Here is a 54660-nt window from a genome sequence, read left to right as displayed (position 1 = left end):
CTTTATTACGGACTAGCAAGATTTGATACTGCTGTTCCGGCGTCTTTATTTTGCCCTCTCCTATGGTTTGATAAACTTGAGCCGCCGTGAGGTCGGATATTTTAACCTCTTTGATTAGCTGTTGATTATCATCACCCAAAATAACAACATCCAAAGTGCCTTTTTCTGCTAGCTTTTGTTGCTCTTTTAACGGTAATTTTGCCATACTTGATAAGAGTGTTTTCTGACCGGCATAATTAACGACAAGGCGTGCGTCCAGTTGATTTGTTGCGATTAACGGGATATAAGTCATCATGCCGTGTCGTAACTCACTTAAATCCTCACCGCGTGATTCTAACTCCCGCCATATTGCCGCAATATACATAAGGTATTCCGCCGTAACGGTAAGCGTTTTTGCTAATTCTGCCTTTAAATCTTGGATTGTCATGCTTTTAACGGCGACAATATCAAAACTATTTGTCTTTGTTGGTAACATTCAATAACTCCTTTGTGCCGGTCATTAATTCATTAAGTGCCTTTCTCTGTCTATGTTCACGCCGCTTTGTGCGTTGATACTCTTGATATTCCGCCCACTTTTGCGGATCTAATTTCAATAACTCCCGCTTTTTGGCTTTGTGCTTGCGCTGTATCGCTTGATTGCGCTCAAGTCGCTCCGCTTTCTCAATATCGCTTAAACTATCCCAAAATTCGCGCCGTTGAGCCTGTATCTCGTCTTTTTTATCCTGCCATCTTTGAGCCTGATAAACTTTCCGTGTGGCTTGATATTTTGGATCTTTCGCACGTCTATAATGCCTTTCCCTTTGCGCTTCCAAATGTTCGTGCATTCGTTCGGGGTCTGCTTTTCGGTTTTCGCGGGCCTTGGCGTGGTTGCGTTTATTTAACTCAGGGTCTTCGGCTATCCGCTTAGCGTAGTGCGCATTTTGGATATTGTGTATCTTCAATTTTTCACACTCCGCACAACAAGTATTTTTCCGCCCACGTTCCGGCGGCACTTTTTGCCCACAAACCACACAATCGAGATTACGGCAATATTCACAAAGCTCAAAAGTGCGACCGCTTGCCCGTCGATACTGATAATTTCTGCCGCACTGCGGGCATGGTCTTATTATCGGCTTGTTTTTAATCCCCATCTTCGCCGCTCGCCCAATACACGCGGACGGCATCAAGTGCAGAAAATTGTTGCGCCTGTGTCATCCCTGCTAATTTTTCGTAAAGTGCGGTCAAGTCTTGCGGCAAAGTGCCGTAATGTGTGCGTAGGTCATCGGCTAAATCAAATGGCATTACAAGGCGAGTTAAATCACTGCCGGTATAGACATTGTATAACTCAACCCACTCCGATTTTGATAATTTAGGTTTTTCCGCCCGTGCTAAATGTGCTAACTGCTCAAACGCGTTATTAATGTGTGCGGATAGCCCTTTTTGCTCACCCTGCGGCGTGCGGTCTGTCACATATTGCAATGCGGTTTTTGATAGGTGTACTGCTGTTTTTGCCATTTTCTTACTCCAATTAAAGCCCCTTGCGGGGCTTGTTGTTAATAATATCTGATACTGCAATCAGTATTATGATAATCAAAATTATCGGAATCAATCTCGTTGCCCTCATCATCATACGCAACAAAATCCCAATAAACATGACATTTGCGCCCCATCTCAGTAATAGCGCTCGCCTTATAAGTTATATATCCATCCTCTCTATTTGCGTTATCAATGCTTGGATCTGGATATGCTTCATCGGTAGTTTTAAAGTAAACTTTATGCTCGCCGACAACATCATTGTAATCACTAGCATAAATTACAAAATGGTCTGTCATATTGTCATAAATTTTAATACCGTCTAATAGAGTATTAATCTCGTCAATGACATCATTTTGTTTGATGCTTGCAAAATCATCATCCCAGTTATCATAAGTAATCTCTACATCACCAGTATCTACACTGGCCCAACCAATATAAATAGGGTCTGCGTTTGTCTCAAAAAATATAATGATTGTATCGGCATCATCAGCTTGTCTGCCTGCGCATAAACTCACGTAATCATCGCCTAAATCAAGTCTAGTATAAGTATTTTTGTCAATCGCAAGATCGTTTGTTACAGAGTACATAGTTTGTTTCCTTTTTCTGCCCCTGCCGATTGGTGGGGTCTGGTTAAAGTTTTTGGGGTTATAGCCTGTATCTCTTGGCTATGGGTGTATATTATATAATATACGTTTTGTTTGCAACCACTATTTTGTCAATTTTGTGTAAATATTCAAAAGCCCATTAAACATCGTTTAAAGGGCTTTTGAATTATGTTACCGACATTAATGTCGGTAACATCAGAACTTGTACACCATATTGTCCTCGTACTCGCCTTGGTAGTTAAGAGCCGTCTTAATTGCTACCCGCTGCACGCCGTCGAACGCCTGCCAGTTATCCACCTTATCTTGCTGCATGTACTCAATAAACCGCACAAACTCCGATTTAGTCGAGCTAAAGAAGATATACGGTGGGCGGGTGATGTTGATTAGTCGTAAGAAGTCGATTAAATCAAAGTAATGCGCCTGCTTGTAACTCTCTTGCTTAGTGCATAAGTAAGGCGGGTCTAGTACAAATACTGCCTGCGGGTCGGCTGTGAAGCGTGGCAGTAGCGTGTGAAACGACTCCGAAACCACCTCCACGCCGTCAAGATAACCATCGGCGGACGGATAATCAGACGCACGTACACAGTGCCAGAAGTCTTTGCGGCAGAGCTCATCAAATGAGCCGACTTGTTGCCCGGAGAACAACAACCAACTGGCAAGCGAAGCGAGATCTATATAACCGTCGAATGCCTCAATAGTCTTGATAATCTCCGCTTTAAGCGCTTTATCGGTGACGCGTTTTTGGCGCGGAACACCCGCTAATAACGCAGCAATTTGCGCACGCAAGCGGTTAATGTCGTCGATATGCTTAATGCGCTCAGCGTAGCCGTCGAAGTCGTTGTAAATCACACGGGTGCGGGGTTTAAGTTGTTTTGCAGTATGACTAAGCAAGCCTGAGCCGCCGAACGTGTCAATAATCGTCCAGCCCTCACCATCACCCGGAATCTGCTCGTTTAAAATCGCTTTAAAATGATTTAAAAACATGCGCTTTTGACCGACAAACGGTAATGGGGCTTGCTTAAACATAACTACTTCCTTTGTTTGTTTGTTTGTTTGTTTGTTTGTTTGTTTGTTTGTTTGTTTGTTTGTTTGTTTGTTTGTTTGGCATTGTATCTATCCTTGGTTAATGTCAACTACATCAAGCGGGCTTTGTGCGTCCGCATAAAATGAGCCGTTAGCGTTATGCCAGTGCGTCGGTGGTAGCTCATCGCCGTTATGCTCAACGATTAATAGCTTGCCAAATTGGCTCTCATAGACAACAGTGCCGGCATTGCCGTTGCGGAGGGTGACTGTTTTATCTTGCATTGTTTAATCCTTATTTTGGGGTTGTTGATTATTAATTCATCTTAAAGTGCGGTCAGTTTTTAAATTATTTGAAAGCTACTCCTCCCCAACCCTGATGGTAATATCTCTAAATGTCAGCGCGTTAGTACTAATGCCAGGTTGAGCCACAATCTTAAATCTAATGGTTGTCACCTCCGGCGGAATCGCTCCGGATACTTGTTGAGGATGCCAATCGTCTGTTGGCCAGTCGCCCATCAACTCGGACTCGTATGATTGCACCACGTTTGTGCCGTTGAGCAGTTGCACAATTACCTTGCATTTGCCACTGCGGCGGTTATACGTCAAAATCTTATAATCCAACACAAAGCGGGCGTATTGCCCCGCCGGCACGGTGTAATCATTGTAAATATCGTAATTTGGCGAGCTAGCGCTTAACATTAAATAACCCAGCCCACCAAAATAACCGTCATTGTAGCGGTTAAAGACGTAATCGCCAGATGTCCAGCGCGCCTGATAATCAAATGAGCGAAGCAATGTCATTGCACCGCCAACCCTGAACACATAACGATGCATGCTTTGCAAGTCATCTTTGACGCTATAAAGCGCTATTTGGCTAAATTGCTCACCCTCTACCTTTTTGGCGTCCGGGTAAACAAACTCGGTCGAGGTAGTATTAATAGACCGCACCACGGTGTTGCCGTCTATTAAATCTACTTTGTAGCTGACATCCTTGCCCAAAACGGTGCTACCGTCCGTATGCGGAATCAACTTATCCGCTTGCACATCACGGTCACGGTGTGCCCAAGTGAGTTTAAATGCGGATTTGTCATTAATGGTGTTGCCGTAGCCGCCATCAATTTGCACTTTACCCGGCGGATAAGGGCGGGCTTGACGTTGACGGGTGGTAAGTGTAAGCGCCTCAGTCTTAGTCTCATCAAGCGTTTGTTGGGCAGTCCGGGTGAGTAATTTAATTCGTACTTTTTCGCCTGGTGCGTATTTGGTCTCATCCATCCCGGCAGATATCAGATAACACCAAGCCAAGGCGCCTGCTTTGTGTGCTTGCGGGATAGTATCCGCACAACCGCGCCCCACGGTCATTGTGCCGGTATCAAAATCCACAGTATCAATCTTAATAATCTCATCGCCTACAATGAGTGCCTCAGCACCCGAGAGGGCGGAATACTCTCCCTCTAGCTTAAACTTAATGCTAGTTTGATATGGCGTAACATCACCGACAATCTCCACATGCGGCGTAAATGACCCTGTCGCGGTTTTTGCGTAGTCTGCGCCCACATCCACTAACATGTCATAACCGACGGAAAGTGCGGTCGGTTGTGCGGCTAAGCTCCACACAAAACAATCGGTCAGCTTAATATATGCACGCTCTGCGTCAGATAACACAAGCGGTAACACATGATAAGGCACCTCAAATAACCGCGCGGTGGTAATTGGTTTGGCGGTGTAATCAGGCGGAATATAAAGCGACTCACCCTTTTTGGTGGAGTAGTTAGCTGACGGCAGTCCAAACACATCTTGCAGACAGGTAGCCACAATCTCGCCCTCATTGCCATTTTTGATCTCACCCACACGAAAGACCACATCCACAATGTCACGCTCCGGCAGATTAACCCGGATAACATCGCCCGGGCGTAACTCACTGCCGCGCATATCAAATGTGATTTTAAGTCGCGTTAAGCCACTGGCAATCATCTCTAAATCACGTTGCGCTACACGTGCAGCCAAATCAAAAGTTGGAATCCCTTTGTACTCAACCGTCTTACTAATTACGCCGTGCATTTGCACTGCAGCGATATTGTTAGCAATGGCCTGGTCGTCGCGGTTAGTTACCGGTTCACGATATTTAACAATTATTTGATTAGCCTGTTTATCAGTCGCCGCGCTGTCGTCATCGAGCACGGACAGAATCCCGTTGTCGTATGTAAACAGCGGTAAATCCTCGACCTTGTAATCATGGCGAATCAGTTTAATTGCCTGTTTACCTGTTTCGATGTTGTCATATTGCGCCGCACCGATGTGGTCAACAATCTGCTGGATAAACTCCTTGATGGAGGTTTGGCGGTTGTAGCGGATGCACAAGCCAAAGCCCTCAGCATAAAGCGTATCGGCGGCTTTTTTATAGCTATCTAAATCCAAATCGGTGAGGTCTTTTTTGCCGCCCCAACTCTTATTTGTCGCGCACTCAACCAAGATATGTGCCGGATTCATCGCGTGGATTTGGCGTACATTTTGCTCCTGCTCCGAGGTTAACCCGGAGATTTTGAGATTATCGTTACGTAGCAAGATTTTAGCTTTTTCCGGGTACCACACTACACCGCCGTGCCACCCTTTATTTGCTCGGCGTACACGGTAACTATGCTTTTTGGGGTACGCGTTATAGCAACTAATCAACCCGCTAAACACTGTCGTGACAACCCCTCTAAACCCTGGGATTTGGTCGTTTGACTCCAACTTACCGGCAGTCACATCACCGGGCGTAAAAAAAGACAGTTGAGGTGGTTTTTGCCCTTTACGGCGACCAAAAACCACAGGGCCTTTAGGCGGATGAAGTGCTGGGTTAAGTACACCCTTAAGCAAATTAATCAGCATTTGCGTTGGTTTTTGGTCGGGCTCGCCCATGAGTATCTCCATGCGGCCCTGAATCCCGCCCTCACCACCGGTATTATCGCCGCCAAATAAGTTAGGCTTATCAACATAAATCGCTTGCGAGCGCGTAAGCTCACCAGGCTTGCCAACATACGCCGTCTTATCATCCACGCGGAGCTCGACAATCTCGTCCACCGGCCCGCGTCCAAGGCCAGATTGAATATCCCAGTAATAACGGTAACCAACCGTAACCTCACCGCCCTTACGTTTGCCACCCATTATTTATCCCCCTGACGCGCCGCAATGGCGGCATTAATACATTTGCGGGCAAACACACTGCCCGTGTTTAAAAGCACCTGAGAATCAATCCCGTGTGCTAAAAAATCGGCATAGTCCAAGCCCTCGCGCACAAAAAACGCCTCCACACCGGAGGTGCAGAAATCTACCCGGCGCATATCTTGCATTGTGATAGTAATGCTATCCATAACTTATCCTTTTTTAATCTCGGTAGTGCGGTAGTTACCATACGCCAACACTTGCCAGTCCTCAGTCCAACAATCGCCAAAAAACACGCACTGCGGCGTGCCCTCGTCAATTTGCGGAAAATTCCAGTCTTTCGCACTCACCGCTTCTGGCCCGTTATTATTGCCTCGTCTATTGTTAAGCGCTTGATTAATGTAATAACTGGCAACCGCCCAAGCGACGATTTTGACGATTGCCCATGCAATTGACTCATACATGATTAATACCCCCTAAAATACCCGTGAGCCGTCATACGGCGATTTGGTCGGCATATGTGGCACGCCGCCAAAATTAAGCATATTTTTAAATTTATTAAGACAGGTTTGCGCGCGCCCATCACAACCCGGATACACCTTAATGATTGTACCGATAGACAGCTTTTGTGTGCCGCCCATGAGCGTGAGCTTATTATTTTGATGAACGGTCACTGCACGCACCTCGCGCACACCGTCGTCCACCCACTCGATGAAACCTGCATTAAACCAACCCTGCGGCAAGTTTTGCGGTAAATCAACAGTGATAGATACACCGTCCATCGCGCTTATGGTGAGCCCCGCCAAAACAAAGTTGCCGGGCTTAACTTTGCAATCCACGTCATACAGTGTATAAGGGCAGTTACGCCCCCAAGTCAGACGCAATCCTGCGCTATCCATGGTGTCGGACAATGCCGCGGAGGTAAGATTGGTAGTATGTATATCCGGTCGACTTGCCTCCGTAATCGTGCCAATCCATACAATGCGAATCTCTTTGTCATCCTCATGTAAGCGCATAATAGTGAGCTTAACAGTTTGGCTCGGCGGAAGCCCTCGATACAGGCGCGCCACGGGGTTGTTACTTGGCATGCGAAGCGTTACATTGCCGTCACCTCCGCCGTCACGGACATCACTGATAGCGGAAGCCAACCATTTTTCGCCGTTAATCTCCAAATCCTTGTCCGCATTACAAAAGCGCCAGATTTTCTCGTTTTCGCCGCGCACAAATTGATACAAGTCAATTGGGCGACCCTCGGCAACGGAATGTGTTTTGCTTAAATAACTCATCTTTAAATATCCTTTAAACCTTCTTTAAAAGTGCGGTCGTTTTTGTGGATGTTTTTACGGCTCCAGCTCGTCGCGGAGCCCGCGGAAGCTCACCGTCACCGTTGCCGCGCCATCTGCGTCGGTATGATGCACCCAGCTGACTGTGTCACTCTCCAAGCGGGAAAGCGTTAAATATGAAATCTTGAGAATATCTCTTTGCTTGATATTGATAGTGTCACCGTCAAATGCGAGCCGCTCTGTTGCAGAGTTAATCACTGCGGATGACAGGATACGGCGATAAAAAATCCGCCCGCCGGTGCACTCAATGCGCACGTCTTGCCGTCCTGTTTGCTTTTGCAGTGCGCCGGTATAGTTGATGTAAGCAATATCTAAGGTCTTGCCGACAATATCGCCCACGGGCGTCACATCCGTGCTTGAGGTCGCCACCCAAATCGCACGCTGACGACCGCGTAAGTGATAAAACAGATTGCGGAGCTTGCGTTGTTCTTCCCGCCCGCTTGCCACAAAGCGGTGGGCGGTGATTTGCATCGCCTTGTTGGCCGTATCTAAGTAGTACGGTAAGCCCGTCTCGTTATCCAGCGTCTTAATCAGCCGCGCATATTGCGCGGTGATGTCTTCCGACCATTCGGAGGTCGGCTCCAACACCGGGTGATTGCGATACGTCGGCAAATGGCTCACATCATCACTCCAGGCATTATGCTCGTGCAGTTGCAAGCGGATTTGTGCGGTTGACACGTTATCGCTTAAGCGGCGCACCTGCGGCATATCTGTGAGCACCGCAGAACGCAACGGATAAATGGCTGTAAAGGACTGATCGTAATTGCCAACAATAGGGCGCTTAACCGTGATTTTATTGGGCTCCAGCGCAGTGACCTCAACCATCTCCTTGTTGCTTCCGGTCATCATAATTGCACGCCCACCCACGGCAAAATCATAGCCCACCGTGTTAATAGGCAAATCCACCGCGCCTTGTTGCACAGGCTGTAACAGTCTTGCACAGTCGGTAAAAATCGGCAGTGACCACACGCGCGAGCCGTAGCCGTAAAGCGCGGATTCAAATTGTTGGCGCTCCACCTCGCAAAAACTCACTTTAAACTCAAAAGTACGGCGCGGGCTTAAACGACGCGCAATGCGTTGTTCGGCGGCGGTCACGGATTGATGCACGCGCGTGAGCCACTCCAGGTTTTCGGTCACGTCTTCTGACCAATCTGGCATAAACGACCAGTCGGTTGAGCGCGAGCCGGTAATGCGTAAGGTGACAGGACTTTTGCCTAAAAAGTTAAACGTGACGACGCAATCAATCACCGGCGCGCCCTGCATGCCGACTTTAACCGTCCACTTTTTAAGGGCGAGCGCGTTAAATGTGCCGGATGTTGGGCCGACAAGCTCTATGCCCTCACCGCCAACCACGGAAACAGATAACAGTTTTACCGCACTTTTGTTGGCATTCCAGACTCGCACGTGGAAAGTCTGGTCAGTGGAGATTGAGCCAAGATTGACGGTGTGCGGGATAACAATAATGCGCTTGTAAAGATCAGAGTAATAGTTAGGGATAACATACGCCTGCGCACCCAACGTCTGATTTTTGATATTGCGCACGTGAATCTGCCCGCTAATAACCAACCGCTGATTGACGAGCCTTGAATTAGCCCCTCGGTACGCAGTCAACCCGTCAAGATATCCCGTATCTTTAATGCGTGCACCTGCACCGCGGGTAATTAAATAGCCGTTAATCTTTGCCATGATTTACTCTATAATGCGATATGCCACGCCGTATTCGCCGGAGTTGTCATTATCAGTCGGCGCACGGCTTGGATTACCCGCTTGATATTGAGCACCTGGCACAAATAACCATGTATCCCCGTTAATTTGGAGCTTTTGACGTGGGATAATGCCAACCAATCGACACTCAAAACGGTCGGGGATGGTACCAAGACGGCGTAATAAATTATCAATACAATGCGCAATCGGGGCATTAGCAACGGGTAGTACCAACTGCCCGAATTTGCTTTGGCTCTGCGTGAGCAGCATACTATCCGGATGGTGTTTATAATTAAATATTGAGCCGTTAGTCAGCATATAACACCCGAATTCCGCTTTATCCAGATTGTTATATTGATAACGACCGTCCGCTTGGAAATACCACGGCGTGCGAGTATCTCCTGCAAGATTATCCGCACGCACGACCGGACCGTATGCGTTATTACCTTCCGCCATGCCAAGCGTTGTATTACTTGAGCCAAGGGTTTCGCGGTTATAACCGGATTCGTAAAAAGTCGTTCCAAACGCATATTGCCCGCCGGTATATTGCCCCTCTTTGTTAAGCGTCCCAAAGCCAAAATGGCGGAACCTCTCGGCTTGGTATTGCACGCAAACATGCAAATATTGTGCCGTGCCGAAAAAGTCATAACTAACAAACTTGTTGGCATCTAAATGAGACGTCTGCGTTTTTACTTTAGAGTATGAGTTATTACATGACGCCCCAGGCTGATTAAAACAATCCCGATTTTTATCAACACCAGTGCAAGCGATCACAAAAAGCATCTTATTTTTAAACTCAAGCGCCCAATACCCGTCAGAATTGCTTAAATACAACACATTGTTTTCATTTTTGTTAATCGTCCAGTTTTGTGTGACGGCAAATTCTGCGAGTTTTTTAAGTAATTCGGTGACGTTAGTCACTGTGCCTGTTTGATATGCCATATCATGCTCCCAGCTCTAAAACAAAATAATCGGTTGTTGTGGTGCGAAACGCGCCGTTACACACCACGCCTTTGTTGCCATTTGGCAATGTCACCTCGTCGCCCACTGCACGTTGTACACCCGGAATCCAATAAACACCATCATACGCACCCCATCGGTTTTCACCCTGCGATGATTTTTTAAAGCTAATAAACTCAACCGGGATGAGCGGATAACTTCCGCCCGGGGAAGCACTTAACGTTTTCATGATGTACCAATTTTTATCATTGTGTTTTTGTGAAATCGCACACGGATAAAGCGATTGCTCGCTTGAATCGTTGGAATATGTTTGATAATCGCTTCCGCTAAAATCTCGCCAGCTTTGGTCTGGTGCGAACAACCAACAATTGCCGCTTAACGGATCTACAATGGATGAGTTATAAAATTCAGTGTTTGAGTAACGCAAAAATATCGGGCTATCATTTCTTGATTTTGGCGTTCGAATTGGTGCGCTCCCCGCAATGCAAAGCGGATAGGGATATTCTGTCGGCGGTACGGTTGGCAGAATAAAGCCACAATAGGTACTTGAGCACACATTAGAGATACGTGTCACCACCTTAAAGCAACGTCCATCGGCGACCATGTAATAGTCAATCGGGCGAGCGTCAGCAAATAACACCACTCCCGGCGAGATATTGATAATCCCTGCTTGTACGTTATCGCCCTTGACTAATTCGCTGTTAAAAAATGTACCGCCAAAAAAGTTGAGATTGTAAATGTCTTGCGAGATACTGTTGACAGACTCACACATCACATAAATATCTTGCTCAACTCCGGTTCCGGTGGATTTCCACATAATTTTGCGTTTTTCCACTTCCGTTGCTGTTTTTGCAACGGTTTTGTCCAACAACACCGTCCACGCCTGCCCGTTAGCAACCAACGTCGGGTCGGTGGTTAAAAACTTATTGAGTATGTCAAGCAAATCGCGCTCGTTTTGCGCGATGCCAGTTTTGTATGACATATCGTAACTCCTTAATTTAAAATATCTTTTACGGTTTGCTTGTTGGCGCGGAGCATGGTGATTACTGCCTTAACGCCTGCATTGGTCTTGAGCCCCGCGGTAAACAACTCCGCGCTGTCAACGGCGAGTGTCTGTTGGATGTTGACCGGTGATGCTACCACCTGCGCGCCTGTGCGACCGTCGCGCAAAGAATCACTTAATCCGGGCTCACTGTAGCTTGGCACAGGCGGGACAGATACCGGGCCGCCGGTGGCGAGTTTGCGCAGGCGCTTATTGTTGATAGCGTCCATAAACGCGTGACCGTAGTGCGATACAGCCGACGCCTGAATCACCCATTCGCCGTCCGAAAGGCGAGCGGGAATGGAATCGGATGTGCTTGTGCCTGGTCCACGAATTGGCCCGCCGGTGGCGTGACCGCCCGCACCGGAAAACGCGCTAGCGATAGCACTCCACCAACTCCCGGCAGAACTTGTGACTTGCGTGACAAGTTGTTGTGCCGCAATCCGAATCATTGCATCTAAAATCGTGTTAGTGAGATTCAGCACCGCTTCACGCAGTGTCATTGTGCCTTTTGCCAAGCCCACGATTGAGCTTTGTAACCCTTCGGTTAAACCCTCTTTAAAGGTCTTTTCAAGTTCGTTACCCGCGTTTTTAAGCTCGGCAATCTTGATTTTCATCCCCTCTAGAGAGTTTTTCGCCGCTTCACCTTGCGCGCCCGGCATTTGGGCGAGCTTTTCCAACACCGGGATTTGTTTTTCAAGTTCGGCCACAGTTTCGGTGTATAGGGCCTTCAATTGTTGTTGCCCCTCAAGGTGGCTAATTAAGCCAACTTGCACCTGCGCTTGTATGCGTTGCTCTTGGGTGCTTTGATTTTGATACAAGCGATTAATCTCGTTTTGCACGCCGTCCACCTGCGCCTTGGCTTGTTCCAACGGCAAGATTTTTTTAATCAAATTAATCCCGTCCACATTGGAGTGCTTGGTAAACTCGGCTAAAAGTTTGCTGTAACGCCCTTCGATGTCGGTTAAGTTAGCCTTAACCTCTTGACCTGTAAGGCGCAAATACTGCACGTTAAGCGCAAGGTTTTTGTCCGTCGCATCGTATTTGGTTTTTGATGACCGGGCGGATTTCTTGGTTTTTTCGCCTGCTTCGATTTGAGCAGAGTAGGCCAACGCTTGATTGCGTTGTTCTTCGCTGTCCCAATTGTGGTGTTTGATGTCGTAATCACGTTGGCCGCGGGCATTCAGCTTGGATTTTTCCGCTTGTGTGCGTAGGGCATCCAGCTTTTTCTCGTTTTCTTTTGATTGCTTGGCGGCGGCCACCTGATTTTGCAATTCAATTACATTATTGAGCCGGTCGATTAACGGTTGCAAAAATGCCCCACTGCTTCCTGCACCTTTGGCGGCGGCAATCACACGATCTCTAAATTGCTCCATTTTTTGCGCGGCGGTCAGCGTAGCGTCGGCAAACTCGCTTTTTAATTTAGTCTCCAGATTTTTGAGTTCACCCTGCATCTCAACAAGCGCGCCCTCATTCTTTTTGATGACGTCCTCTAATAGCTTCATTGCTTCCGGCGCTGTTGGGTCGCCCAGGGCTTTGAGTTTCTCGGCAAGTTCGCCACCTGCTTCAATTGCCGCGTTAAAGGCGGCAGTAAGCTGTGCTTGGTTGGTGTTGGCTAAGATGTCCGTGCTACCTTGTAACTCCCGGATATGCGCTTCAAGCTCTTGGATTCGCTTATTTGCTTCTTCAAATTTTTCTAAATTCAAAAATCCGCCGACACTGTCGGTCAACATTTGCTCTTGTAACTGATTGCGGACTTGGATTAGTTCGTCAAGTTTCGCCTTGGCTTCATCTAGGGTTTTATTGTTTATGTCAACCTGCGTCAAACGCTCACTAAATCCGCCAAGCTCTCCCAGTTTTGTGCGGGCGTCAATTAGCGCATTTGTTTTGTCGATGTTGGATTGGACGGCGTTTGTGGTTTGTTGGTATTGCGCATCAAGTTCAGCCTCTTTACCCTTGATGTATTCATACGCCGCATAAAGGCCAAAAATAGCGGTAATAGCCAGACCAATAGGGCCACCTGCAAGCGCGAGTAAACTTTGTCCCAGTCCGCTAAACGTAGCGGCGCGCATGGCTACTGCGAGATTGCGATTAGCCAGCGTCAGGCGTTCCGTGGCTAGTGTTGCTCTATCGGTTGACGCGGCCATCGCCACTGATGCCTGGGCGGCTTTAACCTCAATAGCGGCACGCGCAACCAGTGTATTGTTGGATGCCGCTGTCACCGCGGCATTGCGCGCCATAGCTGCCGCACTTTGTACCATGCCGGCGACAAAGCGGGACGCGGCCACTGCGGCAACCACAAGTGCAACATTGCCAAATAAATCTAGATTATTAGCAAGCCCACTAATTGCGGCCGCTACTGTTGCGGTTAAAGAGATAGCGTTGTCGGTTTTGTTAAGGTATTCCGTCCACGCGTTGCCAAAATGCGCGCCGGCGCGACCGATAGTCAGCGGCATGGATTCGTATTGTTTTTCGATTTCGGCGGCGGCTTCTTTGGTCGCGCTCAAGATAATCTGTGGTGTGAGCTCGCCATCTTCGGCCATTTTTCGCAATTCGGCTCGGGTTTTGCCGAGGGATTTTTGCAGTACCTCTAAAAAGATAGGCATTTGCTCGGCCACGGAGTTAAATTCCTCGCCGCGCAAGGTGCCGGAGGCTAACCCTTGGGATAACTGGATAATGGCGGACTTAGCTTCTTCCGGCAATGCCCCGGAGACGACCACCATTTGTTGCAATGTACGGGTAAATTGGAGGAGTTCCGCGCTGTTGGCTTTGTCGCCCAAAGCACGGTAAACGCGGGTGTAAAGCTCCGCAGTGGATTTAAACGCATTGCCCGTCTCGTTAGAGATGTCCATCAACTCTCTAAATGTGCCTTTCGCCTCGTTGTTTGTGCGGGAGACAAGTTTAATGCGCGCCTGATAGCTAGTCATGGCATCAGCATCAAGTAAGATGCTTTTAGCGCCAAGAGACACCCCGGCAATAGCGGTAAATCCTAACAATTGGGACTTAAACCCGTTTAATTGTTGACTGACACTGTTTAATTCCGTCTTGGTTTGTTTTAGCTTGTTGTTAAGTTGCCCGGTGACAGTATCTAGTACGCTTAAACCTTGCGCACCCGCTTTACCTTGCGCGCTCAAGCGATCACTTGCCGTGCCAACGCCTGTGATTTCCGCTTTAAACTGTTTAAAATTACGCACCGCCGCATCCACATCAGCTTTAATGCGCATTGCAAGCGTCAAGGTATCTGCTGCCATAAATTCACCTTAAAAATTGACCGCACTTTATGCGGTCAGGTCGTTAATATAATTGGTTAAGTCTTTGCCGCCGCTAAATCCTACGGCGCAATCTATCGCTCGTGCGGCGCGCTCACGGCGGGCGCGGAGCATGGATTTTTCGTAAAATAGGATGAGTTGCCGGGCGGTGTATTGCCCCAGCTCATTAAATTGGTGACCGTTAGCTACCAAGTGCTCTATGATTTCTCCCCAATCAGGCGGCGCGCATTGGTCTGTGCTATTTGCTCGACTAGCGGTTGCACCGCTTTGCGGGTAAAAAAATTACTGTTGACCGCCCACCACAACAACATCAAATCTTCGCCTTCCTGGGCGTTTAAATTAGCGACAAATTCCACAGGCTTGTTAATGGATACGGCAACCAGCTCAATAATGGCTTGGTAGTTGTCGGCAAGCGCTTGCATAATCTCATCCCACCGCGCATTTTCGGGCTTATCAACACTGGCTAACTGATTGCGCAAGGTTGCGATAAACGCTGCCAATTTGGCGTTATGTTGCATTTGTTGGATAAGCGTGTATTCCTTTACGGTGACGGTTTCGCCGCCCACGGTGATGTCGCGATTTGGGTAGAGGATGTCAAGTTCAGAGGTGGCTTGATTTTGCATATTTATTGCTCTTATATTTTGCTTGGAGAGTTCCCCGGGTATTACCCGGGGAAGGGGATTATTTGCGGATTTTAATCACGCGTCCAAAACGACCAAGCGTTACATCGCCTACTTTGGTGGTATCGGCGAGCACCGTGGCTTTGGTATTTAGCGCATCTAATGAGTTTTCATTATTGATGAGGCTTAAGGCTTCGGTCGGGGTAAAGTTGATTTTGTATAACTCAACCACATTCCACTCATTATTTTCGGCTAAGTTAATGCCCTCATAGCGCAAAAACAGATCTTTCGGATTGGTGGTGAGCATAGCAATGATTTGGACTTCGCCGTATTTATAAGCTGCTGTGTCGGTATTTGCAGAAATATCTTTCAGAAATTCGACTGCACCAAAAATCGGATCTACGGTGTAATCCGTACCTTCAACCAATGAGCCGATTTTTACTTCGCTCACATCTTGATGCGCTAATGTAATGCGGTCACCGGCTTTAATCACTGCCGGCAATTTTTCGCCCGTGACACTACCGGCAGAAACAGTTACTTCTTCGCCCAACAATAACAAGGCAAGATTTGCTGCGCTAAATTCGTGGAATTTAGCCGATACTTCGCCTGTTCTACTAGTGATAATTTTGCGCACTTTTTGGCGGGTGCCGGAATAGGATTCGCTGTGTTCGAAGCTTTCTACGGTTAATGAGATAGATAGCTCGGATACATCACCCACCCAGCGTTGCGCGCCGATATTGCCCATCGCGTCACGCACGGCAAGATAGAGCTTGCCTTGCCCGTAAGAATACGTTTCAACGTGTGCCATTATTGTTCTCCTTGATTTTGATTTTCGGTTTCACCGTCGGCGGACGGTGGGATTTCGGCGTTGGCGCCGGGCTGTTGTTCGGATTGCGCGGACTGTTCCGAGGCTACTTGCTCAGTCGGCTTATCGGCTTCATCCGATTTTGTTACCGCACTTTTTCCGCTTACGCCTATTTGATGACGGATGAGATATGCCGCGTCAGCGTCTGTTACCTCAATCACATCACCTGTGGCATAGCTAATACCGGCGTGGACATGCGGTTGGTTTAATTTGATTTGTTTCATCGGTTTCTTCCTATGATGATTTTGGTTTGGTAGGTCTCCATCCAAACGAGATAAGAGTTGGTGTAATCCACAATGTCACCACGGACAAAAAAGGTTTCTTTTGCTCCCGGCACCGGTGGACGCCACCCCATTAACTGCTCGCGGATTTTGCCGATAACCGGATTACTTACGCTCAAATGCGGCGTTTCAACGTTGTACTGATACGACTGCACAATCACGATAACCGAAAAACTGACGGTGACCATTTGACGTATCGCCACATCATTGAGCGTTCCCACCTCACCGTTTGGCACGACAAACACCGCAGGCGTTGCCAAGCCCGCCAAACTAACATCACTGATAGAGCGATATTCGGCGGTAGATCCCAACGTGTGGATGTAGTCCGGCTGGAGCGGCTTTAGCTGCTCAATAACATGTTTAATGTCAAACGGTCCGTATTGCATTAGTAATCCTTCAGGGTTTCAGCGGTAAACACGCGGTCACGTTTGGTAAATTTCGGGTAGCCGGAGGCGGGCACGAGCTCGTCCTCAAAGCCAAGTGAAAACTTACCTTCCGCAACCAACTGCAACAATTTGAGCGTATCGCGGTAGTCGCGCACAATCGGGTTATCCGCTTCTTTTGCCGGCAAGTGCTGGTGCAGGTAGTAACGGACCAGACTGCGCGCCCACGTGGTTAAAATGCGCGGCGTTTGCTTAAACGGCAGCTTATAGCCGCGTTGGCGCAAATAGCCGTCAATTAACGCATTGGCGTCGGCAATTACTTCGTTAATGCGGGCGATTGCCTGCTGCGCTTTTTCAACCGCTACCGGTAGTTCACCGGCGACATCTTCGCCGTCAATGATTTTGCCGATAATGCGCCAGTCGGCAGGTGGTTGCCCCACCTGCGCGGTAACTTGCGCCAGCTCCATCACGCCAGGCTTCTCGCCCAATTGTTGCAGTGTGATATACATGCGGCGACCTTAAATAACGTTTTTCAGGAAGAAGCCTAAATCCTTCGCGGTGATCAACTCTTTGACGGATTCACCGACGCGGTGACGGTTACCGCCGCGCATACCGATGTCATTGTCAAAGATAGTGCGCACTTCGCGGGTACCGAATTGGGCGGTCAAGCCGAAAGTGGTGCCGTGTTGGGTGTCGGCTAATACATCACGATAAATCAGTGAGCAGTGACCGCCCCAAGCGTTCGCCAGCACCGGCTTTTTAGCGAGGTTCACGGTATTTACCAGCGTCTGACCGACTAAAATCTTGTCGAGCTCAAACAACTCTCGCAAAAACTCTAACGGCACCAAGCCGGAATCGCCTAACGTACCGTTGTACGCTTTGATGATTTTTTTGTTGGTACGCAATGCGGTTGCCGCTTTTTGCCCCAGAATCATGATATTCGGGCGCATAATCGGCGTATCTAATGCTTCTAATAACTGATGGATAGGGTCTGCATCGTCATGGGTCCATTGGTCGTTACCGGATAGGGTTTTGACGTTGCCGTTGACATAGGATTTTTCGTTAAACACCAAGCCTGCGGTGCGGATTTCGCGTGCCAATTCAATCAAGTTGATGGTTTGCTCTACGGCGCGACCGTCCGGGTCGTAATTTGCCGGCGCATTTTTCGCGTCAACTACCGGCACCGGTGCGTCTAACGCGTGGTCTTCGGTAGAGGCGGTTAATTCGGTGGCGCTAAATTCCACTTGATTCGGGCGCGAGGTGCGGCCGACAATGGTTTTAGGCACCGTAAAACCTTCGGCTAAATCATGTTGCAGATATTTAAATTCTTGTTTGCCCACATCGGTGCGAGGTAACACTTCGTCGGCAATCATGCGGCGGTTGCGGTAAGCAATCGCAATGGCAGTTAAAACCGGGTTGACCGGAAAATTTGCTTTACTCATTTTTAATCCTTTTTCAATAGGTGAAAATTAATTACAGTTTTCGCTTAATTTTGGTGAACGGGTTATTCGGCGGCAAAACCCGGGGCGATGAACAGGGAGCCTAAATCACCTTCCGCGCCGTCTTCTTCGGCGAAGCCGATGTAGGCTTGTTTTGCAGTGGCTTTCACGGCGCGACCCTGTGCGTCGGTAGTTAATGCGTCGCCGCGTTTGATTTCCGCGCCGTACATCACCGGATACAAACCGCTGCGCACTACATCCACATGTTCGCCCGGGTCTTTCGGCACGCGGGTAGAAATGCCGATCAGTTTGTCGGTGACGGCAGTGGCTTGTTTTGCACCGTCTTTTTCTTCACCGAAAGCAACAATGCGATAACCTTCGATTTTGCCTTCGGTGACGTAAGCAATGATTAATTCAGGGGTGTTGCTCATTTTTGCGCTCCTTTCATGATGTGATTAACGGCATCGGTCATTGTGATTTCAACGCCTGCTTTCGCTTGTTCCGCTTGATATGCGGTCGCCGCTTTGGCGATAGACGCACCGTCGGCAAAGTCCACCGCGTCTTTGTCTTTTTCGCCCGGCTCACCGGATTTTTCTGAAAAATCCACCGGTTTAGCGTTGAGCACGTCTTTTAATACGTCAATCGACGATTTAGAGACGGTTTGATTGCCGTCAGAAAATGACACCGGCGCGTTGCCTAATTGCACCATCACTTCAACCAAGCCCGCTTTATGTGCCGGCAATACTTTGCCCGCTTTCACTAAGCTATCGGCAAAATCAGTGGCTTCTTTTTTCTGTCTTTCCGCTTCCGCTTTGGCCTTTTCATTCTCAGCGGCTTTTACTTTGTCTTCACGTTCAGCAATGGCGGCTTCACGAGCGGCAAAGTCGGCTTCTTTTTTCGCCACTTCATCGGCTGCCAATTTTGCGGCGGCGGCTTCAATCGCGGCTTTTTGTTCTGCTTCTGTCATGGTTTTCTCCTGTGTTGATGGGTTAGCAGAGTCGGATTCGTCAAAGGCAAAGTCGGCAAACGCATTGTCGCCGCCTTCGCTTTGCGCAAAGTTCACGTCTGCCAAGCCTTTAACAGCGGGCGGCACTGCGCCCAAAAAGCCCACATGACGTAAATAATGATGACCGGGTTTAGGGTTGCCGGGGGTTTCCGGCAGAAAAATGGATGCACTACGTTTTTTGTAACGTCCGGCATTCACCGCCTCGGCGAAGGCTGCGTCAACTTGTCCCACGTGGGCGTAAAGTATGCCGTCCTCCACACTGGTCTGTTTCACCCAGCCGTAAGCCGGGGCGGTGAGATTGGGGTGACCGATAACAATCGGAGATTCGAAAAGTTTTGGATCGTATTGCGCGCTCAAATCTTCTAACGCAGATTGCGAAAAGCTAATTTCGCGACCGTCCATGGCGGTATGGGTGCCGACGCGCATAATTTCCATTTTGGTGAGTTTCACAGATAAATAACCTCGGATGTGTGTTTTATGGCCACAGTATGCCGAGGCGACGGAAATTTGTATTTTTTCCGCGTTTGGAATTATTAAACGGGGTAATTTTGCAAATGCAGGATTATTTAGAGGGGGATTATCGTTTCTAGCATGTTTATAAACGTTTATAAACACGCTAAAACGAATTCGAGGTATAGTTTATCGTTTTTTCATTTAAAACGCCTGTACGCGCGTTTTACGCGTTAAAATCGTTTTTTAGATGTTTTCGGGCAATATCAAGTAATCGTTGCTCGTCGGCGGCGGATAACCCGAGCCATGGGCGCGCCGGAATCGTTACGCTTTTCACCCGGCGTCCGTGCACATTTAACGCTTTGGCATTTTTTGCGGTGATCGTTCCGCCGAATTGGTGGATTGCCGCATAAGGGCGGTCGGAGCCAAACACCACGCCAGAATCATCTGCTTGGTAGCGCAGTGTACCACTTAAATGCCCGTCAAGGGTTAAAATTTTATCGGCGTTTTTCTTTTTGGTGTCGCGATACCAATCCTGCAAAGGCACCCAAGGCGTGCCGTCCGGGGCTTTCTGCGCAACAAACCTGGCAAAATGGATTGCCAACAGCTCTTCGCCCATTTCGGCAAACATCAGCTTAGGACGATTTAATTTCGCCAAGGCCTTATCAATCACGCGGCTAAGCTCCGAAATATCTAGTTTAATGTTGACTGCGGTCATATTTTGTCCTATATTGATTTTAGCGCATCGGGTGGGCAGTCCCCGCCAGGACCTCAAATCCCACACCCGGCGAGACTCACTTGTGGCGGCGGGTGAGTTTTTTAATCTTCGTCGTCCCGGTAATACAACATCACACCGGTGCGCACCTGTTCTAAGTATTCGTCTTTGTCCGGCGCAAATATCGTCACGCCGTCCCAACCATCACTGCCCACATCAAACACCGCCAATGCCGGAATATTTGTTTTGATACCATCAATTTTAAAGCGGGCAATATAACGGCGTCGCACAACCATTTTATCAATATTCAGCCAGTGCTCGGTACGCGTCCAGATTTCATCCGGCTGTTGTAACGCTAATGCGAGGAGTTTTAAATACACCTCTCGCCCGCGCTTTTTGAGCTTGGAGTGCCCACTGCGAGAAGTAAATAGGGCGTCGCTGATCACCAGACTTTCACCCAGCACATCTTTAAATATTGCGGGCTTTTCTGCCGTCGCGCCGAATTCGGATAAAAATTCGTTAATGTAAAATCCGTCATCTTTGTCGGACGGCAACAATAAACTGCTGGACACTTTGCGCGGGGTCGGCATTGGGATTGGCGTATCTTTTCGGTGCGGGTAAAACTCCACGCGGCGCGGTTGTCCGCTGTCGTCTAACGGCGGCGGGGTTTGGCTGGTTAAGCGTGACGCACCGGGGATATGCTCAAAGCCGGGGTCGATACCTTTCGGCACGTTGACAATACGCGGATTCAAACCGCGTGCGCCGACAATACGTTCCTCCCACTCAATTTTTGGTGCCTTATCCACTTTGAGTCCGTTGCGATCCATGTAGGCTTGACTACGCCCAATCACGGTGCATTGACAGCCCCATGCGTTAATGGGGAAATGGGTTTGCCACCACGGATCATCGTGGCGCAAAATCAACCCGTCCCAGTGCATATGTTCAATGCGAGGGTGGCTGACGGCGTCGCTGTGGACATACTCCCAATAGGGCATGACATTTTTAAGCTCTTGCAGTTGGGCGTATCTGCCTGCTTGATAGCTCGAGCGCAAGTTGGTTTCATAAATCACCCGACTGCGCCAGTTGCGCCCGCCGTGATAGTCCCAGCCATATTTAGCGACGATATTGTCAAAATCCTTTCTAAAATCTTCTAACGTTTTGCCGTTAGCAATAAAGTCGTTAATGGCGGCGGCAAAGTCTTCAATGATTTCACGGCGGTTTGCTCCCGCAACCACTGCCGCGTAATCATGCTCAGCGTTGTAAATGTCCGTCCATGTAGCGGTAGGTGTCGGGATTTTGCGCTTATAAAACTCAATTTGCTCGTTAAACGGTACGCTGCCATAGGTCGCTTTATTCATTTTTTGCCTCGCTTGCCGCCGCTTCGCGCCCGCTTAAATTCGCCGCGTTGAGTGCTAGCGCCATAGCGGCCGTATATTGTTCGAGGCTCATATCCGGCATCAAGGTTAACAGCTCATCGCGCATTTGCTCTAAAGATTCCGCGCGCTCGGCAAGAGCGCGTACATGGATCAACCAGTTATGAATTACCGGCGCAAGATTGTTGTCGAGCTGGTCAACCATGTGACCCGGGATGTCTTTTTCCGTTTCGCCCGCAAAGTCCGCCGTTTTCTTAGCAGGTTCTTTGGGTGCCTGGTCATCATTATTCGGGGATTCTGCCTTTTCCCACTCGCCGCCGTAGGACGCTTGGATTTGCCCCAAAGTCGGACGGTAGCCGGTAGTTTCAAAAACAACCTTGTCGCGGTTGGCTTTTTCGTTTAAATCTTCCGCTTCGTCAAATACTCTAAACACACGCGGTGGGCGGGCGTTGGCAAAGTTCATGGCAGTCAGCCATGCTACCGGGCCACGATTAAAGGATTCACAGATGACATCAGAGTCTGCTTTGATAATGGATTCCAACACTTTTTCTTGCAAGTCGTCATTACCCAAACGCCCTGCGGTACCGCCTGACGAGGAGGTTTGCCCCAAGACGACACGTTGGATCCCCTCATTCATGGTGTCAAATAATTCTTTATATGATCCGTTACCACTGCGCCCTTGGCTTAATAGTTCAATCGGCATATCAAGCGGCATGACAATGCCGCTGTCGGATTGGATAGATTCGACCGCTTCCAATAAGCGTTTCTGGTCGGCTTCGCTAGCGTTTTTGCCGTAGCGTCCGAGCACCGTAGGCATGCCAAATTTCTCCAAAAAGATCAGCCAAAATTTGACGCCGTTACGTTTAAAAAAGCTCAACCAATACAACCAGTGCGCAAGACCAATACCGTACGGCTCGTCGTCGTGGTCGGCACCGGTGCAAAAACTCCAAAAATACGGTGCCGGGCACTCGATACCCGTGGTTTGATTAGCGCGGGTGAGTAGGCGCAACTCCCCCTTCGGGGTAAAGCGGAAGCGGCGACGGTTGCGCACTTTCACATCGGCCACGTATTTGCCGTCATCATTGACACGATACACCAGCTCCGCTACGGCGTAGCCGTAGAAAATACCGTAGTGCATGAGTTTGGTAATGCGGTCAAAGCCGATTTCCGAGACCCAGTTACGGATAAAATCCGCCGCTTCCACATCTTGCGATTCGTCGCTTGCCGGCTCTACCGTCCATTCGCGGGAGACCAGCGCGTCTTGGCGTTGGGTAAAAGTACGTTTGACTTCCTCATCGCTTAATACTTTTTCATAAAGCGACAGGTCGCCGTTACCGCGCCCACGGAGTACGCCATCTTCGGGCTGTGCCAGCTCGCCCATGTAGGCTTTGGTGATGTCCTGCCCGTCACCGGTGCTTGCGATAGCGCGGTTGGTTTCCGGTTTTTTGTTTTTACTTTTAAACCAATCTTTAATGCCCATAATTAATATCCTCTAAAATTATTATGTCCGCGCACCGTACCAAATCCATGCGCGGAAAATCCCGCACTTGTGCCGAATAAATCCGCCGTATCGCGCCGTTTACCTGCTTTAAAATCAATCTCAAAGCCCTCGTCGGTGCGATAGGCGTAATAGAGTAAGAGTTTGGCTATGCCTGCGTCACCGTGGCGTTGCGTGCCGCTGGCGCCCGTGGTGCGTTTGTCGGGGATTCGCGGTGTACCTTTAACGACCTGGAATGCGCGTAAATCGTCGAGCATATCCGCGTGGCGCGGGATGCCGTGAAAGGTGCCGTCCTCAAGGGCGGCTTTAAACGGTGGCGCATGCTGGGCGTACCATGACTCGCTTAACATCACCGATTCGACAACTTGTCCGTAACGGTCAAATGCCGCCTCGGATAAAAACTGCCCGTTACCGCGTCCATCATTGGCCGCTTTGGATAAGCGCGGTAGGCGGTCGCCGATGTAATAGTAAATTTGTTCCTGTTGCTTAAATGGCACTTTGGACATTTCCAGTACCAACACTTCTTTTAGCGTTAAATCGGGCTGTTCCTGTCCTACACAAATCACCGACAAGTCACCGCTCCGTGCAAAGTCCTCGCCGATGTAACTGCGTTGTCCGTTCGGTAAGGTTTGTAACACCGGGAGCAGGTTTTCTTCGCACCATTCTTCAATTTCTGCATAGCGCACCGGCTCGTCGATTAAGCTAAATTCGTCATTTTTGGTTAAGCGGATGAGCGGGGTATCTTTGCTCATGCGGCTTTCAATGAGTGCGCGGGTAAGCCACGCGCCACCGGAGTTACGTGGGATACAATCTAACTCTTCGGAGGCGGCATCACCGTAAGACGCACGGATTTCTGCCACCCAAGCGTCTTCGGCTTCCTGCGTCCATTCGCGCCCCAAGCGTAAGCAAATGCGTTGATAAAGCCCGTCTTTAATGGCGTCATCAAATGTAATCGTGTGCAGGCTGTATGGCTTTTTGCCCGCTTTAACGTCACTAATCAGCTCGTTAAACGGATTATCCACACCATTATGGGTGCTGATGATATGCACCTGACCGCCCCACATCAAAAGCGCCATCGCCGCTTTCATCAGTTCCGCCAAATCCTCGTGGAACGCGGCTTCGTCAATAATCACGCGCCCTTGTTTACCCCGTAAGTTAGACGGGCGGGAGGATAGCGCGGTGATACGCCAACCACTGGCAAAGCGGATGATGTAGGCTAAAATCGCTTTTTCTTCGTCGCCTTCCTTAAAGATCTCTTCGGTTTCTTCGATTTCACCCGCCGCCAATCCGTAGGCTTTTGCCCAGTTTCCGCAATCCCGGATAAACTCCAGCGCCATCTCCTTGTTGTAGCCGATATACCATGAGTCCATGCCTTGCTGAGACGCTGCCAAAAGTGCGGTATCGGCGGCTTCGCCCCATGATAGACCGATACGCCGTGACTTCTCGCAAACTTTCACGGCGGTGGTATCAGCGCACCATTTTTGCTGATATGGTAACAACACGGCGGGCGTGCGGGCGGTTTCGGTGAGGTTTTCCATTTATGCGGTGATCCCTAAAATTTGCTGACGGATTTGGTCTGCCGTATCGGCACTCAAGCCACCTTTTTTCACCAACGTGTCCACTTCCTTAGCGGCGGCCTCGGCGCGGGCTTTGATTTCGGCTTGGTATTTTTTCAGATTGATACTGGCGCCAATCAGCGGGCTGATGTTTTTCCCTACAAACGACAAGGCGGCAAGGCGTTTCATCGGGTCGTCTTCTTCCTTGATTTCTTCGAGATTCATCAAAGCATGAAAAACTTCACTTTGGATCATTTCCAAAATGGCGTCGCTTTGCGTGCCTTTGTCGTTGCTGATGTTATCTGAGATGATTTTCGCCGCTTCGGTACTGGCTTTCACAGACGCCAAACGACGTTCTAATGCTTGCCCGTAGCGGTGCACCGCACTGCGTGAGATGTCATAACCTCGGGATTTTAGGGCTTCTTCCAGTGCGCTGTAATCGCTAAAGTTATTTTCAACAAGGGCGGCGTCCAGCCAATCTTTGACGGTTTGCGGCAGTTGTTTGACGGTTGAGCGTTTCGGCATGGCGACTCCTTACCAGTATTTTTCAGGGCGGGCAATGCCGTTGATAGATTCGCTGGTGTACTCGACAAAATCAATGCCTTCCGAGGTCAATTTACCGTGCCAGCGGGCGGTATCGCGTCCGCGTAACTCAATCAATTTGCGTCCGGCTAAATAATCCATTTCGCGGCGTAATTCTAGGGCGGTCAGTTGCATTGGCACGCTTTGAATTGTGGTTAAAATCAGGCTTTCCGGCGCTCCAATAGGCCGTGCATGGTCGAGCGTCAACAAAATCAACCAGCGCACGTGTTCGCGTTTGTTTTTTTCAAATTGGATCATGTTAGCTTCTTCCATACATTAAAATAACCTTATCTAACTTTTCATTAATGGCGTCGTAGCGCGCCGAGTTTACCGATTCGCTCCGGATAGCGTCCTCGCGTCGCTGATAGTCCTCCGGCATTTTTATCTTTAGTTCCATGACGATATTATTGGCCGCTTCCGAGAGTCTACGCGCCTCTTTGATGTCTTGGTGGAGCTGTTGATATTGGGTTTCGGTAAATTTAAATTTCTCGTTGAGCTTGGATTCAAATTGAGCAAGCAGGATTTTGCCAAAGCCAATCAACATACCGATGATGGTAATAACCAGGCTCACAAAAAAGGTGATCACCTGCCACGTGCTGACTTCCGTCATTTTGCCTCCTCCTTTTGCACATAATTAATTAAATCTACGTGCAACCCGGCACAAATGCCGTAAAGATCATACATTTGCTTTAGGGCTACCAAAACCGCATCACTGTGGTTTTGCGGGAGCGGCGGCAGGGTTTGGCACGGCACCGCTAATGCCGGTGGTAGCGGTTTTGGTTGCGCGGGCGCGGGCTTCGGCGAGTCTGTGCAGGCTGTCAGCAGGATAGCGGCAATCGCGACGGCTATGCCCGTTTTTCGTAAGGGTTTGCTGTAATTCATAGGTGGTTCGGTCTCCTTCGGTTTGGTAATCGGCAAGTTTGGCAATAGTGGCTTGGCTGACGATAGTTGCTGCCATAATGTCGCGCCCAAGACGGTCTAACTGCCCCTTAATTTCTGTTTTTTCCGCCTGCTCATAGGCGGCTTTGGTATCGGCAACACCGCGCTCATAGGCTTGGTAGCAACTCCAAAAAGTAAAAAGCCCAACCAGTACGCAATTAATCATCAATTTGCCGATGTCGGATTTTAAAAATGCGTTTAACGCCTTTACAAACATTGTGGAATCCCCCAGTTAATATAAAGCGGTTGCCAGCGGTAGATAATACGCTGTGGATAGCCCCGATTTTCGGCAAAATTGGCTCGGCTACGCCCACTATTGACAAGTTCCACGCTTTGCCAATAAATCAATGGATCAAGCCCTTGCGCCTTGGCTTTGCGTTTATCACGTTGCACCCAACCCAAGCCCCCGTTATATGCCGATAACATAAAGGCCATACGGTCGCATTCGGTACGCGCATTAATCTGTTCATAGTTGTAACGGTTATAACGTACTAACGCCCGCAACGCCCAGTCGGGGTTATAAGGCTGATTGTCGGCAAGTTCGGGATACAACGCCGAAATCCAGTCAGCGGTTTTTGGCATAAACTGCGCCAAGCCTTGCGCACCGACGGGCGAAAGTGCGGTCGTTTTCCACTGCGATTCTTGATGGATTTGGGCGGCAAACACTGGGATTGGGGCATTTAAGCCCCAAACGGCATAGCTTTCGCGGGTTAAGGTGCGTTGGTATTGCGCTGCCTGATTCGACGCGCTGAAGGCTAACGGCACGCATAACACGGACGATAGCAACAGCGCCACCAAGGCATAGGCGCAAAATTTGAAGCACTTATTGGTGCGATGGACAACGCGCATAGTTATAGTCCTAACGTCACGCCCAAAATAACCGCACCGACAATGAGCGCACGGCGTAATACCACCATGGCAAAGACGTTCAAATAGCCATCGCAAATCGGATATTCCGGCTGATTTTCAGGGCGCAAGGCGAGCTTGGATTCGCGTTTATTCCAACGCTCACGCAAATAACTGCCGGGGCTCGAATACGGAAACAAGGCGCGGTCGAGGTGGTAACCGATAATGGATGCAATAGACACTAGGGCCAATTTATACAACACTACCGGTAACTGCGCAGGTGAAATAAGACCAATGATCGCAAGTAAACACAGGGCGGAAATGACCCAAGATAATAGGCGACCATGCTTTAATGCGTTAAAAAAACCTTTCATAAAAACTCCTTAAATTTGGGTGAATGGGTAGTTTGGAGTGTTTAGATTAGCTATCTGTTAACTTTGAGTATTTTGGACGCGATAAGAATATTTTTGATGCACGGACAGGCAAACTAGGCACACCGAAAAACCACAGAAAAAGGATCTGACAATGTAATGTATCAACCTTTTGCGCATTTAACCCCGCGCGGCAAGCCTTACGACCTGCCGCCCTTACCGAATAACGAAAAACGAGGAAAAACAATGGAAAAATTAACCTATGAACACATCAAATCTGTGATTAAATCCGTCAAATATGTACAGGTTGGCGTGCTGACAATTTGTGTGCTGACATTGCAAAACGGCTTTACTGTAACCGGTGAAAGCGCCTGCTTATCGTTAGCGACGTTTGATGCAGAAATCGGCAGAAAAATCGCACGTGATAATGCAGAAGATAAGATTTGGCAGCTGGAAGGCTATTTAGCTAAACAGCGGATGCATGAAGCCACACAACGTAGCGAGGCTTAAAATGAAACTTAAATCAATTAACATCGCAAAGGTTGTCATTACGCCGACGGGCTATTGTTTGGTGACCACCGAAGACTATGGCGACACTTTTCTGATTCCTTTGCATCAAAGCAGTAAACGTTATGGTTACGCTGCAAAAGCCAAAGAACAGCCTATTGACGGCGAGTTTATTTATGTGACCAGCGCCGAGGAAATCGCAGAATGCGAAATTGAAGCGGAATGGATCGTCGCCACACCTGAAAGCGTTTATTGGGATTCTGCCTCATTTCTTCATTTCTGGAATGCCGGCAGATTGGTTGGCGTTGATGTGATGCTGCAAGGTGTGTTTGCCCAGCAAGAAGAACTTTTTGCGCAAATTACCGGGCAAGAAGAGGAATGATTTAGCGTTTCCGAAGCGTCATCGCGCGATAAACGATTTTATAAGGGCTTGCCGGTGGTTCTGTCGGTGAGCCTTTTTTATGGTACGGCATAAACCCAATTACGCCGCGCTTATACAAGCCCATCACCACATTATTTAATTCAAACTCGCTGTAGGTTTCTTCAAGTTTTCGCCAAAATTCGGCGTCCGATACAGGATTTGGATGGTGTTTTTCCATTTCTTCAATGATGATATTTTCTAGATTTTTCATGTTCCCTCCGGTTATTTTATTAGTTTCTTATTTATTCTTTGTCGATGTATTCCAAAATATTGTCTTTTATGCCGCACTTTTGCAGGAATGTGACATGCATACGGCGCTGTAACTCGGCATTTATAAGCTCTTTCCGTTGCCAGTTTTGAGCAAATAGAATATCTATTGCCTTGGTGTCCAGCTTAACCTTAGCGCTCAGAAAATTAAGCCAAAAGATAAAAAGTAAAAAGATAGCAGTGACACTAATAAAAAACCAAATGGCACTGCTATCAGTCAAAGAAAATGTGCTGCCGGACAACTGAAGGCATATCATAAAAATGATGTATCCGATAAATAACCGCGTAATATCACGCTGGGTCATTGCAACGAGCAATATTTTCAGCCGTTCCCGGGTTAACTTTCGCCTCGCACGAATAAGTTGTTTTTCCGAATATTCAGATAGATTTATCTCATTTACTTCTTGTTGCCCAATGGCCTCAAAGATTTTATCTATTACCGTGAGTTGCTTAAGATAAACCTGAGTATTTCCATTCCCCGTTATTTTCATCTTCATAGCTTTTTCCTCCTTGTTGTTAGCTAATTAGAATCTATCTCTTTCGGGATCTCCCTGAAATTTGTACATTGTTATCGCCTTTGATTTCCATGTTATCAGCGTCTGTATGGTTGTGTTGTTGGTTATGATTGCCTTCAATTTTCATGCCGGCACCTGCCCCTCCAAGCATAAATTGGCGCATTACTGGCGGCGCGGCGCGAAATGTTTCTAGTAGCTGTTGTTCTTCTGATGTTAGTTCAGCGTTTGAACGCACCCCAAAAAGAACATAATTAACATCAATTCCAATTTTTGATATTTCAATTAAATATTCTGCTGACGGCGTTCTTACACCGCTTTCATACTTCAACTGCGCCTGTTTTTGAACGCCACCCACGGCACCCAATGCCGCCTGTGTAAGACCTATTCTTTCTCTCTCTTCTTTTAATCTTGGACCTATAGACATAAAAACCTCAAATACTCAAAAAAACTGTTGACAGGTACTCAAATGAGTACCATAATACTTTAAAACTTAGCAAAACATTTCGTAAATCTTTAATCAACAACAGGAGAGCTAATAATGACACCAGAAGCAGTAAAACGCAAATTTAAACAAAACGGTTGGACGTTCGCCGCGTGGGCCAAAGAACACGGTTACACCCCCGTGGAAGTTTCCCGTGTGTTGAACGGATTCGCCAAAGGTGACCGTGGCAAGGCGCATGAAATCGCCTTAAAACTTGGACTCAAAAAACCGATTAACTAACGAGGTGCCATATGAAAAGCCTACTTATCAAACTACATAACCGCTTTTTAGCCTGTCAATACCGCGCCACCAAAGCAAAAAACGTCATCAGCAACCAAGCCGTCAAAAATAACGGCCGTAATCGTGATGCGCGCGATATTGCCGAAGAGTTTGGCGTACCGTTATCCGTTGCCGCCCGTTTTGTGAAATAAGGAGTGTGACATGGAGAAGGTCAATTCGGCACAGCGTGCTTTGAGGGTGATTAAAGTGTTACAAAACAATTCGTTCAATGGGTTAAGCAACAAAGAACTTGCCACTGCGCTAGACGAAAGCCCGGCAAATATCAGCCGCACCCTTGATGTACTCAAAAATGAGGGTTTTGTGATTAAGTTGGAAAGCGGCAAGTTTGCCTTCAGCTCCCTCTTTGCTCAAATCGCCATGCGCCACGCCGCCAATATGGACAAGGCAAGCGCACAAATTAACGAACTTAAACAACGCTTAGGCACCGCCGCCTACTAAGGATAAACCATGACAGATTTAACAATGGAACAAAAACAAAACGCTATGTCATTAGTTGCAAAACAAATGACTCAAGACCTCGCAGAAGCTCATGAAGCGATGGGGATGTTAAAAGGTTTTAACTTTATCGGAAAACTCCTGACCGTCAGCAGTTTGAAAGTGTTGCATGAAATAAAGAATTCTAAAAAATACAAAGGGTTAAGCTATATTGACCAAGATGGAAAACTGCTGACCGTCAGCAGTTGGGCAGATTATTGTAGAGCCTGCGGTTTAACCGAGAAAAAGGTTGATGAAGATTTATTAAACCTCAGCAAATTAGGAGAAGACTTTTTAGAAACCAGCCAACGCCTCGGCTTAGGCTACCGCGAAATGCGCAAACTGCGCAAATTACCGGAAGATGCCCGCGCCGAAATTGTGGATGCCGAATTTTCAGAAAGTGCCGACAAAGAAGAATTGTTGGAAAAAATCGAAGAATTGACCGCAAAACACGCACAAGAAAAACAAATCTTAGAGGGGCAATTAAAACAAAGCCATGCCAACTATGAAGCGCAAAGCAAGGTGTTAAAAAACAAAAATGACCGCATTAACCAGCTCGACATCGAGTTGGAGAAAAAGAAAAACCACATCAACACGTTAAGCCCGGACGAAAAAGGCGGCTTGTTGCGCAAAGAAACCTCGCAACTGGTTTACAACGCCGAAGCGATTTTACGCGGGCAAGTGTGGAAAGCCTTTGAAACGTTGGATAGTCACACGCAAGAAAGCGGCATTGACCATAAACAATTTATGGTGGGTACGCTTGCGGAGATTGAGTTAGTGCTTAACGAGTTGCGCACCGCCTTTAATTTGCCGCGTTTGGCGGACGGTGACAACCGCCCTGAATGGGCGCGAGAAGGTTTTGAAGGCAAAGACTACGACGCGGAATTTAACGCCATTTTAAATGGTGAAAATCAATAAGGATTTACGTTATGGCGATTTTACCTGAAAAACTCCTCGAAATTGCGCAACAAGCCGCCAATGCCCCGCACGGCAAAAAAGGCGAGGTGTATGCGCAAGCCTGTGAGTTACTCAATGTTAGCCATGCCACGTTAATGCGTGAACTTAAAAGTCTATGCGCCCCGAAAGCGCGCAAACAACGCAGTGATAAAGGCGCGGTAGCGCTAGAGCTGGACGAAGCGCAAACCATATCCGCTTACTGGCTGGCTTGTCGGCGCGGGGTCCACAATAAAGTAATGTCGAGCTTAGCAAGCGTGTTAGAGGTGCTACGCGCCAACGGTGAGATCAAGGCGGAATACATCGACGAAAGCACAGGGGAAGTGCGGTTGCTTTCGGAAAGTGCGGTTAGCCGCGCATTACGCGCTTACAACCTACACCCGGAACAACTGTCCCGCCCAGCACCGGTGAATGCCATGAAGAGTTTACATCCAAATCATTGCTGGCAAATCGACCCTTCTTTGTGTGTGTTGTATTACCTCAAAGAGCAAGCGGACGGCGGAAACGGGCTGAATTTGATGGAAGAAAAGGAGTTTTACAAAAACAAACCTGCCAACATCAAAAAAGTGGAAAACCAACGGGTGTGGCGGTATGTGATTACCGACCATGCCTCCGGGGTAATCTTTGTGCAGTATGTGTATGGCGGTGAAAGCGCAGAAAACCTATGTAACTGCTTTATTAATGCCATGCAAAAACGCGATACAAAAGATCCGTTTTGTGGTGTGCCGAAAATGGTGATGCTTGACCCGGGCTCGGCGAATACTTCCGCCATGTTCGCCCATTTGTGCAATCAGCTCGGCATTAAATTGCAAGTCAACGCACCGGGCAAACCGCGCGCCAAGGGGCAGGTGGAAAAAGGCAACGATATTGTGGAACGGCAGTTTGAGAGCGGTTTGCGCTTCACCCGGGTGAGCGGGTTGGCCGAGCTGAATCAACTGGCGGGACGTTGGATGACGTATTTTAACGGCACTGCCGTACATACACGCCACAACAAAACACGCTACCAAGCCTGGCTTGGGATTACCGCCGAGCAATTAGTAATGGCGCCAAGCCTTGCTATTTGCCGCGAATTGATGGTGACCAAACTCACCACCCGCAAAGTGAGCTCAGAATTAACAGTGAGCTTTGACGCCAAAACCTATGATGTACGCCACATCACCGAAGCCATGGTGGGCACGGAAATCACCATTGGCAAAAACCCTTACCGTCCTGACTGCATTCAGGTGCAACGAGTGGACGATGAAGGGCAACAATACTGGACGGTGGTTGAGCCGGTGGCATACGACGACCACGGGTTCCGCGTGGATGCGGCAGTTATCGGCGAAGAGTACAAACCGCACAATAAGAGCGTGTTTGAGTACAACAAAGAGACCGTAGAGCGCATCGCATACGACGCCGACACGGACGATGAGGTGAAAGCCGCCAAGAAAGCCAAAGCGCCTTTATTTGGTGGTCGTATTGACCCATTCAAAGTGGTGAAAGAACACGATTATGTGGATTTCATGCCGAAACGCGGACAAGAGCACGAATTGACCGCCAACGCCAAACGGGTTGAGCTTGCTCCTCTCAACACGATTGAGGTGGCAAAACGGCTTAAAGCCCGTTTCGGCCATGAATACACGGCTGACACCATGAAATGGCTAAATCAGCGTTATCCAAACGGCATGAGCGAGCAGGAATTGGAAGCATTACTTGCGCAAGATCACTTACCGGCAACCGCGAAACCATTGCGTTTAGTCAACGCATAAAAGGACGGCATTATGTTGAAACTTAAAGCAATTTTAGAAGAGAAAGGCATTTCTCAACGCAAACTGGCAAGGCTGTTGCTAGTTTCCCCGGCGGTGATCACTAATTTAGTGAATCACGGTTTGCTGATTAAGACCGGCACCGAGCAATTTAAAACACGGTTGACCGAAGTGTTAAAAACACTGGGGATTTCTACCGCACTTTCTGAGCTTTTAACGGAAGATTCCGCAGGCGCGGCAACGCCTGCGGAGGATTCCCCTAACCTTGACGAGCAGTCAATAACTACAACAGAGGAAGACACTATGTTACTCGCAAAACAGGCTTTATTTCCAGCCACTAAAAAACATTTTTCATTATTTAACAACCCGTTCACGGACGAAGTGCGGTCGGCAGAGGAAGTGTTTTCTTCCCCCGATGTGCGTTATGTGCGTGAAGCGTTGTTCCAAACCGCACGTTTCGGCGGGTTTATGGCGGTGGTCGGCGAAAGCGGTGCCGGCAAATCCACCCTGCGCCGTGATTTGATTGAGCGCATTAATCACGACGGCTTGCCGGTGATTGTGATTGAGCCTTACATCATCGCCATGGAGGACAACGACCTCAAAGGCAAAACCTTAAAAGCGGCACATATTGCGGAAAGCATCATTAACACCCTAGCCCCGTTGGAAAGCGTAAAACGCTCACCGGAAGCGCGTTTCCGTCAACTACACCGCGTATTAAAAGAGAGCGCCCGCGCCGGCAATCAGCATATTTTAATTATTGAGGAAGCGCACAGCCTGCCTGTACCGACCTTAAAACATTTGAAACGCTTTTTTGAGCTGGAAGACGGGTTTAAGAAATTGCTTTCCATTGTGTTAATCGGTCAACCGGAACTTAAACAAAAACTCTCCGAACGCAACTTTGAGGTGCGCGAAGTGGTGCAACGTTGCGAAATTGTCGAGCTGGCGCCGTTAGATAACTGCCTCGAAGAATACGTGGCGTGGCGGTTAAAAGCGGTGGGTCGCAAAACTGCCGATATTTTCGAGCGTGACGCGTTGGACGCGTTACGCAACCGCTTAGTGATGACTAATAGCCGGGCAAAAACCCAACACAGCCTGTTATATCCACTCGCGGTGGGCAACCTTATCACCGGCGCGATGAATCTTGCCGCCGAACTGGGCGCGCCGTTAGTCAGCGCCGATGTCATCAAAGGGGTTTGAGATGACCGCAAAACCGAACAAAGCACCTAAAACAAAAGCCAAGGTGCAAAAGCCGTTAAGTTTGGCCACGATGCACGCTTTAAGCCAGCTTAATTTAGCCGAAAAAGCCGTAATGGAGTGCAACCGAATCGGCTTAGTCGTACGCCATGTATTTTTGGCCACCGTGCCGATTATTACCGTACGACACAACGCATTAACCCGACGCTGGATTGCCCGAGGCAAGGCAGAGGTGGTAATGCAAACCCACGAAGGAGACGACAGCATTGTCTGCACGGCCGAATGCATGATTGCGGGATGCAGAATTATGTTTTCGTTTCTAAAACACGACATCAACATCACTATTCATTAAGGAGTTTTTATATGGCTAAATCAGCTACCCGAGTTAAAGCAACTGCACAAATCTATGTACCGCAAACGCGCGAAGATGCCGCCGGTGATATTAAAACCATCGGTGATTTAAACCGAGAAGTGGCGCGCCTGGAAGCGGAAATGAACGACAAGATCGCCGAAATTACAGAAAGCTACAAGGATAAATTTGCCCCGCTGCAAGAACGCATTAAAACCCTTTCTAACGGGGTGCAATATTGGAGTGAGGCTAACCGTGACCAAATCACCAACGGCGGCAAAACCAAAACCGCCAATTTGGTGACGGGCGAGGTGTCCTGGCGGGTGCGTAACCCGAGCGTGAAAGTCACCGGGGTGGATTCCGTGTTACAAAACTTACGTATTCACGGCCTGGAACGCTTTATTCGAACAAAAGAGGAAATCAACAAAGAAGCCATTCTCAACGAGAAAAGCGCGGTCGCCGGCATTGCTGGCATTAAAGTTATTAGCGGCGTAGAAGACTTTGTGATCACCCCATTTGAACAGGAAGCGGCCTAATGCTTACAGACCCATTGACGTATCTTATCATCGGCGCCATCTTTACCGTGATTTTCGGCTTGTTGGATAAGGCAGGATATTGAGATGAACGAGATGTTACAAACCCTTTTATTGTTTTACCTGGCCTTTTCATTAATTCTCATTGTTATGATTAGCCGCTTTTGGTAAAGCCCTCCAAGCCCGCCCCCGTGCGGGCTTATTTATACCCCTTCACTCTTTACTTTTCATTTACAAAAAAATCTTAGATATACGCAAAAAAGCAGTTGACAGGTACTCAAACGAGTACCATAATACACTAAAACTTAGCAAAACGTTTTGCTAAACATTTTACCAAATAAAACAACCAACACAACCGAGGAAACCACATGGATGAAAGACGCAAATTGTACCGCGAATATAGCGACACCGCTGCTGAACTTGAGCGCGCAGGCAATTATGCACAGGCCTACAGCAACTGGTTAAAAGCCTGTCTTGCCACTAATAAATCAGACGAACACAACTGGTGCTGCGCACGCGCTGAACACTGCAAAAAAATGGCAAAAACCCAACACTAGGAGGACAACATGCCGAAATATGTAGCACGCCTTTATTGCATGGTTGAAGTCACCGTGGAGGCGGAATCTATAAGCGAAGCGTTAAATAAACTTGATTTAAATGAGATTGATGTTAACGCCATGCCGCACACGATTACTGAAATTGATGACGTGATTGAAACGGAGGAGATCTGATATGTGGACACCTGATAAATATGAAGCAAAACGCGCGAAAAATATGCTGAACGTTTGGAAACTAAATAATTATGAGCGCAATGTAATGTCATCCATCGTCCATGCTCATCAAATTAATGGATGTTTAGATAACATAGACCGCGAAACCTTACTAACACTGGAAGGTAAATATAGAGATGAATTAGCGAAATATTTAAAAGCGAGCGACGAAAAGGACAGTATTACCAGGCAACTAGCGAACATAATGGAACAGATTGAGATGGCAAAAGAAATGTGGCTGGACGACAAAGAACAAGAGTGCTTGCTGATGTTACAAACCGCAAGCCGAGAAATGAAACATGTAGCCTGGGAAATTACGCCGATACTTGAGCAATAAGGAAAAACAACATGAAAAGATATATTCCGCCGGTACCAAGACCGACTTATTTAGACTACGGATTTGATGTACAGACCGTGCATGAATTTATCCAAAAATATTATCCGGATTCTTACCATGAAGACGCCGTGTGGGCGGAAGAATTTCGCGATGGCCTTTATGAAGCGTTGATTGAGGAGTTTTACTTATATGATGACCCTGAAGACATGATTAACACCCTCATTAGAGATTATTCGTGGGATTTTACGCAGGAGCTTTGGGGCAATATCCAACATTTTGGCTCATTCGTTCGCCAAAAACTCACAGAAAAAGAACAGCAATGGGTGAAAGATAACAATATTGAACCACCTTTCCCGGTTGGTGCAAAAGTCCGCCTCCTATCCCGCTGCTACAGCGAAACTATGGGAGTCATTAACCAAATCTACGAATATGAACCTGCTAGATACTGTGTATTAACGGCTAAACAAGAGGAATACAACAAGCAAATGGAACAACAAGGTAAAACAGAACGACAAGGCGGGTATGTTGTGAAATTTGAAGATGTTGAATTGGTTGAGGAGTAAATATGAAAGTGCTAGATGAACATATCCTGGAATATATCTGGGATGAAACATTAGACCGCATCGCACAAAGCACCTTGGTAACTTATATCGGTAGCAATGTTGGCACGTATAGCGACGACCAAGCCGAGAAAAAGGCAGAAGACTTTGCCATATTGAGCGTAAGCCAACTTATTGCCGGCTCCGGATTAAGCGAAACTCAATTTAGACGACGGGTTAAAAAGCTTATGGCGCAAGGTATTTTGTTACAACGCATTGGGCCAAATAGCTTTGTGATTAACTCAGGGGTAATTAAAGACGCAGCGGTACAAGCCGCACGATGTTGGCGAGCTATCGGTGTGCCATATGGAATGGATGCAACCGGAAAAGCATGTAAAACCTTACCTATTAACGCTCTGCCGAGAAGTGTTTTTGAGTTAAAGACAAATTGTTATCGGATTTTGAGAAGCCAATATCCCGCTTATTAAAGGAGTAAATATGAAACCTGAATTTAGATATTTTAAATGTGCATTAACTGTTGAACCGGTTAAATCTCATTATCAACAATGGCATATCGACCACGAACAACGAAACAAAGAATTAAACGTAATTTTTGACACTATCCCGTTTTATGAGTTTTGGCGCGGCAGTGAAAATGGCATCTCGGGCATTGTGTGTCATGCAAACAATCCCGAATTTGAAAAAATCAAAGAGGATAAAACCTATAAATTTGAAATACTTCCCGGTGAGAAAGTGAATATTACAGGCAACAATCGCACCAAAGCCGGCAAGGCGTTTAACGCCAAAATCCAAGCCATTAGACAAATACTCATGAAATACCCAAGTTTTAATGATTTTATGCTCCTTAAGTTGGGTATTAGTTGTTGGGTGATGGGGGACCGCATGGCATATATTGCAGTCTGCGGTGTGGCAAGCGATCACTTTATTGCGAAGATACCAGCTAAATCAGAAGGATTTGGTGGGGATGACTTCCCGTTAATCCCTGAGTGTTTAACGGAAATCAAACAAAGTGAATTTTTGATGTTACAAGGAAAATAAAAATGAGCATATTTATCACACACGGCAACCGTTTAATCGACTTTGCTAACCCACAAAATAGCGACATCCATATTGATGACATTATTCATCATTTAGCAATGATCCCGCGATTTGGTGGCAAATTAGATAGACATTATTCAGTTTTAGATCACAGCGTTTACGCCGCAATGATTGCAAAAATATTCCTCAAAGCCGACGAAAAGACGATATTTGCAGTGTTAATGCATGACGCACAAGAAGCTTATTTAGGCGATGTGCCAACACCACTTAAAAACTTACTACCCGAATATAAATTAATCGAGAAGGAATTTGAGCGAGTTATTCAGGAGAAATTTGGCATTAAGATGACGCCAAAAATGAAAGAGCTGGTAAAAACCGCTGATTTATTAGCGCTAAAAGCAGAAAAGCAGGCTTTTATTAATACGCCACCGGAACTCGAAGGACACTGGAATTTTTTATACGGTCTTTATAGTGTCCCTGTTTCGCCAGAAGACTGGTGTGATGACAGCAGAAGACAATTTAAGAATGCTTTTAACTACTACAACAAAACTTTAAATTTGGGACTTGAGGAGATTAAATAATGAGCGAAAACAATGGCTGGATTAAGTGTTCGGAGCGGTTGCCTGAGCCATTTGATACAAGTGAAGAATCACGCAATTCGAACAATAGACACTTAATTTATTATACCGAGGATGGTGTGAATTGGTTTGTTGATTTTGGATGGTATTTATTAGATGAAAAGGTAGATGAGGAAGGTGGATTAATCCCTTATTGGGAATTGGATGAATTAGGAATGATAGACATAGAAATTGAAGTGTCACACTGGCAACCATTACCACAACCGCCTTCGGAATAGCCTTTATTCTTGAAAGCTAACTTGAAAGCTAACTTGAAAGCTAACTTGAAAGCTAACTTAAAAGCTAACATATCATTCAGCCTTCTCGCGAGAGAAGGCTTAGTCATATGACGGAGAGGACAAAAAATGGACCAAAAAGAAGCGCGAAGAAAGCAATTAATTCAGCTTATACACATTGGGAAAAGTAAGTTACAGATGGATAAAGAGGTGTATCGCCTTTTTCTTGTTAATACGGTGTGTAAAGATAGTTGCACGCAGATGAATTTGATTGAGTTAAATAAGGTCGTAGATGCCATGAAAAAACGCGGGTTCCAGGTTTCCGGAGGACGTTTTAAAGATGGTAAACGCAAGTCGCCGCCAAGTTCCGCCACAGTGAGTAGCAATATCGTTAAAAAGATCCGCGCGAAATGGATCGAAATGGCGGACGCCAGCATTATCCGCGACCGCAGTGAGGACGGTTTGAATGCGTTCGTTAAAAATATCGCTAAAAATGCACAAGGTGAGCCGATTCCATTCGTGAGTTGGCTCAACAATGAGCAGGCGTCTATAGTATTGGAACGCCTTAAACAATGGCAGAAACGAATGATTAAGGGGTAATTTATGAAAGAGTCGCTAATGCAAATCCGCCGCCACGAATTGCTGGAAGAAATCGAATTGTTGGTGATTGCGCTATGTAAAAATTACAACTTAGGGCAGGACATTTGTGAGCAGATTGGCGTCAGCGTTGCCAACTGTTTAAGTGAAGAATATGCCGGACAAGTTATATGCTTTCCTAAAGATTACAGATATAAGATTGCTCAACGTGACTTGGATATTTATAACAGTTTCAACGGTCGCAATTGGGGCGAACTTGGACGTCGTTATAATCTGACTGAGAATGCTTTGCGGAAGATTGTTAAGCGCGTGCAGGATAGGATAATTAAAGAGAAGCAACCTGACATGTTCATATAAAATAACGGCTCTACTGATCTAATTTTGTAGAGCCTTTTTTATTGTTTATTTTTATGATTATTCTTTTTCACATACTGTAACAGCTTTTCATTTTCTTCATCCCACTTCTTCAAGGATTATCCCCCTAAGTCCCATTTATGTCGCTTAGACTATATTATTTATATCACTGTGGATCAAAATTCAGCCACGCTTACCAGATTTTTCACAATGACGATCTTCTCAGCAGGAATGGAACTGCTCTCTGCAATATCGCTTGCCATAATAAACACATCGGCGTCATTCACCGATACCGATGCCAAATCTGTGTGATTCACCTCTGCTTCAATACCCAATTTCGCCAATGCCTTTTTGGCATTCATTTCCATCATAAAACTGCTTCCTAAACCGGAACCACAAACTGCCATAATTTTCATAATTTTTCTCCTATTGGGATGTATTGATTGCATAACCAAATGCAGTCTATGACGGAATAATAGCCTAATCAATGTGCAGGTTTTAAAACTGTGATCGGGGTGGCATTTTGGCGAACGAGTGTTTGGTAGGATAAAATTATTATCAACATATTGATGGTTCAAGCATCCACGCTTGTCCCAAAGCAAGCACAAGCGTGGACGCTTGCGCTATTGCGGCGTTAAAAAAGTGCGGTCAACATTCTTGGTGTTTTAAAAACGCCCGGCATTATGTAGCAAAAGCACAAAACGGTTGCCGAGCTTGTAGAAGCATTCGTTTTGTGAGATGGAGAAGCTGAAATAACTTACACTTCGACAAGCTCAGTGACCGTCATTTCAGCTTTGTGCAACTGCCACATAATTTTGAAAACGCCGCGAAAAATGACCGCACTTTTCTTTCATTGAATACACAGAAACCGGCTACTTCCCTTCCGCCAAATTTTTCTTTTCTTCCAATTCTTCCCAACGCATAAACGCCGTTTCCAGTTCAGCTTCGGCGTCAGCCAGGGCTTTCAGTTTGGCGTCGGTGATGTCGTGGGATTGTTGGAAGAAATTCGGGTCGCCGATTTCAGTTTGAAGTGCGGTGATTTTTTCTTCTAAATCTTCCAACAGTTGCGGGAGCTGTTCCAGTTCGCGCTGTTCTTTGTAAGAAAGTTTGACGGATTTTGGTTTATTAGAAACAGCTTTATTTTCCACTGCACTTTCTTCTTTTTTTGGCTCAACTTTTTTCTGTTTTACAGCATCCTGTTCAGCTTTTTGAGCAAAATAATTGGCTTGTTGCTGTTTGGCATCGAAGAAGCCGCCGACATATTTATTCAGCACGCCGTCGCCTTCAAAGATGTAGCATTCCGTCGCGGTGTTATCGATGAATTGACGATCGTGGCTGACGATGAGCAATGTGCCTTGGTAGTCGGTGAGGATTTCTTCCAAGAGCTCCAAGGTTTCTACGTCCAAGTCATTGGTCGGTTCGTCGAGAATCAATAAATTATTCGGTTTTAATAATAATTTTGCTAATAACAGACGATTGCGTTCACCACCGGAGAGGGCTTTTACCGGCGTCATAGCGCGTTTTGGTGGGAACAAGAAATCTTGTAAATAACCCAACACATGGCGCTTGATGCCGTTGACTTCCACGTCCTGCTTACCGTCGGCAACGTTATCCATCACGGATTTTTCCGGATCGAGATCAGCGCGATATTGATCAAAATAAGCAATCTCCAATTTGGTACCACAACGAATGGAGCCGTTTGTCGGTTGAATTTCGCCGAGTAGCAATTTGATAAAGGTGGTTTTGCCACACCCGTTCGGGCCAACTAAAGCGATTTTGTCGCCGCGTAAAATGGTGGTGTTAAAATCTTTAAGTAATTGTTTGCCGTCAATGTCGTAACTGACGTTTTCCATTTCAAACACGATTTTGCCGGAACGGCTGGAGGTGTCTAATTGCAATTTTGCGGTGCCCATCACGTCACGGCGTTGGCGACGTTCTTCGCGCATGGCTTTTAACGCGCGCACGCGTCCTTCGTTACGGGTGCGACGGGCTTTGATGCCTTGGCGAATCCATACTTCTTCTTGTGCCAAGCGTTTATCAAATAACTCATTTTGTAACGCTTCTACCCGCAAGTTTTCTTCTTTGGTGGAGAGATATAAATCGTAGTTACCGGGATAAGACACCAATTTGCCGCGATCCAAATCCACGATGCGAGTCGCCATTTTGCGAATGAAAGAACGGTCGTGGGAAATAAACACGATGCTACCGCCAAACTCCATCAGGAAATTTTCCAACCATTCGATGGCATCTACGTCCAAATGGTTAGTCGGCTCATCTAACAACAACACATCCGGGTTACACACCAAGGCACGCGCCAAAGCGGCTTTGCGCAACCAACCACCGGACAAATCGGCAAGTTTAGTTTCCGGATTTAATTCCAGTTTTTGTAATACTTCATTAATCTTATTTTCAAATTGCCAGCCATTAGCGTGTTCCAATTTCGCTTGAATTTGGGCAAGCTGATTTAACGTCTGATCGCTGTAATGCTGCTCCAGTTGCACGGAAATATGATGATATTCCTTCAATAAATCCGCCAAATGCTCAATACCTTCCGCCACATAATCAAACACGTTGCCTTCCGCATGACGTGGCGGATCCTGCTCTAAACGGGACACGACCAAGTCTTTTTCATACTGCACTTTGCCGTCATCCATGATGACATCGCCGGCAATGATTTTAAGCAACGTAGATTTGCCTGCGCCGTTGCGCCCGACTAAACAAACGCGTTCGTTAGGTTCGATATGTAACTCCGCATGATCCAATAAAGGGGCGTCGCTGAAAGAAAGATATCCGTTGGTTAAGCTGATAAGTGCCACAAAAAATCCTTTAAAAATGAAAAAAATAGTCATGAAATGACTTATGCTGCGACAAGCTCAGTAACCGCCATTTCACATTTATGATAAATAACGACCGCACTTTAAAGTTGCTGATAGGCTTTCAGCGCGTAAGCGTCAGACATACCGGCAATGTAATCGCAAATCACGCGTTTTTTACCGTTTTCTTCCGCGTTTCGCCAGCGATTGGCGGTGTTGGTTGGAAGCAAGCGTTGCGGATCTGATTCAAAAATTTGGAACATTTCCGTCAAAATGCGCTGACCTTTGTATTCCACGCGTTGCGTTTCCACATTATTGATCACGTATTTCTGTACAAAATTTTTGAATACTTTTAATACACTCACCACTTCCGACGGTAATTCGGCGTTATAACGCAATAGCGGATCGCTAAACTCAGGTTGAATTTTCCAACGCGCATTGGTGATGAAATAATTTACCAACGCCCCGATAGCGTTTTTGCGTAAATAATGTTGATCGGAAAATAGGTTTTTGCTGATGTCCTCGATATGTTGTCGCATCCAATCCGATTGGCCGTTTTTCAGTTCATCCAAGGCTTCTTGCCATTGTTGAACATTGACCACGCCGACTACGATCGCATCCTCCAAATCATGCACGCCATAAGCGATGTCATCCGCCAGTTCCATAATGCTACAGTCGAGGGATTTAAAACGGGTCTTTAAAATCTCTTGCGGATTTGACCGCACTTTTTGGAGTGAACCGAATAATGCACGATCACTTTCAGAAAGCGGCTCGAGCAACCAGTTAAACATGTGAAGATCGTCACGGAATAATCCTTTCCCCGGCCGCCAGTCGGCAATTTTGACATAACGGGGATCGCTATGTTGGCTTTCGGCTAGCTGAGCATATTGAGCGGAGGACTCGTCCAAAATGGTCGGGTATTTCACTATGCCGAGAATGGTACGACGGGTTAAATTCATACCGGCATTTAAGGTGTAAGGTTCAAGTTTGGTGAGCAAACGAAAGGTCTGCGCATTGCCCTCAAAACCACCGTTGTTTCTCATCATATAATTAAGCGCCACTTCGCCACCGTGGCCGAAAGGCGGGTGGCCGATATCGTGGGCGAAACATAAACTTTCGATTAAATCATTGGTCGGTAATAAAGGGCTAAGTTGTTGTTTCAACTCGCTTGTATCGGTAGAAAGTTGCTGCGCTAAGGTGGCAAAGGCTTCGGCAAATTTTAGTTGTGCCACAAGGCTGCTGCCGATTTGCGCTACTTCCAAAGAATGAGTTAACCGGGTGCGATAAAAATCATTTTCGCCTACGGCATGAATTTGAGTTTTTGCCTGTAAGCAACGGAAGGCGGCAGAATGTAAAATACGTCCGCGATCGCGACGAAACGGCGGACGATGATCTTTTTCCCGAGGTTGATCGGCGACAAAACGTTGTTGCCAACACGGATCGATGGATTGTTTCATGATGTGCTTTATACCATTGCGTAGATCAATTTGAAGACAAGAGGTGCCAAAATTGAGCTAATGATACCGCACAATACTAAGGAAATGGAACTGTAACTACCGGCTTTTGCATTATTTTCCATGCAACTCACCGTACCTAACGCATGAGAAATCGCCCCGACGGATAAACCGATAGCTTCTTGATTTTTCAAACCGATTTTTTTTAAGAGCAGATAACCAAAAATTGAACCTTGCAAACCGGCAACCACCACGCCAACCGCAGCAACAGAAGGGATCCCGCCTAAATTTTCAGACACGGCCATAGCAATCGGCGTAGTAATAGATTTCGGCAAAATGGTGGCCACAATATCCGGTTTCGCACCCAGAAGTAATGCCAATACTGCGCCGCTAATCATAGATAAAAGGGAAGCAGACACGGTGGTAATCAAAATGATTTGCCAATGACGACCAATTTGACGAATTTGTTCATATAACGGCACCGCCAATGCGACAATACTCACCCCCAATAAATTATTGAGTGGCGCATTACCGGCCATATAGGTGTCATAAGGCACATGAAATGCAAGCAACACCACCACTAAAATAATCACCGTCAGCACAAAGCTATTTAGCACTACCGATTTCCAGCGTTTATTAATGGTTATCGCCAAGGCAAAGGCAAGGATGGTCAAAATGGTATAAGCATAAATAAGATAAGACATTATTCCTCCTTCGCCCGTTTTTTCATGATTTTATGTTTAAGATGAGTAAAGGATTTGAGGGAAAACAGATAGTCAGACAGTATGCCGATAACAACCAAGGTCACGCAAGTACTGACAATATTCGGCACTAATAATTCTTTCATTTGATCCATGAGCAAGCCGGAATATTTGACAATTCCCACACTGACCGGCACAAATAATAACGCCATGTAACGAATTAAAAGACGGGAGGAAAACATCACCCACTCCACTTTGACGATACGTAACATTAAGCAGGTAAACAGCAGCAATAATCCCCAAATACTCGATGGAATGCCAATAGGGACGTAATGCGCGATCAATTCTCCGAAATGCAACATGAGATACAACAAAAACAGCGACCTGACTAAGTCAAAAACTTTCCGATACATAATAAAAAACTCAACTTTTGTTTAAACCTCAAAATAATTCTACTCCCATTTAGTTAGTAGGGGAATTTTTTATTCAAAATTGATAATGTTATGAAGACGGCGCAAGGGGTAAATGCAGTAAAAATTTCATAGATAAAAAACCATCAAACGTGTTGAATTTTATACAGTTAAACAAAATTACAAAGTTTTTACTTGCAACTGCAATATAAATCCTTATAATACCGCTCGTTTTCACATGAAACTTATCAGTGTTGCCTGGGTGGCGAAATTGGTAGACGCAGCGGATTCAAAATCCGCCGTTGAATAAACGTGTCGGTTCGAGTCCGACCCTAGGCACCAATGATAAGTTTCTGAAGAATTACAAGCCGCTTTTCAAAGCGGCTTTTTGTTTTAAAATAATATAAAAAATCAATAGATTATAACAATTCTAAAATTTTCACTCAGAAAAACCACTGTATATATTTAAATTTATTTACTATTCATCTATGATCTGTTTAGATCGCCAATGAAGTGAATTTGCATCAAAAAATTAGGCTCTAAAAAATACCGGTCTTCAATAAATTAATGGTGTTTCCCAGATTCAAGCATTAAAGAGGGAATTACAAAACAAGACTAACAACTCGCTTCAACATATTGATTTACATGTTTTCTATGATGGTAAAGATGAATAACACTACTCATATTCTAAGGGGCCCCAATGAAAAAATCATATAAATCTAAAAAAATATGGATACATTTGGTAAAAAAGAGAACCAAACGCAAATTAAGGGAACTAATACACAAGAATAGAGTAAGAAAACATAAACTAAAACTCGCTTTATTTGAAAAGAAATTGTTGCGACAAAATATACCTTGTGTTAAGGCTCCTGATGTGCTTTTGCTTGCACCATCCAAATTAGATAAAAAAAGGAAATCCGAAGATACCGAGCATGCTCGGTTTATTAAATTTAAAAATGAACTTCAACGAACTGCTGACAAAGTTGTTGCGTCTGGCAAAAACAAATTAATGATTTCCTTTTTAAACACTTATTACTTGTATGCGGATGCCTGTATTCTCTTAATTGCCATAATTGATAGCATAAAACAGCAGTATCCGCAGTTAAGATTTTTATTGCAACGACCTGATAGATGCCTGCATAATCATAGACCAAGTAAAGATAAGCATATAAAATTTAATGTGGATGCTGTGTTTTGTCATATAGGACTCTACAAATTACTTGGATATGACTATAAAACTAACGTTCAACAAAAAAATGTCCAATCTTGGCACTATGTTTTTAGTGACGCAGCTGACGGAGATGTGACCTCACCAATTTTCGATCAGTTAGAGAAAATGGGATTAGCTAATTTGAGTGAGTTATATGGTGGTGTGATTGAAGGGATCGCAAATGCAGTTGAGCACGCATATAACGAACAAATCACGACAGAACGTGTTTTCCCACTACGAAGATGGTGGATGCTTGTCGCAGAATTAGAGGAGCAATTATTATTGTTTATCTGTGATCTTGGTCATGGTATTCCTAAAACGCTTAGATTTAATAAAGACCCCAAATTATTAGATAGAATTTTCACTCTTGTTGGCAATCTAGGTAGTACTGACTGCAAAGATATAAAAGCAGCAACACTTATTAAAAAAACTAGAACACAACTTTCTCATAGAGGGAAAGGTGGGCAGGATATAAGAACATTTATTGAAAAAACTAATGGTAGTGCCATGAGAATCTATTCAAATCGTGGTGTTTATCATTATAATAATAGAAATGGAAAGTTAATTGAAAAATTATACGACGACAGTTTATCTATTGATGGGACACTGTTGTATTGGATTATTCCATTAAATCAAGAGGAAACGTTATGACTATAGTATATGTAAAAGAATTTAGCACCACTCCTGGTGCGCGTTATCGCCATCTTGGTAAAGCAAGCGGAGAGGAGTTTAGAGATGATATTCTTGTACCAGCATTTGAAAGAGACAAAGATTTAATCGTTGACCTTGATGGCGTACGCGGTTATGGTTCCTCATTTTTAGACGAAGCATTTGCTGGTCTTGTTCGGTTAGGTAAATTTACTAGCGATGAGATAAAAACTATGATTGCAAATATTCGCACAACAAACTCAGATTGGAAATCTGAAGTTGAGAGCTATGTTGATGATGAAATTAAAAAACAAATAGGAAATTAAATTGGAAAATTTCTCTTGGGTGTCATCGGTTATTATCCCTGCATTTATTTCATTATTTTCTAGTAGCATTATGTACATTGTTGGCGGAAGAAAAGAGAAAAACTCATATTATAATTCATCAATAGATAAAATAGAGCAAATGCTTGATGCCACCTATAATGCAGCGAAAGATATTTTTAGTAAAGATTATGCTGATGAAGATTACCATTTCATGGTTTATCAAAATGATAATTTACATACTGAGTTATCAAGGCTTGATAAAGAAATCGGTGTTTTTGAATTATCAACGTTAAAACGCATCCTAACCGATCATATCTTTCATAAGAAAGAAAATGCAACAATGGAAAGCCTTTCTAAACAGATTCATGTTATTAAAAAGAATCTATGTAAAAGATGCTGGTAAAACTTTGAGTTTAATGTTTACATATTTCCCCCGTAGTTCAACGGGGGTTATTTTTTCCTCACAGCTCCCACGCACAAAATATGGTAATTTCAGCGCAAATTGCATTATCACTTTAAACCTTTCTAATATTGGTGCTGTTGAGATCAAATCATTCAGATCTTTTAACACAAGAAAACGCAGAAATCAGATCCATTTTTTTGATGTATATCATAAAAAGAAAAAATAATTTAATATGAGATCTAAAATACTTTTACGCAAAAATTGGCGCAAATAATTGAGATTGATATAATGCAACTTATTGAAGCAGTTACAAACTTATTGCCAACCCTAGGCACCAATGATAAGTTTCAAGATTCCTAAAGCTGCTGTAAAAAGCAGCTTTTTTTGTCACTAAATTTTATGTTTTTCTAAAATTTACCGAGAAAAATGACCGCACTTTTGGCGGTTTTATATGTTATGTTACAACGATTTCTCTGCCTTATCTTATTGCTCTTGGCTCCCGTCCTTCAAGCGCGAACAACAGATTGCCGTGTGGTGGGTATTAGCGACGGAGACACTTTCACTTGTTTAACTGCCAATCGTAAAACCATTAAAGTGCGGTTAGCCGAAATCGATGCACCGGAAAAAACACAACCCTTCGGTAAAAAATCCCGCCAAATGCTTGGCTCGCTTATCCACAAACGCAATGTTACATTAAATATTCAAGGTTACGATCGCTATCAGCGCACCTTGGCAACGGTGTATGATAAGCAGGGGCAAAACATCAATTTAATTATGGTACAACAAGGCATGGCATGGGCTTATCGACAATATTTGCACGATGTCACCTATTTACAGGCTGAGCAAACGGCAAGAGAAAATCGACTAGGTTTGTGGCGCGATCGTTCCCCTGTCGAACCCCACTTATGGCGTCAACAAAGAAGGTAAAAAATGCATTTTGATCCCCTTACATTTCGTCAATATTTTCCCTATTTCACTCATGCAGATGCAGTGGTCTATCTTGATAACGCCGCGACAACCCTCAAGCCGCAGTGCTTAATTCAGGCAACGGTGGATTTTTATCAATCCGCCGGCTCGGTGCATCGCAGTCAATATGATGAAAAACAGACCGCACTTTATGAACAGGCACGTAGCCGGGTTAAGCAGTTAATTCATGCCGAAAGCGAACAGGCTGTGATTTGGACATCAGGCACGACCCAGGCCATTAACACCGTGGCAAATGGTTTATTGCCGTATTTAAATGCCGGTGATGAAATCATTATCAGTGAAGCAGATCATCACGCTAATTTCGTCACGTGGCACCAAGTGGCTAAAAAAACCGGCGCCATTATTCATGTGTTGCCGATATTGGATAATTGGCTGATTGACACCGATGCGTTATTGAAAAAACTCACACCACGCACGAAATTGGTAGCGCTAAATTTTGCGTCTAATGTCACCGGCACACAGCAATCTGTCAAACAATTGATTGAGTTGATTCGTGCACAAAGTTCCTCTCTTGTTTTAGTGGATGCGGCACAAGCCATTAGCCACATCAAAATTAATTTAACAGAATTGGATGCCGATTTTATTGCCTTTTCCGCCCATAAAATTTACGGTCCGACCGGGCTTGGCGTGTTAAGCGGAAAATTGGAAGCGTTAAATTTATTACAGCCCTTGCAGTACGGCGGCAAGATGATTAGCAAAGTTAGCAAACGACAAATCACCTTTGCCGAACTGCCTTATCGGTTGGAAGCCGGCACACCAAATATTGCTGCCGTGATTGGTTTTAACGCCGTTCTAGAGTGGTTAAGCCAATGGGATATTGGCAAAATGGAAGAACACGCCGTACGCTTGGCAGAAATGACCCGTCAACGTTTATCCTCTTATCAACAATGCAAATTATTTAACTCACCACAACCCAGTTCGGTCGTCAGCTTTGTCTTCGAGGATGTCAACGCGTTTGATTTAGCCACGCTATTAGCTGAACAAAATATCGCTTTACGCGTTGGTGAACATTGTGCACAGCCTTATTTAGCAAGATTAGGACAGGCCGCTATCCTGCGCTTATCTTTTGCACCTTATAATATCGCCTCAGACGTTGAAGCATTTTTTAACGCCTTAGATAAAAGTTTAGAATTATTAAGATGAACATTGAACAACAATTACTCCATGCCACAACATGGGAAGAACGCTACCGTTTGATTATTCAGGCAGGCAAAAATCTCCCCATACCAAATGAAAATGAATTATCCCAGATGAAAATCATTCCGGGTTGCGAAGTACAGGTATGGTTTAAATTCACCGAAAAAAACGACCGCACTTTTCACTTTCAGGCCTATAGTGAAGCGCGGATTATGAACGGTTTATTATGGATTTTATTGCAACACATTGAAAACAAAAGTGCTGAACAATTACGCCATTTTGATTTAACTGCCTATTTCACCCAACTTGGCATTGCTCAACGTTTAAGCACGACCCGCCTAAACGGTTTAAAACACATTGAACAGATTTTGCATAATTTATAAAAAATAAAGGCACGATGTTATTTCGTGCCTATTATTTTATCAACTATCAAACTGCTGCGGTTTGCAACTCATTTGTATGTTCTTCAACTGAAGATTCTTGTTCTGTTTCGGCTAAAATATCAGCTGCTTCCTCATTTAATGCCTCGGCATGTTGTGTCGGGCGAACAAAAGGTTTCGGCGTCCAATATTTTCTGACCAATTCAGCTGAAAATCCGTGCAAAACTTCTTCGGTTAAACGTTCATGATCCAATTGACGAATAGAAGTAACAATTTCATCAACCTCAATTTGATCTACACCTAAACGAATTAACGCTTCGCGTCCTAAAAGCAAGGCAGATTCAAAGGTCTCACGAATTTGAAAATCAATGTTAAGTTTCACTAAATTAACCGCACTTTGTCGATCATAAGTTCTGGCAAGCACCGGTAATAACGGGTACTCATGCTTAATCTGCTTGACAATCAATTCAATACGTTTTGTATCACTAATGCCTAAAATGACACAAGACGCCTTTTCTAAACCACAAGCACGTAGCACATCTAAACGGGAACCATCACCGTAATAGACTTTAAAACCGAATTTTGCCGCAGAACGGATTCGATCGATATTAGAATCAATCACCGTAACTTGAATACCCCGAGCTAATAATGTCTGACAAACAATTTGACTAAAACGCCCAAATCCCAACACAACAACACTATTTTCAACACTTTCAATTAAATCAATACCATCAACCTGATCCGTATTTATACTCACTAACGTATTTGGTTTTGATAATCGACGTAGCACTAATACAATTAACGGTGAAAACAACATGGAAATAATCACGGCAGCCGTAAACGTTGCGTTTAAATCTGCAGATAACACCCCTGCGGTTGTCGCAGCAGAAAATAAAACGAATGCAAACTCACCACCGTGCGCCATAATTGCCATACGCCCAATGGCTTCTTTATGATTTAATAAAGTTGCGCGCGCCACAGCATACACGCTTATGGCCTTACCTAATATATACAAGAAAACAATACCAAGTAACCATAACGCATTATGCCAAACCAATGTAAAATCTAATGACATCCCCACGCCCATGAAAAACAGGCCTAGCAATAATCCACGAAACGGTTCTATATCCGCTTCTAATTGATGTCGAAAAGCAGATTCAGATAACATTACACCGGCAACAAACGCCCCCATCGCCATGGATAACCCACTAATTTCCATTAATAATGCAGCTCCAAGTACCACTAATAATGCAGCAGCAGTCATCATTTCTCGAATATGTGCTTTAGAAATCATTCGGAAAATTGGATTCATCAGCCATTTGCCGGTCGCAACCAATCCCAATACGGCAACCAATGCCATCCCAATTCCTGTCCAATTGGTTGAATGTGATGTGCTGTCAGTCTCCGGTGAAAGAAAGGCCACAAATGCCAATAACGGAACAATAGAAAGATCTTCAAATAATAATGTAGAAACAACGCGTTGGCCTTTAGGCGTTGAACTGATGCCGCGTTCTTCTAAAACTTGCATGACAATAGCGGTTGAAGAAAGCGAAAATCCCATCGCAGCAATGAAGGCAACCGGAAAACTAAGATGTAGCAGATAAATACCCGCCAATGTCAATAATACGCCACAAAGCCCTACTTGCAGTAAGCCCCGTCCAAAAATCGCCTTGCGCATTGACCATAGACGCTCAGGATGCATTTCCAAACCAATAATAAAAAGAAACATCACAACGCCTAACTCAGCCATGTGAACAATACTGGAAGGATCTTGAAACAACCCAAAACCGGACGGCCCAATCAAACATCCGGCAATCAAATAACCCAGCACACTTCCCAATCCAATACGTTTAAAAAGTGGAACAATAGTGACACTGGTGGCTAATAAAACTACTGTTTTTACCAGCTCAGGATTAGATAATTCAGACATCGTAAAACCTTATAAAAAAAAGAAAGAGAATGGATAATAGAATGCTATTAATTATACATTATGCTTGCTATAATTTTCAGGCATTTATCACATAAATTAAGAGGAGAAAACAATGAAAAATACACTAAAAATGACTGCAGTTGCTGTAATGTCAGCCTTTGTATTAGCAGGTTGTGCACAAAATGCACCTAAAGGAGATGCTCAATTACAGCAACAAGCTGTGCTAGGAATTAACTGGATGCAAGAATCCGGTGAATATGATGCATTGGCCTATCAAGCATTTAATGCAGCCAAAGTGGCATTTGATCACGCCAAAGTGAAAAAAGGCAAGAAAAAAGCTGTTGTTGTTGATTTAGATGAAACTATGATCGATAACAGTGCTTATGCAGGTTGGCAAATTCAAAATAATAAACCATTTGATGGCAAAGATTGGACCCGTTGGGTTGATGCTAGAGAATCCGAAGCCATTGCAGGCGCGGTGGAGTTTAATAATTATGTCAATGCCAATAAAGGTAAAATGTTCTACGTCTCTAATCGCAAAGACAGTAATGAAAAAGCAGGTACAATTGATGACATGAAGCGTCTAGGCTTTACCGGTGTTGATGAAAACTCACTTTATTTGAAAAAAGATAAATCTGCTAAATCTGCCCGTTTCGCCGAAATTGAGAGCCAAGGTTACGATATCGTACTTTATATGGGTGATAACTTAGATGATTTTGGCGATGCTACACATGGAAAATTAAATGCAGATCGTCGTGATTTTGTTGCTAAAAACCGAGCAAAATTTGGTACAACCTATATTGTTTTACCTAACCCAAATTATGGCGGCTGGGAAGGCGGTCTCGCGAAAGATTATTATAAAGGTGATTCTCAAAGCAAAGTTGATGCACGTTTAAATGTTATTAAGGCATGGAGCGGAAAATAACCCCACGTCTATAAAAACCTCCAAAAAACCAACCGCACTTTCAATCACTTCCAAAGTGCGGTTTTCTTGTTCGCTAAATTTCCCGGTTATCTCTCCGTTATCTCTTTAAGTGATAACTTGTCATTCTCTTACTTTTCCCTTTTCTCTCTCTTTTGGCCTTTAGTCCTTCTTCAACCTTTAACTTAATCCTGTTTGTCCGCTTTGCCCAAAAACAAAAACCCCCGATGCATGCACATCAGGGGTCTATATTCAGCTTGGCGGTGACCTACTCTCACATGGGAATATCCCACACTACCATCGGCATTACGGCGTTTCACTTCTGAGTTCGGTATGGATTCAGGTGGGCCCACCGCATTATCGCCGCCAAAATTCGGTCGATGACTTTACTTCCGTCTTCTCGTATTCTCTATCCTTCAAACCAAAACAAGCTGACTCTCAACTTTCTCTTAGTATCATCACCTCTATTCCCGGTGAATCACCTACAGTCTCTCTTTATTCTCTCTTAACTGCTACCCACCCAATTCCGCTCTCATGCCTCAGGTCTCCCCAAAAACACTTGAGCGTTGTATGGCTAAGCCTCTCGGGCAATTAGTACATGTTAGCTCAATGGCTCGCACCACTTACACACCATGCCTATCTACGTCTTAGTCTTAAACAACCCTTACAGATTTATAATCTGGGAGAACTCATCTCTTGGCAAGTTTCGTGCTTAGATGCTTTCAGCACTTATCTCTTCCGCACTTAGCTACCCGGCAATGCGTCTGGCGACACAACCGGAACACCAGCGGTGCGTCCACTCCGGTCCTCTCGTACTAGGAGCAGCCCCAACCAATTCTCCAACGCCCACGGCAGATAGGGACCGAACTGTCTCACGACGTTCTAAACCCAGCTCGCGTACCACTTTAAATGGCGAACAGCCATACCCTTGGGACCTACTTCAGCCCCAGGATGTGATGAGCCGACATCGAGGTGCCAAACACCGCCGTCGATATGAACTCTTGGGCGGTATCAGCCTGTTATCCCCGGAGTACCTTTTATCCGTTGAGCGATGGCCCTTCCATGCAGAACCACCGGATCACTATGACCTACTTTCGTACCTGCTCGACTTGTCTGTCTCGCAGTTAAGCTTGCTTATACCATTGCACTAACCTGACGATGTCCGACCGTCATTAGCAAACCTTCGTGCTCCTCCGTTACTCTTTGGGAGGAGACCGCCCCAGTCAAACTACCCACCAGACACTGTCCGAGACCACGTTTCGTAATCTTCGTTAGAACATCAAACGTTAAAGGGTGGTATTTCAAGGACGACTCCACAATCACTGGCGTGACTGCTTCAAAGTCTCCCACCTATCCTACACATCAAAATTCAATGTTCAGTGTCAAGCTATAGTAAAGGTTCACGGGGTCTTTCCGTCTAGCCGCGGGTACACCGCATCTTCACGGCGATTTCAATTTCACTGAGTCTCGGGTGGAGACAGCCTGGCCATCATTATGCCATTCGTGCAGGTCGGAACTTACCCGACAAGGAATTTCGCTACCTTAGGACCGTTATAGTTACGGC

General features: G+C 45.8%; 69 protein-coding genes, 1 tRNA gene and 2 rRNA genes (2 of these 72 running past the window's edge). 28 read left to right on the top strand and 44 right to left on the bottom strand.

Going from position 1 to position 54660, the window contains the following annotated elements:
• From DK428_RS09520 to DK428_RS09360, 33 genes are all read right to left on the bottom strand, one after another.
• Positions 1-364: the 5' portion of a hypothetical protein gene (locus DK428_RS09520; protein ID WP_244173078.1), read on the bottom strand. 143 nt of this gene lie to the left of the window's left edge; 364 of the gene's 507 nt are visible here — the first part of the coding sequence; the start codon lies at positions 362-364; its stop codon lies beyond the left edge, outside the window.
• A gap of 88 nt (positions 365-452) precedes the next feature.
• On the bottom strand, positions 453-992 hold the full coding sequence (locus tag DK428_RS09515; RefSeq protein WP_244173077.1) for a hypothetical protein: 540 nt from the start codon (positions 990-992) through the stop codon (positions 453-455).
• A gap of 127 nt (positions 993-1119) precedes the next feature.
• A complete protein-coding gene (locus DK428_RS09510) occupies positions 1120-1494 on the bottom strand; it encodes a hypothetical protein (protein ID WP_109092177.1) in 375 nt (124 codons plus the stop codon).
• Between the two features lie 38 nt (positions 1495-1532).
• Positions 1533-2102, bottom strand: a complete 570-nt coding sequence (locus DK428_RS09505) for a hypothetical protein (protein ID WP_109092176.1) — start codon at positions 2100-2102, stop codon at positions 1533-1535.
• A gap of 213 nt (positions 2103-2315) precedes the next feature.
• Positions 2316-3146 (bottom strand): hypothetical protein, encoded by an 831-nt coding sequence (locus DK428_RS09500; RefSeq protein ID WP_109092175.1) that lies wholly within the window; start codon positions 3144-3146, stop codon positions 2316-2318.
• An 87-nt stretch (positions 3147-3233) separates the two neighbouring features.
• Positions 3234-3425, bottom strand: a complete 192-nt coding sequence (locus DK428_RS09495) for a hypothetical protein (protein ID WP_109092174.1) — start codon at positions 3423-3425, stop codon at positions 3234-3236.
• Positions 3426-3500: 75 nt separating this feature from the next.
• On the bottom strand, positions 3501-6287 hold the full coding sequence (locus tag DK428_RS09490) for a phage tail protein (RefSeq protein WP_109092173.1): 2787 nt from the start codon (positions 6285-6287) through the stop codon (positions 3501-3503).
• Positions 6287-6493 carry a hypothetical protein gene (locus tag DK428_RS09485; RefSeq protein ID WP_109092172.1) on the bottom strand — a complete coding sequence of 69 codons (207 nt, stop codon included), beginning with the start codon at positions 6491-6493 and terminating at the stop codon, positions 6287-6289. The genes DK428_RS09490 and DK428_RS09485 overlap by 1 nt, the downstream gene beginning before the upstream one ends.
• 3 nt (positions 6494-6496) lie before the next feature.
• Entirely contained in the window at positions 6497-6748 is a 252-nt protein-coding gene (locus tag DK428_RS09480) for a hypothetical protein (protein ID WP_109092171.1), read from the bottom strand.
• Between the two features lie 12 nt (positions 6749-6760).
• Positions 6761-7570 (bottom strand): phage BR0599 family protein, encoded by an 810-nt coding sequence (locus DK428_RS09475; RefSeq protein ID WP_109092170.1) that lies wholly within the window; start codon positions 7568-7570, stop codon positions 6761-6763.
• 54 nt (positions 7571-7624) lie between these two features.
• Entirely contained in the window at positions 7625-9313 is a 1689-nt protein-coding gene (locus DK428_RS09470) for a phage tail protein (protein WP_109092169.1), read from the bottom strand.
• A 3-nt stretch (positions 9314-9316) separates the two neighbouring features.
• The gene (locus tag DK428_RS09465; protein ID WP_109092168.1) at positions 9317-10273 is read right to left on the bottom strand and encodes a hypothetical protein; all 957 of its coding nucleotides are present in this window, start codon (positions 10271-10273) and stop codon (positions 9317-9319) included.
• A 1-nt stretch (position 10274) separates the two neighbouring features.
• A complete protein-coding gene (locus DK428_RS09460) occupies positions 10275-11273 on the bottom strand; it encodes a hypothetical protein (protein WP_109092167.1) in 999 nt (332 codons plus the stop codon).
• Between the two features lie 11 nt (positions 11274-11284).
• The gene (locus tag DK428_RS09455; RefSeq protein ID WP_109092166.1) at positions 11285-14584 is read right to left on the bottom strand and encodes a tape measure protein; all 3300 of its coding nucleotides are present in this window, start codon (positions 14582-14584) and stop codon (positions 11285-11287) included.
• A 27-nt stretch (positions 14585-14611) separates the two neighbouring features.
• Positions 14612-14794 carry a hypothetical protein gene (locus DK428_RS09450; protein ID WP_032995466.1) on the bottom strand — a complete coding sequence of 61 codons (183 nt, stop codon included), beginning with the start codon at positions 14792-14794 and terminating at the stop codon, positions 14612-14614.
• Positions 14795-14799: 5 nt separating this feature from the next.
• Complete coding sequence (locus tag DK428_RS09445; protein WP_109092165.1) at positions 14800-15225, bottom strand: DUF6631 family protein; 426 nt, start codon at positions 15223-15225, stop codon at positions 14800-14802.
• A 58-nt stretch (positions 15226-15283) separates the two neighbouring features.
• Positions 15284-16030: a phage tail tube protein gene (locus DK428_RS09440; RefSeq protein ID WP_109092164.1), complete on the bottom strand. Its 747-nt coding sequence runs from the start codon at positions 16028-16030 to the stop codon at positions 15284-15286.
• Entirely contained in the window at positions 16030-16311 is a 282-nt protein-coding gene (locus tag DK428_RS09435; RefSeq protein WP_109092163.1) for a DUF7210 family protein, read from the bottom strand. Before DK428_RS09435 ends, DK428_RS09440 begins: the two co-directional genes overlap by 1 nt.
• Positions 16308-16754: a phage tail terminator protein gene (locus DK428_RS09430; protein WP_109090033.1), complete on the bottom strand. Its 447-nt coding sequence runs from the start codon at positions 16752-16754 to the stop codon at positions 16308-16310. Before DK428_RS09430 ends, DK428_RS09435 begins: the two co-directional genes overlap by 4 nt.
• The gene (locus DK428_RS09425) at positions 16754-17260 is read right to left on the bottom strand and encodes a gp436 family protein (protein WP_109092162.1); all 507 of its coding nucleotides are present in this window, start codon (positions 17258-17260) and stop codon (positions 16754-16756) included. The genes DK428_RS09430 and DK428_RS09425 overlap by 1 nt, the downstream gene beginning before the upstream one ends.
• Before the next feature lie 9 nt (positions 17261-17269).
• Positions 17270-18193, bottom strand: coding sequence for a major capsid protein (locus DK428_RS09420; protein WP_109092161.1), 924 nt, complete (start codon positions 18191-18193; stop codon positions 17270-17272).
• A gap of 62 nt (positions 18194-18255) precedes the next feature.
• The gene (locus tag DK428_RS09415) at positions 18256-18621 is read right to left on the bottom strand and encodes a capsid cement protein (RefSeq protein WP_109092160.1); all 366 of its coding nucleotides are present in this window, start codon (positions 18619-18621) and stop codon (positions 18256-18258) included.
• Positions 18618-19646: a peptidase gene (locus DK428_RS09410; RefSeq protein ID WP_109092159.1), complete on the bottom strand. Its 1029-nt coding sequence runs from the start codon at positions 19644-19646 to the stop codon at positions 18618-18620. The genes DK428_RS09415 and DK428_RS09410 overlap by 4 nt, the downstream gene beginning before the upstream one ends.
• Before the next feature lie 226 nt (positions 19647-19872).
• Positions 19873-20364, bottom strand: a complete 492-nt coding sequence (locus DK428_RS09405) for a phage virion morphogenesis protein (RefSeq protein WP_109092158.1) — start codon at positions 20362-20364, stop codon at positions 19873-19875.
• Positions 20365-20465: 101 nt separating this feature from the next.
• Positions 20466-21719 carry a PBECR2 nuclease fold domain-containing protein gene (locus DK428_RS09400; protein ID WP_109092157.1) on the bottom strand — a complete coding sequence of 418 codons (1254 nt, stop codon included), beginning with the start codon at positions 21717-21719 and terminating at the stop codon, positions 20466-20468.
• A complete protein-coding gene (locus tag DK428_RS09395) occupies positions 21712-23214 on the bottom strand; it encodes a DUF935 domain-containing protein (protein WP_109092156.1) in 1503 nt (500 codons plus the stop codon). Before DK428_RS09395 ends, DK428_RS09400 begins: the two co-directional genes overlap by 8 nt.
• 2 nt (positions 23215-23216) lie before the next feature.
• Positions 23217-24770 carry a terminase large subunit domain-containing protein gene (locus DK428_RS09390; RefSeq protein WP_109092155.1) on the bottom strand — a complete coding sequence of 518 codons (1554 nt, stop codon included), beginning with the start codon at positions 24768-24770 and terminating at the stop codon, positions 23217-23219.
• Positions 24771-25313 carry a DUF3486 family protein gene (locus tag DK428_RS09385; RefSeq protein WP_109092154.1) on the bottom strand — a complete coding sequence of 181 codons (543 nt, stop codon included), beginning with the start codon at positions 25311-25313 and terminating at the stop codon, positions 24771-24773. It abuts the gene before it with no gap.
• Positions 25314-25322: 9 nt separating this feature from the next.
• Positions 25323-25628, bottom strand: a complete 306-nt coding sequence (locus DK428_RS09380; protein WP_109092184.1) for a hypothetical protein — start codon at positions 25626-25628, stop codon at positions 25323-25325.
• Between the two features lies 1 nt (position 25629).
• Complete coding sequence (locus DK428_RS09375) at positions 25630-25980, bottom strand: hypothetical protein (protein WP_109090043.1); 351 nt, start codon at positions 25978-25980, stop codon at positions 25630-25632.
• Between the two features lie 99 nt (positions 25981-26079).
• The gene (locus tag DK428_RS09370) at positions 26080-26526 is read right to left on the bottom strand and encodes a hypothetical protein (protein WP_109092153.1); all 447 of its coding nucleotides are present in this window, start codon (positions 26524-26526) and stop codon (positions 26080-26082) included.
• Positions 26517-27158, bottom strand: a complete 642-nt coding sequence (locus tag DK428_RS09365) for a transglycosylase SLT domain-containing protein (RefSeq protein ID WP_109092152.1) — start codon at positions 27156-27158, stop codon at positions 26517-26519. Before DK428_RS09365 ends, DK428_RS09370 begins: the two co-directional genes overlap by 10 nt.
• A gap of 2 nt (positions 27159-27160) precedes the next feature.
• A complete protein-coding gene (locus tag DK428_RS09360) occupies positions 27161-27529 on the bottom strand; it encodes a putative holin (RefSeq protein WP_109090046.1) in 369 nt (122 codons plus the stop codon).
• Between the two features lie 156 nt (positions 27530-27685).
• On the opposite strand from DK428_RS09360, the gene DK428_RS09355 reads away from it, so the two are divergent.
• Together DK428_RS09355 and DK428_RS09350 are read left to right on the top strand one after the other, a co-directional pair.
• Positions 27686-28036, top strand: coding sequence for a Gp49 family protein (locus DK428_RS09355; RefSeq protein ID WP_109092151.1), 351 nt, complete (start codon positions 27686-27688; stop codon positions 28034-28036).
• Position 28037: 1 nt separating this feature from the next.
• Positions 28038-28415 carry a hypothetical protein gene (locus tag DK428_RS09350; RefSeq protein WP_109092150.1) on the top strand — a complete coding sequence of 126 codons (378 nt, stop codon included), beginning with the start codon at positions 28038-28040 and terminating at the stop codon, positions 28413-28415.
• A 1-nt stretch (position 28416) separates the two neighbouring features.
• Here DK428_RS09350 and DK428_RS09345 read toward each other — a convergent pair whose 3' ends face one another.
• From DK428_RS09345 to DK428_RS09340, 3 genes are read right to left on the bottom strand one after another with little or no spacing between them, the layout of a single operon-like run.
• The gene (locus DK428_RS09345) at positions 28417-28665 is read right to left on the bottom strand and encodes a hypothetical protein (RefSeq protein ID WP_109092149.1); all 249 of its coding nucleotides are present in this window, start codon (positions 28663-28665) and stop codon (positions 28417-28419) included.
• Between the two features lie 31 nt (positions 28666-28696).
• Positions 28697-29218, bottom strand: a complete 522-nt coding sequence (locus DK428_RS11595; RefSeq protein ID WP_157952199.1) for a hypothetical protein — start codon at positions 29216-29218, stop codon at positions 28697-28699.
• Positions 29219-29252: 34 nt separating this feature from the next.
• Entirely contained in the window at positions 29253-29660 is a 408-nt protein-coding gene (locus tag DK428_RS09340) for a helix-turn-helix domain-containing protein (RefSeq protein ID WP_109092148.1), read from the bottom strand.
• 114 nt (positions 29661-29774) lie between these two features.
• Here DK428_RS09340 and DK428_RS09335 point away from each other — a divergent pair, with 114 nt between their 5' ends.
• The 18 genes from DK428_RS09335 (at position 29775) to DK428_RS09255 (ending at position 39778) form a co-directional block, all read left to right on the top strand.
• The gene (locus DK428_RS09335; RefSeq protein WP_109078950.1) at positions 29775-29957 is read left to right on the top strand and encodes a DNA-binding protein; all 183 of its coding nucleotides are present in this window, start codon (positions 29775-29777) and stop codon (positions 29955-29957) included.
• 11 nt (positions 29958-29968) lie between these two features.
• Positions 29969-30148 (top strand): hypothetical protein, encoded by a 180-nt coding sequence (locus DK428_RS09330; RefSeq protein ID WP_109092147.1) that lies wholly within the window; start codon positions 29969-29971, stop codon positions 30146-30148.
• A gap of 10 nt (positions 30149-30158) precedes the next feature.
• Positions 30159-30455 carry a helix-turn-helix domain-containing protein gene (locus DK428_RS09325; RefSeq protein WP_109092146.1) on the top strand — a complete coding sequence of 99 codons (297 nt, stop codon included), beginning with the start codon at positions 30159-30161 and terminating at the stop codon, positions 30453-30455.
• A 9-nt stretch (positions 30456-30464) separates the two neighbouring features.
• Entirely contained in the window at positions 30465-31409 is a 945-nt protein-coding gene (locus tag DK428_RS09320; RefSeq protein ID WP_109092145.1) for a hypothetical protein, read from the top strand.
• Between the two features lie 11 nt (positions 31410-31420).
• On the top strand, positions 31421-33193 hold the full coding sequence (locus DK428_RS09315; protein ID WP_109092144.1) for a DDE-type integrase/transposase/recombinase: 1773 nt from the start codon (positions 31421-31423) through the stop codon (positions 33191-33193).
• 12 nt (positions 33194-33205) lie between these two features.
• A complete protein-coding gene (locus DK428_RS09310) occupies positions 33206-34387 on the top strand; it encodes an AAA family ATPase (RefSeq protein WP_109092143.1) in 1182 nt (393 codons plus the stop codon).
• 1 nt (position 34388) lies between these two features.
• Entirely contained in the window at positions 34389-34736 is a 348-nt protein-coding gene (locus tag DK428_RS09305) for a hypothetical protein (RefSeq protein WP_109090056.1), read from the top strand.
• Between the two features lie 11 nt (positions 34737-34747).
• Positions 34748-35269, top strand: a complete 522-nt coding sequence (locus DK428_RS09300) for a host-nuclease inhibitor Gam family protein (RefSeq protein ID WP_109092142.1) — start codon at positions 34748-34750, stop codon at positions 35267-35269.
• 365 nt (positions 35270-35634) lie between these two features.
• Positions 35635-35823 carry an ANR family transcriptional regulator gene (locus tag DK428_RS09295; RefSeq protein ID WP_109092141.1) on the top strand — a complete coding sequence of 63 codons (189 nt, stop codon included), beginning with the start codon at positions 35635-35637 and terminating at the stop codon, positions 35821-35823.
• Between the two features lie 9 nt (positions 35824-35832).
• Positions 35833-35997 (top strand): hypothetical protein, encoded by a 165-nt coding sequence (locus tag DK428_RS11645; RefSeq protein ID WP_167391924.1) that lies wholly within the window; start codon positions 35833-35835, stop codon positions 35995-35997.
• Between the two features lies 1 nt (position 35998).
• A complete protein-coding gene (locus DK428_RS11710; protein ID WP_208618347.1) occupies positions 35999-36373 on the top strand; it encodes a hypothetical protein in 375 nt (124 codons plus the stop codon).
• 11 nt (positions 36374-36384) lie between these two features.
• Complete coding sequence (locus DK428_RS09285; protein WP_109092140.1) at positions 36385-36936, top strand: hypothetical protein; 552 nt, start codon at positions 36385-36387, stop codon at positions 36934-36936.
• Positions 36937-36938: 2 nt separating this feature from the next.
• Entirely contained in the window at positions 36939-37400 is a 462-nt protein-coding gene (locus tag DK428_RS09280) for a hypothetical protein (RefSeq protein ID WP_109092139.1), read from the top strand.
• 10 nt (positions 37401-37410) lie between these two features.
• Positions 37411-37971, top strand: coding sequence for a DUF5420 family protein (locus DK428_RS09275; protein WP_109092138.1), 561 nt, complete (start codon positions 37411-37413; stop codon positions 37969-37971).
• A 2-nt stretch (positions 37972-37973) separates the two neighbouring features.
• Positions 37974-38552 (top strand): YfbR-like 5'-deoxynucleotidase, encoded by a 579-nt coding sequence (locus tag DK428_RS09270; protein ID WP_109092137.1) that lies wholly within the window; start codon positions 37974-37976, stop codon positions 38550-38552.
• Entirely contained in the window at positions 38552-38827 is a 276-nt protein-coding gene (locus DK428_RS09265) for a DUF551 domain-containing protein (protein WP_109092136.1), read from the top strand. The genes DK428_RS09270 and DK428_RS09265 overlap by 1 nt, the downstream gene beginning before the upstream one ends.
• Before the next feature lie 126 nt (positions 38828-38953).
• Entirely contained in the window at positions 38954-39424 is a 471-nt protein-coding gene (locus tag DK428_RS09260; protein ID WP_109092135.1) for a gp16 family protein, read from the top strand.
• A 3-nt stretch (positions 39425-39427) separates the two neighbouring features.
• The gene (locus DK428_RS09255) at positions 39428-39778 is read left to right on the top strand and encodes a Mor transcription activator family protein (RefSeq protein WP_109078946.1); all 351 of its coding nucleotides are present in this window, start codon (positions 39428-39430) and stop codon (positions 39776-39778) included.
• Between the two features lie 173 nt (positions 39779-39951).
• On the opposite strand, the gene DK428_RS09250 is transcribed toward DK428_RS09255, so the two are convergent.
• The 5 genes from DK428_RS09250 to DK428_RS09230 all read right to left on the bottom strand — a co-directional run bounded on the left by DK428_RS09250 (position 39952) and on the right by DK428_RS09230 (position 45156).
• Positions 39952-40191, bottom strand: a complete 240-nt coding sequence (locus DK428_RS09250) for a PTS sugar transporter subunit IIB (RefSeq protein ID WP_109092134.1) — start codon at positions 40189-40191, stop codon at positions 39952-39954.
• A 456-nt stretch (positions 40192-40647) separates the two neighbouring features.
• A complete protein-coding gene (locus tag DK428_RS09245; RefSeq protein WP_109065173.1) occupies positions 40648-42591 on the bottom strand; it encodes an ABC transporter ATP-binding protein in 1944 nt (647 codons plus the stop codon).
• Positions 42592-42692: 101 nt separating this feature from the next.
• Positions 42693-44045, bottom strand: a complete 1353-nt coding sequence (locus DK428_RS09240) for an anti-phage deoxyguanosine triphosphatase (RefSeq protein WP_109065162.1) — start codon at positions 44043-44045, stop codon at positions 42693-42695.
• 8 nt (positions 44046-44053) lie between these two features.
• Positions 44054-44746 carry a CidB/LrgB family autolysis modulator gene (locus DK428_RS09235; protein ID WP_109065163.1) on the bottom strand — a complete coding sequence of 231 codons (693 nt, stop codon included), beginning with the start codon at positions 44744-44746 and terminating at the stop codon, positions 44054-44056.
• On the bottom strand, positions 44746-45156 hold the full coding sequence (locus DK428_RS09230) for a CidA/LrgA family protein (RefSeq protein ID WP_065295214.1): 411 nt from the start codon (positions 45154-45156) through the stop codon (positions 44746-44748). The genes DK428_RS09235 and DK428_RS09230 overlap by 1 nt, the downstream gene beginning before the upstream one ends.
• Before the next feature lie 253 nt (positions 45157-45409).
• Here DK428_RS09230 and DK428_RS09225 point away from each other — a divergent pair.
• The 7 genes from DK428_RS09225 (at position 45410) to DK428_RS09195 (ending at position 50247) form a co-directional block, all read left to right on the top strand.
• Positions 45410-45495: transfer RNA gene (locus DK428_RS09225), tRNA-Leu, on the top strand.
• 358 nt (positions 45496-45853) lie between these two features.
• Positions 45854-47014 (top strand): hypothetical protein, encoded by a 1161-nt coding sequence (locus tag DK428_RS09220; protein ID WP_109065164.1) that lies wholly within the window; start codon positions 45854-45856, stop codon positions 47012-47014.
• A complete protein-coding gene (locus DK428_RS09215) occupies positions 47011-47337 on the top strand; it encodes an STAS-like domain-containing protein (RefSeq protein ID WP_109065165.1) in 327 nt (108 codons plus the stop codon). Before DK428_RS09220 ends, DK428_RS09215 begins: the two co-directional genes overlap by 4 nt.
• A 1-nt stretch (position 47338) precedes the next feature.
• Complete coding sequence (locus tag DK428_RS09210) at positions 47339-47740, top strand: hypothetical protein (RefSeq protein WP_109065166.1); 402 nt, start codon at positions 47339-47341, stop codon at positions 47738-47740.
• 426 nt (positions 47741-48166) lie between these two features.
• The gene (locus DK428_RS09205; RefSeq protein WP_109065167.1) at positions 48167-48667 is read left to right on the top strand and encodes a thermonuclease family protein; all 501 of its coding nucleotides are present in this window, start codon (positions 48167-48169) and stop codon (positions 48665-48667) included.
• Between the two features lie 3 nt (positions 48668-48670).
• On the top strand, positions 48671-49870 hold the full coding sequence (locus DK428_RS09200) for a cysteine desulfurase (protein ID WP_109065168.1): 1200 nt from the start codon (positions 48671-48673) through the stop codon (positions 49868-49870).
• The gene (locus DK428_RS09195) at positions 49867-50247 is read left to right on the top strand and encodes a SufE family protein (protein ID WP_109065169.1); all 381 of its coding nucleotides are present in this window, start codon (positions 49867-49869) and stop codon (positions 50245-50247) included. The genes DK428_RS09200 and DK428_RS09195 overlap by 4 nt, the downstream gene beginning before the upstream one ends.
• Before the next feature lie 46 nt (positions 50248-50293).
• Here DK428_RS09195 and DK428_RS09190 read toward each other — a convergent pair whose 3' ends face one another.
• On the bottom strand, positions 50294-52174 hold the full coding sequence (locus tag DK428_RS09190) for a monovalent cation:proton antiporter-2 (CPA2) family protein (protein ID WP_109065170.1): 1881 nt from the start codon (positions 52172-52174) through the stop codon (positions 50294-50296).
• A gap of 112 nt (positions 52175-52286) precedes the next feature.
• On the opposite strand from DK428_RS09190, the gene DK428_RS09185 reads away from it, so the two are divergent.
• Positions 52287-53099 (top strand): 5'-nucleotidase, lipoprotein e(P4) family, encoded by an 813-nt coding sequence (locus tag DK428_RS09185; protein ID WP_109065171.1) that lies wholly within the window; start codon positions 52287-52289, stop codon positions 53097-53099.
• 252 nt (positions 53100-53351) lie between these two features.
• Here DK428_RS09185 and rrf read toward each other — a convergent pair.
• Positions 53352-53467, bottom strand: a 5S ribosomal RNA gene (rrf, locus tag DK428_RS09180).
• Between the two features lie 199 nt (positions 53468-53666).
• Positions 53667-54660 (bottom strand): 23S ribosomal RNA (locus DK428_RS09175) (it continues 1903 nt past the right edge of the window).

Source organism: Aggregatibacter kilianii (assembly GCF_003130255.1).
Taxonomy (GTDB): domain Bacteria; phylum Pseudomonadota; class Gammaproteobacteria; order Enterobacterales; family Pasteurellaceae; genus Aggregatibacter; species Aggregatibacter kilianii.
This window is presented reverse-complemented; position numbering and strand designations above follow the sequence as displayed.

What these genes read in the sequence shown, in the direction of transcription:
- DK428_RS09510 (WP_109092177.1), bottom strand. Translation starts at nt 1,494, where the DNA reads ATGGCAAAAACAGCAGTACACCTATCAAAAACCGCATTGCAATATGTG.
- DK428_RS09505 (WP_109092176.1), bottom strand. Translation starts at nt 2,102, where the DNA reads ATGTACTCTGTAACAAACGATCTTGCGATTGACAAAAATACTTATACT.
- DK428_RS09500 (WP_109092175.1), bottom strand. Translation starts at nt 3,146, where the DNA reads ATGTTTAAGCAAGCCCCATTACCGTTTGTCGGTCAAAAGCGCATGTTT.
- DK428_RS09495 (WP_109092174.1), bottom strand. Translation starts at nt 3,425, where the DNA reads ATGCAAGATAAAACAGTCACCCTCCGCAACGGCAATGCCGGCACTGTT.
- DK428_RS09490 (WP_109092173.1), bottom strand. Translation starts at nt 6,287, where the DNA reads ATGGGTGGCAAACGTAAGGGCGGTGAGGTTACGGTTGGTTACCGTTAT.
- DK428_RS09485 (WP_109092172.1), bottom strand. Translation starts at nt 6,493, where the DNA reads ATGGATAGCATTACTATCACAATGCAAGATATGCGCCGGGTAGATTTC.
- DK428_RS09480 (WP_109092171.1), bottom strand. Translation starts at nt 6,748, where the DNA reads ATGTATGAGTCAATTGCATGGGCAATCGTCAAAATCGTCGCTTGGGCG.
- DK428_RS09475 (WP_109092170.1), bottom strand. Translation starts at nt 7,570, where the DNA reads ATGAGTTATTTAAGCAAAACACATTCCGTTGCCGAGGGTCGCCCAATT.
- DK428_RS09470 (WP_109092169.1), bottom strand. Translation starts at nt 9,313, where the DNA reads ATGGCAAAGATTAACGGCTATTTAATTACCCGCGGTGCAGGTGCACGC.
- DK428_RS09465 (WP_109092168.1), bottom strand. Translation starts at nt 10,273, where the DNA reads ATGGCATATCAAACAGGCACAGTGACTAACGTCACCGAATTACTTAAA.
- DK428_RS09460 (WP_109092167.1), bottom strand. Translation starts at nt 11,273, where the DNA reads ATGTCATACAAAACTGGCATCGCGCAAAACGAGCGCGATTTGCTTGAC.
- DK428_RS09455 (WP_109092166.1), bottom strand. Translation starts at nt 14,584, where the DNA reads ATGGCAGCAGATACCTTGACGCTTGCAATGCGCATTAAAGCTGATGTG.
- DK428_RS09445 (WP_109092165.1), bottom strand. Translation starts at nt 15,225, where the DNA reads ATGCAAAATCAAGCCACCTCTGAACTTGACATCCTCTACCCAAATCGC.
- DK428_RS09440 (WP_109092164.1), bottom strand. Translation starts at nt 16,030, where the DNA reads ATGGCACACGTTGAAACGTATTCTTACGGGCAAGGCAAGCTCTATCTT.
- DK428_RS09435 (WP_109092163.1), bottom strand. Translation starts at nt 16,311, where the DNA reads ATGAAACAAATCAAATTAAACCAACCGCATGTCCACGCCGGTATTAGC.
- DK428_RS09430 (WP_109090033.1), bottom strand. Translation starts at nt 16,754, where the DNA reads ATGCAATACGGACCGTTTGACATTAAACATGTTATTGAGCAGCTAAAG.
- DK428_RS09425 (WP_109092162.1), bottom strand. Translation starts at nt 17,260, where the DNA reads ATGTATATCACACTGCAACAATTGGGCGAGAAGCCTGGCGTGATGGAG.
- DK428_RS09420 (WP_109092161.1), bottom strand. Translation starts at nt 18,193, where the DNA reads ATGAGTAAAGCAAATTTTCCGGTCAACCCGGTTTTAACTGCCATTGCG.
- DK428_RS09415 (WP_109092160.1), bottom strand. Translation starts at nt 18,621, where the DNA reads ATGAGCAACACCCCTGAATTAATCATTGCTTACGTCACCGAAGGCAAA.
- DK428_RS09405 (WP_109092158.1), bottom strand. Translation starts at nt 20,364, where the DNA reads ATGACCGCAGTCAACATTAAACTAGATATTTCGGAGCTTAGCCGCGTG.
- DK428_RS09400 (WP_109092157.1), bottom strand. Translation starts at nt 21,719, where the DNA reads ATGAATAAAGCGACCTATGGCAGCGTACCGTTTAACGAGCAAATTGAG.
- DK428_RS09395 (WP_109092156.1), bottom strand. Translation starts at nt 23,214, where the DNA reads ATGGGCATTAAAGATTGGTTTAAAAGTAAAAACAAAAAACCGGAAACC.
- DK428_RS09390 (WP_109092155.1), bottom strand. Translation starts at nt 24,770, where the DNA reads ATGGAAAACCTCACCGAAACCGCCCGCACGCCCGCCGTGTTGTTACCA.
- DK428_RS09385 (WP_109092154.1), bottom strand. Translation starts at nt 25,313, where the DNA reads ATGCCGAAACGCTCAACCGTCAAACAACTGCCGCAAACCGTCAAAGAT.
- DK428_RS09380 (WP_109092184.1), bottom strand. Translation starts at nt 25,628, where the DNA reads ATGATCCAATTTGAAAAAAACAAACGCGAACACGTGCGCTGGTTGATT.
- DK428_RS09375 (WP_109090043.1), bottom strand. Translation starts at nt 25,980, where the DNA reads ATGACGGAAGTCAGCACGTGGCAGGTGATCACCTTTTTTGTGAGCCTG.
- DK428_RS09370 (WP_109092153.1), bottom strand. Translation starts at nt 26,526, where the DNA reads ATGTTTGTAAAGGCGTTAAACGCATTTTTAAAATCCGACATCGGCAAA.
- DK428_RS09365 (WP_109092152.1), bottom strand. Translation starts at nt 27,158, where the DNA reads ATGCGCGTTGTCCATCGCACCAATAAGTGCTTCAAATTTTGCGCCTAT.
- DK428_RS09360 (WP_109090046.1), bottom strand. Translation starts at nt 27,529, where the DNA reads ATGAAAGGTTTTTTTAACGCATTAAAGCATGGTCGCCTATTATCTTGG.
- DK428_RS09355 (WP_109092151.1), top strand. Translation starts at nt 27,686, where the DNA reads ATGTATCAACCTTTTGCGCATTTAACCCCGCGCGGCAAGCCTTACGAC.
- DK428_RS09350 (WP_109092150.1), top strand. Translation starts at nt 28,038, where the DNA reads ATGAAACTTAAATCAATTAACATCGCAAAGGTTGTCATTACGCCGACG.
- DK428_RS09345 (WP_109092149.1), bottom strand. Translation starts at nt 28,665, where the DNA reads ATGAAAAATCTAGAAAATATCATCATTGAAGAAATGGAAAAACACCAT.
- DK428_RS11595 (WP_157952199.1), bottom strand. Translation starts at nt 29,218, where the DNA reads ATGAAGATGAAAATAACGGGGAATGGAAATACTCAGGTTTATCTTAAG.
- DK428_RS09340 (WP_109092148.1), bottom strand. Translation starts at nt 29,660, where the DNA reads ATGTCTATAGGTCCAAGATTAAAAGAAGAGAGAGAAAGAATAGGTCTT.
- DK428_RS09335 (WP_109078950.1), top strand. Translation starts at nt 29,775, where the DNA reads ATGACACCAGAAGCAGTAAAACGCAAATTTAAACAAAACGGTTGGACG.
- DK428_RS09330 (WP_109092147.1), top strand. Translation starts at nt 29,969, where the DNA reads ATGAAAAGCCTACTTATCAAACTACATAACCGCTTTTTAGCCTGTCAA.
- DK428_RS09325 (WP_109092146.1), top strand. Translation starts at nt 30,159, where the DNA reads ATGGAGAAGGTCAATTCGGCACAGCGTGCTTTGAGGGTGATTAAAGTG.
- DK428_RS09320 (WP_109092145.1), top strand. Translation starts at nt 30,465, where the DNA reads ATGACAGATTTAACAATGGAACAAAAACAAAACGCTATGTCATTAGTT.
- DK428_RS09315 (WP_109092144.1), top strand. Translation starts at nt 31,421, where the DNA reads ATGGCGATTTTACCTGAAAAACTCCTCGAAATTGCGCAACAAGCCGCC.
- DK428_RS09310 (WP_109092143.1), top strand. Translation starts at nt 33,206, where the DNA reads ATGTTGAAACTTAAAGCAATTTTAGAAGAGAAAGGCATTTCTCAACGC.
- DK428_RS09305 (WP_109090056.1), top strand. Translation starts at nt 34,389, where the DNA reads ATGACCGCAAAACCGAACAAAGCACCTAAAACAAAAGCCAAGGTGCAA.
- DK428_RS09300 (WP_109092142.1), top strand. Translation starts at nt 34,748, where the DNA reads ATGGCTAAATCAGCTACCCGAGTTAAAGCAACTGCACAAATCTATGTA.
- DK428_RS09295 (WP_109092141.1), top strand. Translation starts at nt 35,635, where the DNA reads ATGGATGAAAGACGCAAATTGTACCGCGAATATAGCGACACCGCTGCT.
- DK428_RS11645 (WP_167391924.1), top strand. Translation starts at nt 35,833, where the DNA reads ATGCCGAAATATGTAGCACGCCTTTATTGCATGGTTGAAGTCACCGTG.
- DK428_RS11710 (WP_208618347.1), top strand. Translation starts at nt 35,999, where the DNA reads ATGTGGACACCTGATAAATATGAAGCAAAACGCGCGAAAAATATGCTG.
- DK428_RS09285 (WP_109092140.1), top strand. Translation starts at nt 36,385, where the DNA reads ATGAAAAGATATATTCCGCCGGTACCAAGACCGACTTATTTAGACTAC.
- DK428_RS09280 (WP_109092139.1), top strand. Translation starts at nt 36,939, where the DNA reads ATGAAAGTGCTAGATGAACATATCCTGGAATATATCTGGGATGAAACA.
- DK428_RS09275 (WP_109092138.1), top strand. Translation starts at nt 37,411, where the DNA reads ATGAAACCTGAATTTAGATATTTTAAATGTGCATTAACTGTTGAACCG.
- DK428_RS09270 (WP_109092137.1), top strand. Translation starts at nt 37,974, where the DNA reads ATGAGCATATTTATCACACACGGCAACCGTTTAATCGACTTTGCTAAC.
- DK428_RS09265 (WP_109092136.1), top strand. Translation starts at nt 38,552, where the DNA reads ATGAGCGAAAACAATGGCTGGATTAAGTGTTCGGAGCGGTTGCCTGAG.
- DK428_RS09260 (WP_109092135.1), top strand. Translation starts at nt 38,954, where the DNA reads ATGGACCAAAAAGAAGCGCGAAGAAAGCAATTAATTCAGCTTATACAC.
- DK428_RS09255 (WP_109078946.1), top strand. Translation starts at nt 39,428, where the DNA reads ATGAAAGAGTCGCTAATGCAAATCCGCCGCCACGAATTGCTGGAAGAA.
- DK428_RS09250 (WP_109092134.1), bottom strand. Translation starts at nt 40,191, where the DNA reads ATGAAAATTATGGCAGTTTGTGGTTCCGGTTTAGGAAGCAGTTTTATG.
- DK428_RS09240 (WP_109065162.1), bottom strand. Translation starts at nt 44,045, where the DNA reads ATGAAACAATCCATCGATCCGTGTTGGCAACAACGTTTTGTCGCCGAT.
- DK428_RS09235 (WP_109065163.1), bottom strand. Translation starts at nt 44,746, where the DNA reads ATGTCTTATCTTATTTATGCTTATACCATTTTGACCATCCTTGCCTTT.
- DK428_RS09230 (WP_065295214.1), bottom strand. Translation starts at nt 45,156, where the DNA reads ATGTATCGGAAAGTTTTTGACTTAGTCAGGTCGCTGTTTTTGTTGTAT.
- DK428_RS09220 (WP_109065164.1), top strand. Translation starts at nt 45,854, where the DNA reads ATGAAAAAATCATATAAATCTAAAAAAATATGGATACATTTGGTAAAA.
- DK428_RS09215 (WP_109065165.1), top strand. Translation starts at nt 47,011, where the DNA reads ATGACTATAGTATATGTAAAAGAATTTAGCACCACTCCTGGTGCGCGT.
- DK428_RS09205 (WP_109065167.1), top strand. Translation starts at nt 48,167, where the DNA reads ATGACCGCACTTTTGGCGGTTTTATATGTTATGTTACAACGATTTCTC.
- DK428_RS09200 (WP_109065168.1), top strand. Translation starts at nt 48,671, where the DNA reads ATGCATTTTGATCCCCTTACATTTCGTCAATATTTTCCCTATTTCACT.
- DK428_RS09195 (WP_109065169.1), top strand. Translation starts at nt 49,867, where the DNA reads ATGAACATTGAACAACAATTACTCCATGCCACAACATGGGAAGAACGC.
- DK428_RS09190 (WP_109065170.1), bottom strand. Translation starts at nt 52,174, where the DNA reads ATGTCTGAATTATCTAATCCTGAGCTGGTAAAAACAGTAGTTTTATTA.
- DK428_RS09185 (WP_109065171.1), top strand. Translation starts at nt 52,287, where the DNA reads ATGAAAAATACACTAAAAATGACTGCAGTTGCTGTAATGTCAGCCTTT.